Origin of the sequence: Christensenella intestinihominis (genome assembly GCF_001678845.1) — a bacterium.
Lineage (GTDB): Bacteria > Bacillota > Clostridia > Christensenellales > Christensenellaceae > Christensenella > Christensenella intestinihominis.
Genome location: NZ_MAIQ01000004.1, coordinates 229,033 through 284,840, shown reverse-complemented (window position 1 = coordinate 284,840; position 55,808 = coordinate 229,033). Strand labels below are relative to the sequence as shown.

Here is a 55,808-nt window from a genome sequence, read left to right as displayed (position 1 = left end):
AACGTGCACGGCCGTATCACGGTTCGCCACGTCGGCGGCGGCGAAAAGAGAAAATACAGGATCATCGATTTTAAGCGCGACAAAGACGGCGTACCGGCTAAGGTCGCAACAATCGAATACGATCCGAACCGCAGCGCGAACATCGCATTGCTGCATTATAAAGACGGCGAAAAGAGATACATCATCGCTCCCGTCGGCCTCAAGGTCGGCGACGAAGTGGTCTCCGGCCCGGAAGCAGACATCAAAGCAGGCAACGCGCTTCCGCTGGCTTCCATCCCGGTCGGCACAATGATCCACAATGTGGAAGTAAAGCCGGGCAAAGGCGCGCAGCTCGTGCGGAGCGCGGGCAACGCGGCACAGCTGATGGCAAAGGAAGGGCGGTACGCGCAGGTGCGCCTCCCCTCCGGCGAAGTGAGGATGATCCTCATCGGCGCGAAAGCGACGATCGGCCAGGTTGGCAATGTTGACCAGGAAAACATCAATATCGGCAAAGCGGGCCGTAAGCGCCACATGGGCGTCCGCCCCACAGTGCGCGGTTCCGTCATGAACCCGAACGACCATCCGCACGGCGGCGGCGAGGGCAAATCCCCCGTTGGACGCCCGGGTCCTGTTACTCCCTGGGGTAAACCTGCTCTTGGGTATAAGACACGCAAGAAGAAGAACCCGACGGATAAATTTATCGTAAAACGCAGGAACGCTAAATAATCGAAGGAGTGAATTTGCAGATATGAGTAGGTCAGTAAAAAAGGGACCGTTTATAAATGAAAAGCTTCTGGCACGCGTTCAGGAAATGAACGAAAAGAACGAAAAGAAAGTGCTGAAGACTTGGTCGCGGCCGTCGACGATCTTCCCGGATATGGTTGGTCACACAATCGGCGTGCACGACGGCAGGAAGTTCGTTCCGGTCTATATCACGGAAGATATGGTCGGGCACAAACTGGGCGAATTCGCCCCGACGAGAACGTTCCGCGGCCACGCGGGCGAGAAATCGTCTAAATAACCTGGAAGGAGGGTAAAATCCATGGCTACAAGAGAAAGAGAAAAAGCTGCAAAACGTCAGGAAGAAAAAGACAGAAGACCGAAAGCCATCGCGAAATACGTTCGCGTTTCCTCCCGCAAGGTGAAGGCTGTCATCGACCTCATCAGGGGTCTTAACGTACAGGACGCCAAGGCGGTTCTGATGAATACGCCGAACGGCGCGACGGAACCTGTTTCCAAGGTTTTGAATTCTGCGGTTGCGAATGCGGAAAACAACATGAACCTTTCGGCCGACACGCTGTTCGTTGCCGAAGCGTTCGCGGACCAGGGTCCTACGCTCAAGCGGTTCAGGCCGCGCGCGCAGGGCAGGGCGTCCCGCATCCGTAAACGTACGAGCCACATTACAATTATCTTGGATCAGGTTAAGTAAGGAGGAATACGATGGGTCAGAAAGTACATCCGCATGGTTTTCGGGTTGGAGTCATCAAAGACTGGGACGCCAGGTGGACAGCCAAAAAATCCAAATTTGCCGATTACATCGTTGAAGACGATAAAATCAGAAAATTCTTAAAGAAAAAGCTGTATGCCGCGGGCATCTCGAAGATCGAGATCGAGCGTGCGGCACAAAAAATTTCCGTCAATATCTTTACCGGCAAGCCGGGCATCGTGATTGGCAAGGGCGGCACGGGCGTAGAGCTCCTGAAAAAAGACCTTGCGAAGCTTACGGGCAGCGCGGTTGCCGTAAATATCATTGAAGTAAAGCGCGTAGACGTAGACGCACAGCTTGTTGCGGAAAACGTTGCGCAGCAGCTCGAAAAGCGTATTTCGTTCCGCCGCGCGATGAAGCAGTCCATCGGCAGGACGATGAAAGCTGGCGCAAAGGGAATTAAGATCATGTGCTCCGGACGTCTCGGCGGTGCTGAAATCGCCCGGGTAGAGCAGTATCACGAAGGCTCGATCCCGCTGCAGACAATTCGTGCGGACATCGACTACGGTTTTGCGGAAGCGAATACGACATATGGTAAAATCGGGGTTAAGGTATGGATATACAAAGGCGAGATTCTTGGAAACCCCTTAGCGGAACGGGCAAAACCTTCAGCAGTGGAAGGAGGCAGAAAAAATGTTAATGCCAAAAAGGGTTAAGCGCAGAAGACAGTTCAGGGGTCGTATGAAGGGCAAGGCTCTTCGCGGAAATACGATCAACTACGGCGATTATGGCCTCGTGGCGACGGAGCCCGGCTGGATCAAGTCAAACCAGATCGAGGCGGCCCGTGTCGCGATGACAAGATATATCAAGAGGGGCGGACAGGTTTGGATCAAAATCTTCCCGCACAAGCCGGTAACGGAAAAGCCGGCCGAAACCCGCATGGGTTCCGGTAAAGGTTCGCCGGAATACTGGGTGGCGGTCGTAAAGCCGGGCAGGGTAATGTTCGAGCTTGCGGGCGTATCCGAGGAGACCGCTCGGGCGGCCCTCACGCGTGCAGCGCATAAATTGCCGATCAAATGTAAATTTGCGATCAGAGAGCAAAATAACGAAGCAGGTGGTGAGCAGGATGAAGGCTAAAGAGATACGTGAACTTTCAAAAGACGAATTGGTCGCCAAGCTGGGCGACCTCAAAACCGAGTTTTTCAACCTGCGTTTTCAGCTCGCAACAGGCCAGCTCAATAATCCTTCCAGCATCAAGAACGTGAAAAAGGATATCGCACGGGTGAAGACGGTTTTAAGGGAAATGGAACTAGGCCAGAAGGTTGCCGAGTAAGGATAAGGAGGACGTCTTCGGATGAGTGAAGTTACGAGAGGTTACCGTAAAGAGAGAATCGGAACGGTAGTAAGCGATAAAATGGACAAGACGATCGTCGTTGCGATTAAAAGCAAAAAGACGCATCCCTTGTACGGAAAGACGATCAACTATACCAATAAGCTGAAAGCGCATGACGAGAACAACGAAGCAGGCGTGGGCGATACGGTGCGGTTGATGGAAACGCGGCCCCTCTCCAAGGATAAGCGGTGGAGATTGGTCGAAATCGTCGAAAAGGCGAAATAAGGACGATGAGATGATGCGCAGGCAGGGTTCCCCCGGGGAAGGCTCGCGCGTAAAGGAGGAGTCAGGATGATACAGCCAGAAACACGCCTCAAGGTTGCAGACAATTCAGGCGCTAAAATAATTCAGTGCATTCGCGTGATGGGCGGAAGCGTCAAAAAGACGGCGAACATCGGCGACGTGATTATTGCGTCCGTAAAAACAGCGACGCCCGGCGGCGTGGTCAAGAAAAAAGACGTGGTGAAAGCCGTTGTCGTACGCTCCGTTTCCGGAGTACGTCGGCCGGACGGTTCGCACATAAAATTTGACGAAAATGCAGCAGTGATTATTGACAGCAATAAACAGCCCAAGGGCACCCGTATCTTCGGGCCTGTTGCAAGGGAGCTCCGCGACCGCGATTATATGAAAATCGTGTCGCTTGCCCCCGAAGTTCTTTAAGAAGGAGGCACGGGATATGAATACAATCAATATCAAAAAAGGCGATACCGCAGTAGTGATCTCCGGAAAAGAAAAGGGAAAGCAGGCGAAAGTGCTCCGTGTCGAGCCGACGAAGAACAAAGTGGTTCTCGAAGGCACGAACATGCTCACCAAGCATAAAAAACCGAAAAACCAGACGACCCCGGGCGGGATCATCAAGCAGGAAGGTTCGCTCAATGCGTCCAATGTAATGGTGGTTTGCCCCAAATGCAATAAGGCCACGAGGGTCGGTCATAAAATCGAAGACGGCAAAAAGTCCCGCGTTTGCAAAAAATGCGGCGCTACGCTGTGAGTGAAGGGAGGTAATTATCTGATATGCCGAGATTAAAAGATACATACAAGGCGGAAATCATTCCCGCTATGATGCAGAAGTTCGCATACAAGAACGTTAATCAGGTCCCGAGGCTCGAAAAAGTTGTCATCAACATGGGCCTTGGCGAAGCAAAGGATAACCCGAAAGCCCTTGACTCCGCAGTGGAGGACTTAACGGTGATCGCAGGCCAGAAACCGGTTGTCACAACGGCAAAGAAATCCGTCGCAAACTTTAAGGTGCGCGAAGGAATGAAGATCGGTGCGAAGGTAACGCTCCGCGGCGACAGGATGTATGAGTTCATCGATAAGCTCATCAGCATCGCCATCCCGCGTGTCCGCGACTTCCGCGGTCTTTCCCCGAAGTCGTTTGACGGCAGGGGCAATTTTGCAATGGGTTTCAAGGAACAGCTTGTGTTCCCGGAAATCGATTACGATAAGGTCGACGCAATCCGCGGTATGGATATCATCGTGGTGACGACAGCGCAGACCGACGAAGAAGCAAGAGAGCTCTTAACCCAGATGGGCATGCCGTTCGCGCACTAAGGAGGAAAATAATGGCAAAGAAAAGCATGATCATTAAGCAGCAGAGAGGCTCCAAATTTTCGACCCGCAACTATACGCGCTGCCGTATTTGCGGAAGGCCGCACTCTGTCCTTAGAAAATACGGAATCTGCCGCGTTTGCTTCCGGGAACTCGCGTATCGCGGGCAAATACCGGGTGTCAGAAAAGCAAGCTGGTAATATTATAGAAAGTTTAGCCCTTGTGACCACCGCCGGTCGGCGGAACGGACAGGGGCGGGCGCCGGAAAACGGCCTGACCGCTTAAGCCGCGGCGTCTTACCAAGAGGATAAAACAAGGAGGAAACAATATGCCGGTTACAGATTCTGTCGCAGATATGCTGACTCGCATTCGCAACGGGCTTACCGCAAAGCACGAAGTCGTGGAAGTACCTGCGTCCAATATGAAAAAGGCAATTGGCCAGATATTGCTCCAGGAGGGCTATATCAAAGGCTGCGAGTTTATAGATGACGGCGTGCAGGGCACGCTCAAAATCAAACTGAAATACGGCCCGGGCGGTGAAAAAGTCATCTCGGGTCTCAAAAAGATTTCAAAGCCCGGCCTTCGGGTGTACGCAAGGCACGATAAGCTGCCCCGCGTCCTGAACGGCCTCGGAATCGCGATCATCTCCACATCCAAGGGCATTGTGACCGACGCGCAGGCGCGCCGCGACGGTGTGGGTGGAGAAGTGCTCGCCTATATCTGGTAGTTGGAGGTTAACATTATGTCGAGAATTGGAAAACTGCCCATCGATTTACCCTCCGGCGTGACAGTAACGCAGGATGGCGGCGTCGTGACGGTAAAGGGCAAAAACGGCGAACTGAAATCAAAGTTCAGCGATAAGATCACGATTGCGCAGGAAGGCGAACAGCTCGTCCTTACGCGCGAAAACGATCAGAAGGAATCGAAGGCGCTGCACGGCCTCACGCGTGCGCTCCTCGCAAATATGGTAAAAGGCGTTTCCGAAGGCTTCCAGAAAAACCTGGAAATCGTCGGCGTTGGTTATAGGGTACAGCTGCAGGGCCAAAAGCTTGTGTTCGGTCTCGGGTTCTCCCATCCTGTCGAGGTCGAGCCTCCGGCAGGCATCACGTTCGAGGTTCCAAGCCCGAACAGCGTGATCGTAAAGGGAATCGATAAGCAGGCAGTCGGCCAGTGCGCAGCGAACATTCGCTCCCTCCGTCCGCCGGAACCCTATAAGGGCAAGGGCATCAAGTACGAGGGCGAATATATCCGCCGCAAAGTCGGTAAGACTGGCATGTAATGGAGGACGTGGATTATGATTAACAAGAAAGACAGAAATGAAATCAGAAAAAAGCGTCATCAGAGAATCCGTAACAAGATTTCGGGCACGGCGAGCCGTCCGCGGATGAATGTTTACCGGAGCCTCGACAACATTTATGTTCAGTTTATTGATGACGTTGCGGGAAACACGCTTTGCTCCGCTTCCTCTATGGACGCCGAGATCAAAGCAAAATGCCAGGAGGCAACAAAGACCGAAGCCGCAAAGATGGTGGGCGAGCTTGCTGCGCAGCGCGCGGTAAAGGCTGGCATCAGCGAAGCCGTTTTTGACCGCGGGGGTTATCTCTATACGGGCAGAGTAGCACAGGTTGCGGAAGGCGCCAGGGCTGCCGGCCTCAAGCTTTGATAAGGAGGTACGGAAACATTGCAGAGAGATAGAGCAAATGATGCAGGCGGAGTCGAATACAAGGAAAAACTGGTTTCGATCAACCGTGTTGCGAAAACCGTAAAAGGCGGCCGTAATATGCGTTTCTCGGCGCTTGTCGTCGTAGGCGATGAAAATGGCCACGTTGGCGTCGGCATGGGCAAAGCCGCTGAAATTCCGGAAGCGATCCGCAAGGCGGTTCAGGCTGCAAAGCATGATATTGTCACGGTAGCGAGGAAAGGGACGTCCATCCCGCACGAGGTTATCGGCAAATTCGGACGCGGCAGGGTGTTGCTGCTTCCCGCCTCGGAAGGTACCGGCGTAATCGCGGGCGGCCCCGCGCGTGCGGTCCTTGAGCTTGCGGGAATTAAAGATATCAGGACAAAATCGCAGGGTTCCAACAACCCGATCAACTGTGTAAAGGCTACGCTTGAAGGCCTCCGCGAGCTGCGGAGCGCCGAGCAGGTGGCACGCCTGCGCGGGATCAGCGTAGATCAATTACAATAAAGGGAGGCTTGAGGCTCATGAAACTGAATATCAAACTTGTCAAAAGCCCCATTGGTTACGCGCAGGATCAGAAAGACACCGTAAAGGCGCTCGGACTGCGTAAGATCGGCCAGGTAGTACAGCGGCCGGACAATCCGCCGATTCGCGGGATGGTTTTCAAAGTAAAACATCTGGTGTCGGTTGAAGAGACGAAATAACGAAGGAGAGAGCTTATGAAACTTCATGAACTTGGTCCTGCGGAGGGCGCAAAAAAGTCCCCGAAGCGCGTGGGCAGAGGATGCGGCTCCGGAGTCGGCAAAACTTCCGCAAGAGGCCAGAAGGGCCAGAAATCCCGCAGCGGCGGCGGCGTCCGTCCCGGGTTTGAAGGCGGCCAGATGCCGCTTGCAAGACGTTTGCCGAAGAGGGGCTTCACCAACATATTTGCGAAGGAATATGCAACGGTTAATGTTTCCGATCTTGACAAACTTGAGGACGGCGCAAGCGTAGACGTTCAGGCGCTGATCGACGCCGGCATGGTTAAAAAGGCGTATGATGGCCTGAAGGTCCTCGGAAACGGAGAACTGAAGAAAAAGGTCACTGTAAAAGCGGCGAAATTCACGAAAACGGCTGAACAGAAAATCACAGCCGCTGGCGGCAGCATTGAGGTGGTATAATGTTTAAAACCATTGCGAACGCATGGAAAATGCCGGATATCAGGAAGAAAATCCTGTTCACGCTACTGATGCTTCTTGTATACCGCATCGGTGCGTATATCCCGGTTCCAGGCACAAATATCGCGTTTATCCAGTCGCAGGTGGCGAACTATGATGTTCTCGAGTTCCTGAACCTGTTCTCGGGTGGCGCGCTCGGCAATATGACAATCTTTGCACTTGGTATCGTTCCGTACGTGAACGCATCCATCATTATGAACCTTCTGACCGTTGCGATTCCGAAGCTGGAACGCATGGCGAAGGAAGGGGATGACGGAAGGAAAAAGATTGCTTCCATCACAAGATACCTCGGCGTTATCCTGGGTCTCGTGCAGGCGATCGGAATCCTGCTTGGATTCGGTTCGCAGGCAGTGCAGAATCCGGACAATCCGTTCGACTATATCACGATCATTATATGCCTTACCGCGGGTACGGCGCTCATCATGTGGATCGGCGAGCGCATTACGGAAAGGGGAATCGGCAACGGCATTTCCCTGCTGATCTTTATTTCCATCATCTCGCGCGTACCGGCAATGATCCAGGACATCATCACCAAGGTAGACCTCGGCACGATCACGTTCTGGTCCGTGCTGATCGTAGCGGCCCTCGCGTTTGTTATCATTCTCGGCATCACATTTGTCGACCTTGGCGAACGCAGGATACCGGTGCAGTACGCAAAACGTGTGGTAGGACGCAAAATGTACGGCGGCCAGTCCACGCACATCCCGATGAAGGTCAACCAGAGCGGCGTTATGCCCCTGATTTTCGCGGTGACGATCCTTATGCTTCCGGGCATGATCGGCCAGTTCTGGCCGGAGAGCGGCTTCTACCTGTGGTATCAGCAGTATGCCGGCCCGAACACATGGATTTACGCTGTCGTGTATGCGCTTCTCATCCTGTTCTTCTCTTACTTCTACTCGCAGATTGCTTTCAATCCGGTGGACGTATCGAAGAATTTACAGCAAAACGGCGGCTTCATCCCGGGCATCCGCCCAGGCAAACCGACGTCCGACTATCTCGCCAAGATACTCTCGAGGATCACGCTTTTCGGGGCAATCTTCCTTGCGTTGGTGGCGGCGGTTCCGACGTTTATTACCGGCCTTACCGGGGTTGCAAGCGTATTCGGCGCAACAAGCCTGCTGATTATGGTCAACGTGGCGCTCGAAACAACCAAGCAGCTTGAAGCGCAGATGATGATGAGGCACTACAAAGGCTTCCTCAACTAATAGAATGGCGCGTACAGTGCCGGGCATAGCCCGGTTTCTGTGCACGTTTTGGGAGCAGTCAGCCCATAAGGCGAAGCCTTGCCGCAGGGTAAGGCAGGCAAAAAGGGCGGATTGCGGGGAAAACGGATATCCGTAAGCGCGGGCCGAAGGCAGCGTGAAAACGAGAACATCCGAACCTCATTTACTTTATGCGAATATGGTACGACGCTCTTTAAAGAGCAGAGAGGGAATTACCATGAATGTAATTTTCTTAGGCCCTCCCGGATCGGGCAAAGGCACGATGGCGGTAAGGGTAGGCAAAGAAATGAACCTGGCGCACATCTCCACGGGGGATATGCTGCGCGCCGAAATGAAAGCGGGCAGCGAGCTTGGAAAGCTCGCGAAGTCTTATATCGATAAGGGCGCGCTCGTTCCGGACCAGGTCATCATCGATATGATGGGCCAGCGCATGAAAGCGGACGACGCCAAAGGCGGCGTGCTGCTCGACGGCTTCCCGCGCACGGTCGCGCAGGCCGAAGCGCTCGACGGGATCGCGAAAATCGACGCGGTTGTGAACCTTGAAGTGGACGTACAGGTCATCGTCGACCGCGTGCTCGCACGCCGGGTGTGCCCGGACTGCGGCGCGGTATACAGCACGAAGAACCATAACGGCGAAACGTGCGACCAGTGCGGCAGCGCGCTGATTACCCGTGCGGACGACAACGAGGAAACGGTTCGCGAACGCTTCCGCGTTTACGAGGAGCAGACGGCTCCCCTGATCGAATTTTACTCGAAGCGCGGCCTCGTGGCAAATGTCGACGGGACCATGCCGATCGAAGAAGAAGCCGCCTACATCGTGGAAGTGCTGAAAAAGGTATGATTAATATCAAGACGCCGCATGAAATCGGGCTGATGCGCGAGTCGGGGCGGCTGCTGTACAATTGCATGCAGGAAGTGCTCGGCCATGTAAAACCGGGCGTGACGACCATGCAGCTCGACCGGATTGTCGAACAATACCTGGGCGACGCGGGGGCGACTCCTTCGTTCAAGGGATATAACGGCTTTCCTGGCAGCATCTGCACGTCGGTGAACGACGGCGTTGTACACGGAATTCCTTCCGATAAGAAAGTCCTGCGAGACGGCGATATCCTCAGCATCGATATGGGCGCGATCCTCGGGGGCTGGCAGTCGGATATGGCGCGCACAGTGGCCGTAGGGGATATTACCTCCACAGAACAGCTGCTGATCGATGTAACGCGGGAAAGCTTTTTCGCGGGGATGCGCGAGGCGCGCGCGGGCAACCGCCTGCGGGACATCAGCCGCGCGATCGAAGCGGTCATCAAGGGGAACGATATGGGAATCGTGAGGGAACTGGTCGGTCATGGCATCGGCCGGGAGATGCACGAATCCCCGGAAATTCCGAATTTCTCCTTCCGCGGGCCGAATCCGCGGCTCGACGTGGGCATGGTGCTTGCGATTGAACCGATGGTAACGCTCGGCGGCGACGCAGTCCGCTGGATGGATGACGGATGGCTTGTGAAAACAGCGGATGGGAGCCTTGCGGCACATTATGAAAACACCGTGGCAATCACGGAAAACGGGCCGGAAATCCTGACCGCGCCATAACGGGGGAATGATAAATTGAGCGATTACCCCATAGAGACAGGCCGGGTCGTAATCAGTAAATCCGGCAGGGATAAAGGACGACCGTTCCTGATCGTAGAGCTCCTCCCGGAGCCCTATGTGTTGATTGCGGACGGGGGCCTTCGGCGGCTGCGGCAGCCGAAGAAAAAGAAGCTGAAACACCTGGAGATTACGGGCATGGTGCTCGAAGGAATCCGGGACAAGCTGAAGCAGGGAACAAAGGTGTTCGACGCAGAGCTTCGGAGTGCACTGAAAAGCGCGATGCAGAAAAAGGAGGAGTAAATTTGTCTAAGAGCGACGTAATCGAAGTGGAAGGAACCGTTACGGAAACGTATCCCAACGCTTCATTTGAAGTAGAGCTTGAAAATGGACACAAGGTACTGGCACACATCTCCGGCAAGCTACGAATGCATTATATCCGCATATTGCCCGGTGACAAGGTGACGGTAGAACTCTCACCCTACGACCTCACCAGAGGCAGGATCACGTGGCGCGGCAAAGCGTGACGTGCGGCGACATAGATACGAATGAAAAGAGGAGGCTTTTAAGATGAAAGTAAGACCATCGGTAAAACCCATTTGCGAAAAGTGCAAAATCATCAAGAGAAAAGGGAAAGTAATGGTAATCTGCCCCAATGTAAAACATAAGCAGAAACAGGGCTGAGGAAAATAACGTTTATACGCGCGGCTGGTTTGCGTACGGCCCACAAAAGGGGGCGCGCAAATATTTACGTATAAGCTTTATATAACCCGGATGATATGATATAATATTTAAATTATCATCCTTTTTGGAACAAAGATATCGGCGGCGACCCCGCTTAAAATTCACGGAGGTGGAAAGAGAAGTATGGCACGTATTGCTGGCGTAGACTTGCCTAGGGACAAACGCGTTGAGATCGGGCTTACCTACATTTACGGTATTGGCCTTAAGACATCTCAGCAGATTTTGTCTGCAACAAATGTGAACCCTGATATAAGAGTGAAAGACCTCGACGAGAACGACCTTTCGAAGATCAGGGACTATATCGACAAAAACCTTCAGGTGGAAGGTGACAAGAGAAGGGAAGTATCCCTCAACATCAAACGCCTGATGGAAATCGGTTGCTATCGCGGCATCCGTCATAGAAAAGGACTGCCTGTCCGCGGCCAGAGCACGAAGCAGAACGCACGCACGCGCAAGGGACCGAAACGGACAGTTGCGGGTAAAAAGAAATAAGGAGGAATAAATAATGGCTGCACCTAAGAAAAAAGTGTCCAGAAGACGCAGAGAAAAGAAGAACATTGAAAAAGGCCAGGCGCATATTCGTTCTTCCTTTAACAATACGATTGTAACAATGACCGACATGCAGGGAAACGCCCTTTCCCAGTCGAGCTCCGGGGCAATGGGCTTCCGCGGCTCCAGGAAGAGCACGCCCTTCGCTGCGCAGGTTGCTTCTGAAACGGCTGCAAGAGCGGCAATGGAACACGGCCTTAAGTTTGTGGAAGTGTTCGTCAAAGGACCGGGCTCCGGCAGGGAGGCCGCGATTCGCGCGCTGCAGACGGCTGGTCTTGAAGTAACGCTCATCAAGGATGTGACGCCCATTCCGCACAACGGATGCCGTCCGCCGAAACGCAGAAGGGTATAAGGAGGTACGTAAATTATGGCAAGATATACAGGACCGGTTTGCCGCTTATGCCGCCGGGAAGGCGCAAAGCTCTTTTTAAAGGGCGACCGCTGCTATTCTCAGAAATGCGCTTTCACGCTTCGTCCCAATATTCCCGGACAGCACGGGGCGGGACGCCATGGCAAGATGTCCGAATACGGAACACAGCTTCGTGAAAAACAGAAAGTAAAGCGCGCATATGGCATTCTGGAAAGCCAGTTTAGGAAATATTTTGATATTGCAGAAAAAATGAAGGGTAAAGCGGGCGAAAACCTGCTCCAGCTTTTGGAAAGGCGTCTTGACAATGTGTGCTTCCGCCTTGGCGTAGGCGACAGCCGCGCACAGGCGCGCCAGCTCGTGATGCACGGTCACGTCCTGGTGAACGGCCACAAGGTAGACATTCCTTCCTATCTGGTGAACGCGGGCGACGTTATCACGGTAGCACAGCGGTCCGCTTCGCAGGAATACTTCAAAACGCTCAAAGAAGAGGGCGGAAAAGGCGTTCCGAAATGGCTGGAATTCGACGTTGCCGAGCTTACGGGCAAGGTTGTCGCGCTTCCGGAGAGGGACGACATCGACCTCACGATCGAGGAACATCTCATCGTAGAGTTGTATTCCAAATAATGGGAACTCCTTCAGTTGCGTGCACGCGGTGCGCGTGTGCGTAAACATCACCATAAGGGAGGTTAAATATGCTTGAAATCGAAAGACCGAATATAGAATGTGTCAGCATGAGTGAAGACAAAAAGTATGCCAAATTTGTCATGGAACCTCTGGAACGTGGCTTTGGTACGACGCTTGGGAACTCACTTCGGCGGATACTGATGTCTTCCCTGCCCGGCGTGGCAGTAACAAGCGTAAAGATCGACGGCGTTTTGCATGAGTTCTCGACGATCGAGGGCGTTCACGAGGACGTGACCAATATCGTGCTGAACTTAAAGGGCCTGTGCGCGAAAATGCATACGGATGAACCCAAAAAGCTGATCGTCAACGCGAAAGGCCCCAAGGATGTAACGGCGGCCGATATTGAGACAGATTCGGAAGTTGAGATCATTAACCCGGAACTGCACATTGCGACGCTCGATAAAACGGCAAATCTTTATATGGAGATCATGCTGGAAAAGGGCCGCGGTTATGTGCTGGCGGACAAGAACAAGGACGCGAACATGCCGATTGGCGTGATTCCGATGGATTCACTGTTCACACCGGTCACAAAGGTCAATTTCGCAGTGGAAAATACGCGTGTCGGCCAGATTACGGACTTTGACAAGCTCACGCTTGAAGTGTGGACAAACGGCAGTGTGAACGCCGACGAGGCGACTTCTCTTGCCGCAAAGATCATGAGCGAATACCTCGCGCAGTTCATCAACCTGACGGACCACGTGAGCGATGTGGAAATCATGGTCGAAAAAGAAGAGGACAAAAAAGAAAAGATACTGGAAATCACGATCGAGGAGCTGGACCTCTCGGTGCGCTCGTACAACTGCCTGAAACGCGCAGGGATCAATACAGTGGAAGAACTCATTATGCGCGACGAAGAAGAAATGATGAAGGTGCGCAATCTGGGTAAAAAGTCACTCGAGGAAGTACAGCAGAAACTGGAAGCGCTGGGGCTTTCGCTGCGCAAGGACGACTGATTGCAGTAACGAAAAGTACGAAGGAGAAACGCTATGAGAAAATTAGGCAGGCCTTCCGACCAGAGAAAAGCGATGCTTCGCGGCCTTGTGACGTCGCTGATCTGGAACGGCAAAATAGAAACGACAATGATGCGTGCAAAAGAAACGCAGAGGATTGCGGAAAAGCTGATTACAAAGGCAATCAAGCAGTATGACAATACGGTTGAGGTCGAAAAGACGATTGACGGCACGAAGACCAAGGTCACAAACGATTCGCCCGCAAAGCTGGCCGCGCGCCGTATGATTATTTCTTATTTGTACAACGTTCCGGAGACAAAGCTGGAAAAGGAAAGCAAATACGATTACAAAAAGCGCACAGGCGATGTCAATATGCCTGTCGTAGAGAAGCTGTTCCGCGAAATCGCGCCGAAATATGCACAGCGCGCGAAAGATAAGGGGCAGGGCGGCGGATATTCCCGCATCATCAAAAAAGGACCGCGGCGCGGCGACGCAGCCGAGGTCGTAATCCTCGAGCTGGTATAAAGGCCGGGGAAACATTATATTGAATTTGGGGAGGAAACTTAATAAGCTTATTAAGTTTCCTTCTTTCGCTAAGAGGGAGTATGCGCCGGACGGCGGCGCGGGGATATATGCGTGAATGCAGGCCCTGCCCGATTGAAACGCACGTATCCCTGGCGGGGAACATAAGGGCGGAGAACCCTGAAAAGCAGTGGCTATGACAAAAGTAATTGATGCGAACAACATAAAATATGCATACCCGACGATCGAGGGAACGGAGCCGAAGCTGGCCCTTAAGGGGGTTACCCTTGCTGTGGAGCAAGGGCAATTCGTGGCAATATTGGGGCACAATGGCAGCGGGAAGTCCACGTTTGCCAAGCACATCAACGTGCTTTTGCGCGCGCAGGAGGGAACGCTTACCGTGGTTGGCCTCGACGCAGCAGACGAAGCGAATGTTTGGGGCATCCGCAGCCATGCGGGCATGGTGTTCCAAAATCCGGACAACCAGCTCGTATCGACGGTGGTCGAGGAAGACGTAGCCTTTGGCCCGGAAAACCTTGGCGTGCCGCATGAAGAATTGCGCGGCTGGGTCACGGAGGCGCTCGAAGCGGTGGGCATGCAGGGCTTTGAAAAACGCGCGCCGCATATGCTTTCCGGCGGCCAGAAGCAGCGCATCGCAATTGCGGGCGTGCTTGCCATGCATCCGGATATCATTGTGTTTGACGAACCTACGGCCATGCTCGACCCGCAGGGGCGCGCAGAGGTGATGGATACGATCCGTTACCTCAACCGGGAGGAAGGCAAGACGATTGTGCTCATTACGCACTATATGGAGGAGGCGTCGGAGGCCGACCGCGTATTTGTCATGACGGACGGCGCCGTTACGGATGAAGGAACTCCGCGCGAGGTATTTTCCCATAAAGACAGGCTGGAAGAGGCCGGTCTGCTGCCCCCCCTCGCCACGCAGGTTTACTATGACCTGAAAGAAAAGGGACTGGACCTTGGCATATGCCCCGTGACCCTGAAAGAACTGGTGGATGAATTATGCCGTTAAGTGTAACAAAACTGAATTATTTTTATATGACGGGAACGCCCTTTGAAGTACAGGCCCTGAAGGATATCAGCCTTACCGTTTCGGACGGAGAATTTGTGGGCGTCATCGGGCACACGGGCTGCGGAAAGTCGACCCTCATCCAGCTTGCGGCGGGGCTTTTAAAACCGGCCTCGGGTACGGTTATGGTAAACGGCGAGGACATCAACGCGTCCGGCTACGACCGTAAACTGCTGCGCCGCACCTTGGGCGTGGTATTCCAATATCCGGAATACCAGCTTTTTGAGGAAACGGTGGGCAGGGACGTTGCGTTCGGCCCGATGAAGGCGGGCATGACGGAAGCCGAAGCGGAAAAAAATGTGGATACCGCCCTTGAGCTTGTGGGTTTTGAACCCGCAAAGATCAAACCGCTTTCACCATTTGATTTATCCGGCGGGCAGAAGCGCAAGGTCGCGATTGCGGGCGTGCTCGCCATGGACCCGCAGATACTGATCCTCGACGAACCCATTGCAGGCCTCGACCCGCTGGGGCGGGAACAATTTATGGAGCTTGTGAAGAAGCTCAACGACGCCGGGGTCACGATCATTATGATCTCCCATAATATGGACGGCCTTGCGGATTATGCCTCGCGTATCATTGCGATGGACCATGGCGAGGTTTATGCGGACGGTACGCCGAAAGAAGTATTCGCGGACCTTGACAAGCTCAAAAAGGTTGGGCTGGGGGCGAGCGAGTCGCGCGAGGCGGCCGCTATGCTCAAGGCGCGCGGCTGGGATATTCCGGACGACATCATCAAAAAAGACGAGCTTGTTGCAGCAATCCTGAAATTGAGTGAGGACGGCAAATGCTGAAAAATATCACATTGGGCCAGTACTTTCCGGGCGATACCATCGTCCACAGACTGGACCCGCGCATCAAAATACTCGTGGCGCTCCTTTTTTTGGTCGCCGTATTCGTGGTCCGCACGATGTTGGGCTTTCTCGCCCTCGCCGCGTTGTTTATCCTGATTATTGCGCTGGCGAAAATTGGGCCGGTCACCATCCTGCGGAGTATCCGTCCGCTTCTTTTCATTATTATATTTACCTTTGTGCTAAATATTTTATTTTACAGCGGGCAGACCATTTATTGGCAGTGGGGCTTCCTCACCATCTCAAAAGAAGGGATCGAGAAGGCTGTATTTATTGCCATCAGGCTTGTGCTATTGATTGTGGCGACCAGCCTGCTGACGCTGACCACATCCCCCATGCAGCTGACGGACGGCATGGAAAGCCTTTTAAAACCGCTTAAAAAGATCAAATTTCCCGTGCACGAAATGGCGATGATGATGAGCATTGCCATGCGCTTTATCCCCACGCTGGTAGAGGAAACGGACCGCATCATGAAAGCGCAGACCGCGCGCGGCGCGGAGTTCGACAGCGGGAACCTGCTTAAAAAGGCAAAGAATATGATACCGCTCCTGGTGCCGCTGTTTGTGGGCGCGTTTAAACGCGCGGACGAGCTCGCGCTTGCCATGGAAAGCCGCTGCTATCACGGCGACGAGGGCAGGACGCGCATGAAGGTCCTCCACCTTAAGCGGGCGGACGTTTGGGCGCTGGTCCTGATGCTTGCGGCAAGCGTCCTGTTTATGGTGTTCCTGTAGTATATCCCTGTCCGTATAAGGCAAAAAGCGGTGATTTACCGCTTTTTTTTGTTCCGTATTTCCGCAGTGGATACCAAAAGCTTACCTGCCCGCGTTCGGATGTTTTGTACTTAAGGTCCAGCGGCATTAGGGCAGGCGAACCATTTAATTTCAAAATGAAATAAATAGGAAGAAAATCGAAGAAAAATATGCGAAAACGACCTCATGAAGTAAATTAAAAATAATTTTGTAAAATAATAAATTTCTGCTTGAAATAAATTATTTAGTATGCTATGATAAAAACAATCCAGAGTTTCTTAGAACCTTTCCACAAAGATGTGCGTATGAATTAAATATTTCTCCCCTTTATGTTACTATTATAAAAGACCCGACTTTTGATCGGGCGAATCCGCGTGACACAGGCTGGTGAAATATTTATGATCAATATGAATAAAAATATAAGCGAAAAAGACAGAAATATATTGTTGGTGCTGGATACAATTGCAGAACTGGGCGAGGCGTCCTCGGGAAATATTGTCAGGAAGGCATGGCTCAGTCCGGCTACGGTCAGCCGGGCGATTAACAGGCTGAAAAATATCGGCCTGGTGGAGATTGAAGAAAGAGAGATCGAAAGCGCGGGCCGCAGGCCTGAAATTTATAGGATTAATCCGGATTACGGATACCTGATGCTGTATGAAATGCGGGCAAAGGAAATCAACGCATATTTTGCGGACCTTGTCGGGGAGATCAAGGCGGAAATCCAGGTCCCGGTGGAACAGGACGTCTCCATGGAAGAACTGATGGAGCTTTTGAAACAGGCCTATACCAGCCTGCTTGATGCCGCGAAGGTCGATTCCGCAAGGGTGTTGGCGGCGGGGATATCGGTTCCGGGCGTTGTGAATGAGGAAAATATGCGCATTGAACGGATACCGGATATCTACCGGTTCCGGGATGCAAACGTGTATGAAAGCATTATGAATGTGCTGAGCATACCGGTGATTATCAACAATGTATCACGGCTTGCGCTTGTTGGAGAGAAAATAAAATGCTATCCGGACTGCAAGGACATGGCGCTCCTGAGTTTCACAAACTATTATGGCGTAGGCGGCATTATTATTAACAACGAGCTGTGCAAGGGAAAGCGGTACGCCGCGGGCGAAGTGGGAGATATGTTCTTCGACAAAAGTAATTTCAATACGGATTATTGCGGAAATATGGGTTGCCTGGAAAGCCATGCGGGCCTCCAGGTCATGTATGACAGGATACAGGCCCTCATGGATAAGGGCAGGGCCGGCATCCTCAAGGGCATTATGGAGCGGCGGGAAACCAAAAAGCTTACGCTGGGCCTTGTGGAAGAAGCCGTGGCAAAACGCGATTTCGATGTCGCGGATATATTTTATGATACGATGAAAATATGGTCGTCCGGGATCATCAATATTTTTTCTATTATCGACCCGGAAGTCGTGGTGATCGGGGGCAGCGTAAACAGCGAAAACACTCTGGCGCTGGAGGCGGTAAAGCACTTTGTATCAAAGGGGGTATACTACGAACCGGATATCAGGCTAAGCAAGCTCGGGAATAAAGCACAGCTATATGGCGGGCTTCACGAACTCAGGAAATATGTATTCAGTGAACTGCTGACCGAAGTAGTCAGGCAGCAAAAACATTAGACATCTCGCTCGGTATTTACAGACTCTGGAAAATTGAATAAAGTTTAAAAATTGGCATGAATGTATGCTGGTTTATTTAGTCTACCTTTATCGCCACCTCCAAAGGGACTTATTTTAGAAGAAAAAAGGAGAATCGAATCAAAAAAAACCACCCAATAAAGGGTGGTTAAAAAGGTAGGAAATTCTTATCAAAAACAAAGGCTCCATTATTCTAAAGAAAACAGGGAGCCGCGGGGAGCAGGAAGGCGCGGGCCGTACCGCTTAAAGCCAACCGGCTTAAGATTCAATACGATTGGAAAGGAAGGTGTAACTGTGCAAAACGAGGGAAAGATTTTCCTGGAAGTACGGAATATATCGAAAACGTTTCCGGGAGTAAAAGCGCTGGATCATATCAGCCTCACCGTAAAGTCCGGCAGGGTTTTGGCCCTGGTCGGGGAGAACGGCGCGGGAAAATCCACATTGATGAAAGTATTGTCCGGCGTGTATCGAATGGATGAAGGGGAAATATTAATCGAGGGAAAACCCGTGCAAATCAAAGGGCCGCTCGAATCGCAGCATTTGGGCATCAGCATTATCTACCAGGAGCTGAACCTGTGGCTGAACCTGAATATCGCGGAAAATATTTTCATCGGACGCGAACCCAGAAAGAACGGCCTTGTAGACAAGGTGGAAATGCATCGCCAGGCAGGCGAACTCCTGCGGCAGGTCGGGCTTGATATGGATACGAAGACCCTGGTGGCATCCCTGTCCACGGCACAAAAACAGATGATTGAAGTTGCGAAAGCGCTGTCATTCAACGCCAGGCTGATTATCATGGACGAGCCGACCTCATCCCTGACAGAAAGCGAAACGGAAACGCTGTTCGAAATCGTTAAGTCTTTGCGCAAAAGGGGTGTCGCCATTATCTTCATCACCCACCGCATGAAGGAAATTTTTGAAATTTCGGATGAAATTGTCGTTATGCGCGACGGGGAACTGATTGCATCCATGGATACGGCAGCCACGACGGAAAACGAGGTCATCAGCGACATGGTAGGGCGCAGCATTGACGACATTTTTGCAAAGGAAAAGGCGCCGATCGGCGACGTCGCGCTGGAAGTAAAAAATCTTTCCACCAGGAAGTTCCTGAAAGATATCGGTTTCCAGCTGCGCAAAGGTGAAATCCTTGGCTTTGCAGGGCTTGTCGGGGCCGGGCGAAGCGAGGTAATGCGTGCAATTTTCGGGATCGACCCGCGCGAAACGGGGGATATCTTCATCGACGGAAAAAGGGTCAAAATCAGGAATACGGTAGACGCGCTCCGGAACGGAATCGGCTTTGTCCCCGAAGACCGAAAAGAACAGGCGCTTATCCTCAGTATGACGGTGAGGTCCAACATTTCGCTCGCCGCGCTCGACTCTTTCAAAAAGAAAGGCTTCATTGATAAGGAAAAGGAAAAAAAAGTCGCGGCAGGATACATTGAAAAACTCGAAATCAAAACACCTACGGATGAACAAATTGTCGGGAACCTGTCCGGCGGGAACCAGCAAAAGGTTGTAATTGGAAAATGGATGGAGACCAAGCCGAAAATCCTGATTTTGGATGAACCGACCCGGGGCATTGACGTCAAAACAAAAAAAGAAATCTATATGTTGATGTCAAGGCTGGCAAAACAAGGGGTGGCGATCATTATGATTTCCTCGGAGCTTCCGGAGGTCATTGGAATGTCCGACCGCATCATTGTCATGCATGAGGGAAGGATCAAAGGAGAGCTCAGCCAGGAAGAGGCAACCCAGGAAAGCGTTATGATGATGGCGCTCGCATAAAGAGGAGGAAGAAAAATGAATACAAAAACAAATCAAATGGAAAAGCCGAATTCTTGGCGGAAGCTGACAAAAAATTCTTCGTTTTCGATCCTGATGATTTTGGTTGTCATGCTGGTCGCCATGCTGATTATCAGCCCGCCGTTCCGCTCGGTGAGCAATATTTTGTCCGTTATGCGGCTGTTTGTTCCCATCGCGATTTCGGGAATCGGGGTCATGATGGTTATCATAACGGGCGGGATTGATTTGTCGCTCGGGTCGGTTTACGGGCTTGCCGGCGTCATCACGGCGCTCAGCATCACCGAACTTGGCGCCAATGCCTTCGTGGGCGTGTTTCTGGGAATGCTAGTTGCCCTGGGCTTCGGTTTTGCCAACGGGGTGCTGGTCGTAAAAATCAACCTTCCCCCATTTATCGCCACGCTTGCAACCATGAGTATCGCCCGCGGCTTGTGCTATATCATTACGCAAGGGTATCCGATTTCGGGAATTAAAGAGGAATTCTTTTTCCTCGGCCAGGGAGCAATCCTGGAAATTCCGACGCCGATCTGGTGTATGGCGGTGGTTGCCGTCATATTCGGGATTTTCCTCAGCAAAACGGTAACGGGAAGAAGAATTTATGCCCTGGGCGGGAATATGGAAGCAACAAGGATTTCAGGTATCAATACGAATAAGCTGTTGATCCTGGTGTATGCCCTGTGCGGCCTTCTGGCAGGTTTCGCGGGCATCATCACAGCATCGAAACTGGGCATTGGACAGCCGACCAGCGGGACGGGCTTTGAAATGGATGCGATTGCGGCGACGGTGATCGGGGGAACGTCCCTTTCCGGCGGCGTGGGGAGCGTCATCGGAACGGTAATCGGCGCGTCCATCATGGGCGTGCTGAGGAATGCGCTGGTGCTGCTTTCGGTAGACGCCTACTGGCAGCAGCTTATCATCGGTTTCGTCATACTCTTTGCGGTAGCGGCCGATATGCTGAGTAAGAAGCGTGCGGGCAATTAACCGCGCATGGAATTTCTGCTGGAATATCAAACAGCAAAAACACTAAAAACAGGAGGGAAAAAATGAAAAAATTTGTAATGGTTCTGATGGCAGCGTTACTGGTGTTCACTCTCTTTGGATGCTCAGGGCCGGGAAGCGGAGCCGCGGACGAAAGCGGCGCAGCCGCAAGCAGCCCGACGGAGAACGGGACAGAGCCTGCGGCAGATGCCGGGGCAAAGGCGGATGGGGAAATTACCATTGCCGTCGTTCCGCAGTCTTTAGGAAATCCCGTATTCCTTCCGGCAAAAGAGGCAGTGGAACAGGCCGGGAAAGACCTTGGAATCAATGTGGAATGGATTGCCTCCGTAAAAGCGGAAGCGTCCGAACAGGTCGGCGTGATCGAAGGGCTTATTGAGCGCAAGGTGGACGGCATCGCGGTAAGCTGCAATACGCCGGACGCCCTCAAGGATGTGCTTGCCCGTGCTATTTCGGAAGGGATTCAGGTCTCCACCTTTGATGCGGATTCGCCCGACAGCGGCAGGGCGTTTTATGCAGGCACGGAAAATTATGAGGCGGGCGTTGTGTGCGCACAGCAAATGATCGAATTGTTCAAAGACAGCGGAAAGGAAACCGTACGCGTGGCGCAGCTCGAAGGAATACCGGGAGCGTTTGACATCGAGGCGCGCAAACAGGGGTTTGCGGACACAATTAAGGGAACGAATATCGAAGTGGTTTATTCCGGCGCGTGCGACGACGATGTCGATAAGGCGGTCGAGGTCATTGAATCCTACACCCGTGCAAACGGAAATGAAATCGACGCGTGGTTTATGGCAGGCGGCTGGCCCTATTTCGTGAACCCGGATGCAACCCCCGAGGTAAATAAATGGAAGCGGGCCGATCCAATGCACAAAATTGTGACGATGGATGTATTCCCCACTTCAAAGCCGTTTTTTGAAGAAGGGCTGATCGACGTAGCCGTCGGACAGGATTTTGGAAGAATGGGAACGGTAAGCGTGGAACAGCTCCTGCGCCTGGTTAAGGGCGAAGAAGTGGAAGGCGGAACGGAAACCGACCAGGGATTGTTTATCGATACGGGCGTAAAAGTTGTTACGCCTGACAACTACAAAGAGGAAATACCGGACGCATAAAAGCGGAATCAAAAGACAGATGGTTTTCGCCGCATGGAAATGCGGCGAAAATTTTTAGAAAAGGAGATATCATACCATGGATTTAATATCAACACTCAAAGGGTCTAATATGGAACATTTTTTCCCGAAAGGATGGAATCTCGAAAAAATTGACCAATGCTGCGCACACGGGCCGGAAGAAATTTTTGACCGGCAGCCCTTCTGGAATGAAGGCTTTCGTCCCGTCCTGTGCGACGACGATACGGTTTTTGGCATGATGATGGGCCACGAAATCGCCCTTACCATAAAGCAGGGGAAAGAGGAAGGGAAAAAACTGGCGATGATCCTTCCCGTAGGGCCGATGGGCATGTACCGGTGGGTGGTCTATTTCCTCCGGGAATGGAAGGTAGACTGTCGGCATCTTTACTGCTTCAATATGGACGAGTGGAGTGACGAAACGGGGGAAACGCTTGCCGCCGGGGAAAAAGGATCGTTCCAGAATGCGATGGAAGAAGCCTTCTACAGCCCGCTGGGAGAGCTCACAGTTCCGGAGGGCCAGCGCAATTTTGCGACGAAGACAAACCTTCCAACCTATGCGGATAAAATCGCTGCGCTCAAAAAAGAGGGCGCGCAGCTTGTTACGGTGTTCGGCATAGGCCGGGTGTTCCACATCGCATTTTGGGAACCCCAATTTGCAGGGGAATACGCAACGGAAGCGGAGTGGAAAAAACAAACGCATCGGCTGGGAGCGCACTTAAATCCCCTTACAATCGAGCAAAACGCGCTCCATAGCTTCAAAAGCAGGACCACACAGGTTCCCTGTTTTGCAAATACGGTTGGCCCCGGCCTGTTCCTGCAGTCGGATAAAATTATCGGCGGCTGTGATGGAACGTATAACAGGGGAATGATGTGGCAGGGCATGTCGTTGTGGGTGGCGCTCCGCTACGGACCGGACACTTGGGTACCGGCAAGCTTCATGCCCACAATGCCCGGGAAACTCTTCTTCATAAAGGAATTGGCGGGCCCGCTTACTCCCGAATGCAACTAACGCCCTTTGGAAAAATCCACGGACAAAGCTGTCCGTGGATTTTTTGTTGAAAAGGAAGCGATATATGTTGTATGATGAATTGAATAGACCGAAAGGAAACGGGATTTTTTGAGAATCGCACTCATCATCGAATACGACGGAACAAATTACTGCGGCTGGCAAATCCAGAAAAATGGCGTCAGCGTCCAGCAAAAGCTGGAAGAAGCCCTGAAGAAGGCGCTGGGCGTGAAAACTGCGGTTGTGGGCGCGGGGCGTACGGACGCGCGCGTCCATGCCCTCGGGCAGGTTGCGCACTTTGACGCGGATACCGATATTCCGGCCGATAAATTTTTTTATGTCCTGAACACACTGCTCCCGGACGATATCCGCATCAAAAAATCCTTTGAGGCGGGGGAAGGATTCCATGCGCGGTTTGGGGCAAAGGGAAAGCACTACCGCTATGTAATCCGCAATGCGCGGGAAAAAGGAGCGATCGACAGGCTGTACACCATGTTTGTGCCCGTCCCGCTCGATGTGGAAAAAATGAAGCAGGCGGCGACGTTTATTGAAGGCGAGCACGATTTTGCGGCGTTTTGCGCGGCGGGTTCGGACCTTAAGGGAACGACGGTGCGCACGGTCTATTCGGTAACGGTTGCAAGGGACGGGGATTATATCACGATCGATGTAAAAGGCAATGGCTTTTTGTACAATATGGTTCGGATCATCGCGGGGACGCTGGTTGCGGCCGGAAAAGGAAAACTGGCCCCGGAGGAAGTAGGCGCGGCAATCGCGGCCAAAGACCGTACGCTTGCCGGGGCGACGGCGCAGGCGCAGGGCCTTTTCCTGGTAGAGGTGTATTATTGATAAATTTTTATCAATTTATGTTGAAAACCGGGATAAAAGTATTGTATGATAGGAACGGTATGGATTATAGCGGGAGATTCCCGTGCTAATAAATTTGAATGGCGAGGTAAGTTTTTATGGGCGTCACAATCAGGAAATATACCGGGAAGGATATTCCGGCCATGATGGAAATCTGGAATGCGGTCGTGGAGGAAGGCGAAGCGTTCCCGCAGGCGGAAATGCTGGATGAGTCGGGGGCAAAAGCGTTTTTTGGGGCCCAGTCCTACTGCGGCGCGGCGGAGGATGGCGGGGAGCTTGTAGGGCTTTATATCCTGCATCCGAACAACGTCGGGCGCTGTGCGCATATTGCCAACGCTTCGTTTGCGGTGAATTCAAATTGCCGGGGCAAGGGCATTGGCGAACAGCTTGTGCGCGACTGCATGGCGCAGGCAAAAGAGCTCGGTTTCCGTATCCTGCAATTTAATGCGGTGGTTGAGGATAATATCGGGGCGATCCATCTTTATGAAAAGACCGGTTTCCGCCAGATTGGCAGGGTATGCGAAGGCTTCCAGGCCAAGAACGGGGAATATAAGGATATCCTTTTGTATTACAGTGAACTGTAAGGGCGCGCGTGGCGCAGGAGTTTGGAATATTGGTAAAACGGGTCTTGGCTGCGTCTTTGGCGCCGGCGAAGGCCCTTTTTGCAGGATAGGCCGTACGTCAGGCCGCCGCGGTTGCCGCAATTACGGCGAACAGGAGAATGGAAATAAGCGTGTACACGGAAAGGCTGGTGGAAATATAAGCCGTATCCTTTTGGCTGCCGGCAAAAACAGGCAGCACGAACGGAGCGGGCAGGATAAACATGAGCACGACGGCCCAGTAAAGTCCGTATGTCATGGGAACCAGCGAACTGATTAAAAATAGTGCACACAGGCAGAGCAGGGCCATTACAGCGATGCGGGCAGTGGCAGCGGCGAGCGCATCTTTAAGGCCGGAAAGTTCAAAACGCAGGCCGTATCCCACCACAAAGATCATCAAAATTCCTGTGGGCGCGCCAATGTAATCGAGAACGGCCGCCACGGTCTCTCCTGCAGGAGAAGCGTCGATCCATTTTCCAAGACCGGTTGCGCCGAGAAAAACACCGGCGCAGACTGCAAGAAAGATAGGCGATTTTAGCATGGACAGCAGCGTGGAACGTGTTCCCACGCCTTTTTTCGTATTGAGCACCGCCATATAAAAAGTAAAAACGAAAAGTACCTGCCCCAGGTCCACCATGGCGAAGTTCGCAAGGCTCTCGCCCGGGAAAAGCATCAGGTACAGGCCATAGCCCATCATGCCCGCCTCAAACCCGGTGGTAAGGAAGGGCAGGAAATCCTGGTTCATGCGGAAAGCTTTTTTGATCAGCCTGCCGAGGAACAGTCCCGCAAAACAGCACGCGAACATAACGAGGGCCACAATTACGTTTGCCGCGCCATAGTCCGCGGTGTAGAACGCGCCGACCAGCAGGCAGGGCAGGGCGAAGTTCATGACGATTCCTTTAAGACCCTCGATTCCTTCGGAAGACAGCAACGCTTTTTTCCGGGAAAGAAACCCGAGCGCTAAAACCGCCAGAATGGGTAAAATGATTTCTAAAATACCAAACATTGCTTCAGGCCTCGCTTTCCCCGGACGGAAAAAGCGGCATACTGCCGTTGCCGGTTCACCGGGTTGGATTATTATAGAGATAATTTTATAATATCGGATTTGCGGGGTAATGTAAAGAAAAGAGAGGCCAACCCGCCGGGGGGCAGGGGAAAAAATGATTTGCGAAAAGTGGTACAGTATCCTGCGGCGGGCAAATAAGTTTTATAAAAACATTGTTTAAGATTGACTTTAATATTATTAAATGATATATTCAATATAATTAAAGGAGAAGATGCAATGGCAATTGAAATTGTCCCGGAATGGATGACTGCCCTTGAGGACGAAGATGTTTCCTTTATCAAGAATTTTGTCCTTGCCTCAGGGTCTCTTAAAGAAATGGCAAAGCAATATGGCGTTACCTATCCCACGGTGCGCCTGCGCCTCGATAAGCTGATCCAGAAAATCACCATCAGCGACGATTATGCCGAAGAGCCGTACATAGCGCTCGTTAAGCGGATGGCGGTAAACGATAAGCTGGATTTCGATACGGCGAAGATATTGATTTCCGAATATAAGAAAAGTAAGAAATGAGGTGTCAGCAATGACGATGGTGTTTTCTTCCCTAATCACCCTTTTGGTTCCGGCAATCCTGATTATCGCGATGAGTATCGCCGAATACTATGTGGCGCGGAAATTCAAATTATGGGGCCTTGTAATCCCTGTTGTTTCCTGTATATTGTCTTTTTTACTGTTTTTTTTCCTCATCGGCGCGGCAATCCAGTTTATCCAGTTCATCGTAATTTTTCGTAAACAGAAAAAACAGGAGGAAATGGATAAAATGAATATACAGGACCTATAGGAGGCGTATTTTGAAAAAAACCGGCTTTCCAGATCGGCGAAACGCTTTATTTTCATGAAAAAGCTTGACAACCGTGCGGATTTTCAGTAAACTATTTCATGCGCCTGTATGCACAATTAGCCCTGTGCACGCGCGAAAGCGGCGGCTTTTTACGCCGGGAATTGGGACCTCCCGGAAGAGGAAGACGTTGCGACCGGAACATAAAAATTGAAGATACCATGGGAGGAAAGCCTAATGAAAACATATATGGCGAAACCCGGCGAAGTAGAGCAGAAGTGGTATATTGTCGATGCTGAGGGACAGGTATTCGGCAGACTGGCAAGCAAGGTTGCCAATATCCTTCACGGAAAAAACAAGCCGGAATATACGCCGCATGTGGATACGGGAGATTATGTCATCGTAATCAATGCGGAAAAACTCGTTTTTACGGGTAAAAAACTGGATCAGAAATTATATTACAGACACTCGGGATACCCGGGCGGCCTGAAGACAACGAAGTACAGGGACCTGATGGAAAACAAACCGGAATTTGCCCTGTATGAAGCGGTCAGAAGAATGCTTCCTAAAAACAAGCTCGGCCGGAAAATGCTCAAGAAATTGCGCGTATACAGAGGCGCGGAGCACGACCACGCGGCCCAGAAGCCCGAAGCAATAGAGCTTTAAGAGGGAGGGGAAGGTTTAAATGGCAAAGAAAGAACAGTTCCTGGGAACAGGCAGAAGAAAAAAATCCATTGCCAGGGTCCGCATTATGTCGGGCACAGGCAATATCACGGTAAACAAGAGGGATGTTGAAGAGTTCTTTGGTTATGAAACGCTGAAGATGCTCGTGCGTTCCCCCTTCGTTGTAACGGATACGGCGGGCAAATACGACGTATTTGTTTCCGTAAAAGGCGGCGGTTATACCGGCCAGGCAGGCGCGATTCGCCATGGCATCGCCCGTGCGCTTATCAAGGCGGAGCCCGAGCTTCGTCCGGCGCTGAAATCCGCCGGGTTCCTGACGCGCGACCCGAGAATGAAGGAAAGAAAGAAATACGGCCTCAAAGCAGCAAGAAGAGCGCCGCAGTTCTCCAAGCGTTAAAAGAAAAGCACTTACAAAACCCGCACGCCATACGGCCTGCGGGTTTTTTGTATGTTAAAAATTCAATTCGAGAAGCAACAAAATATATATAAAAGTCACGCGCAAGACAGAATCTTTGCCCCATTCCCACCACGTTTTTCCAGAATTCTCCATTTCTCAAAATATGCATGGAAATACTATTGATATAAAGAAGCAGAATTCTTTAAGAGCCTGTGCAAGGTGCATTTTTTTGCGGTGTACTTTTTTATGACAAAAAATAAAACCTTTACGACAATTATATGAGTTGAAGGAAAAGATTCCTGTCGATATGATAAAGATACAATCTAAAAACAATTTAAAATCGTTGATTCGCTAAGAAACCTAAATAGTAAAACAGTTCACATACCTCGGGGATATTTGAGTAATTGATTTACTCCATATAACTAATAAAAAGAGGAGGAAAGAGATGAACAAAAAGTATGTCGTTGACTTGAGTCAACAAATGCGGCCGGGGGAAGAGGTGAATTTTCCCTTTGAAATCGATTTAAAGGATGCAACAGAGTCGATGCCAGAATTGGAGCATGATGCGGATTCGTGGTACAAAATTGGTTATGTAAACATGTGTACCCATAACGGCACGCATGTGGAAGTCCCGTACCATCATCTGAAGGATGGAATGGACCTTGCCGAATTTCCGCTTCACCAAATGATCGGAAATATGGTGCTGATGGATTTTTCTTATAAGAAAATCGGCGAGGAAATTACCACAGAAGAGGTCAGAGCGTATGACGATAAGATTCATGAAGGAGACATCGTATTTATTAAAACGGGGATGGACAGTCTGTTCCGTACCAAAGATTGGGTGAAATATCCCTATGTTGCACTTGAAGCAGTGCATTATCTGATCGATAAAAAAATTGGTTGTCTTGGCACGGATGCGGCCGGTATTGAAAACAACGATATTCCCAACCAACCGGCGCATGTATCGCTTTTTCAGGCAAAAATTCCTCTGGTGGAATCCCTTACCAATCTTGACGCTGTAAAGAAAGGGAATTACATGGTATTTATTTTACCATTGCCTATCGTACATGGGGACGCAAGCCCGGTACGTGTAACAGCAATCGAAAAAAAAGGCCTTTTATAAATCAAGTGCATCCGGAAAAAATTCCGGATAAATAGATAGGAGGAAATTATGAAAAAAAGAATTTTAGTGGTGTTGCTGATAGCGATAATGATCATTGGTGTAGTTGCCTGCGGACCGTCAAATACGGAAACCGGCGACACGCCCACGTCGCAGCCGACAGATGAAGGCGGAAGCAGCGCAGGTGGAAATGACGATGCCGGTACGACGGATGGCGGGGGCATTAAGATAGGAGTTTCCTTTGCAACACTGCAGGAGGAACGTTGGCAGACTGATCTTAGTATTATGGAAGATAAAGCCAAGGAGCTGGGTGTGGAAATTATTTCACAGTCTGCAAATGGGGATGAGAACCTTCAGATTTCACAGGCAGAAAACATGATTACCCAAGGAATTGACGTATTGGTTGTTATTGCTCAGAATGGTGCGGCGGCCGCCCCTATTGTGGAGTCGGCCCACAATGCGGGAGTCCCAGTCATTGCCTATGATCGTCTGATTACAGACTGCGATCTTGATTTCTACATTACGTTCGACTGTACCAAGGTCGGAGAAATTCAGGCACAGTATGCGGTTGATCATGCTCCGAAGGGCAATTATTTCCTGATTGGCGGTTCCCCGACGGATAACAACGCACACCTAATGCGTAATGGGCAGATGAACATTCTTCAGCCCTATATCGATAGCGGGGACATCAAGGTTGTTGTAGACCAGTGGGCGACGGGCTGGAACCCGGAAGAAGCACTAAAATATGTGGAAGACGGACTCAGCGCAAACAATAATGATGTGGTGAGCGTGGTTACTTCTAATGACGGATGTGCGGGAGCGGCGATCCAGGCGCTCTCAGAGCAGGGACTCGCGGGCGACGTGGTTGTGACAGGACTCGATGCAGACCTTGCGGCATGCCAGAGGATTGTGGAAGGCACACAGAGTATGACGGTATACCGCCGTTTTGCAATCGTAGACAATATGACGGTTGAAGCCGCGGTTGCCATGGCTAAAGGAGAAGACCTCTCTGAACTGTTTGATACGACCACGGTCGAAAACGGGCAGAAGGATGTCCTGTCCGTCCTTATGACAAGCGAAGAAGACATGTTCCCGCTCACCAAGGACAACATGAATATTGCAATTGAAGACGGCTGGCTGCCAAAGGAAGAAATTTATAAGAACATTCCGGAAAGCGAATGGCCGGAATAAAAACATAAGGCCAAAATCATGCCTGCGTGATTCCGGTTGCGCAGGCATGATTTCATAAACAGTATCCGGGCAGTTCCGGTCATTGGCAGGAACACCCGGATTATGAAGGAGAAAAAGGCTATGTCAGACAACATACTCGAAATGCGGGATATCACAAAAAGTTTTTCCGGCATCAAGGCCCTGTCAGACGTTAATTTCACCATCAAGCGGGGGGAAATCCATGCGCTGTGCGGGGAAAATGGAGCGGGGAAGTCGACCCTGATGAAGGTGCTAAGCGGTGTTTGGCCGTGCGGAAGCTACGAAGGGAAAATTATCCTTAATGAAAAGGAATGCGAGTTCCATAATGTCCGGGAATCAGAACAGGCAGGAATCGCTATTATTTATCAGGAACTCGCCCTTGTAAGTGAAATGGACGCGGGTGAAAATGTATTTTTGAATGCATGGCATATGAAAAACGGGCTGATTGATTTCCCGTCAGTTTATTACCACACCAAGCAAATTTGCCAGGAATTGAAAATGAACATCGATCCGACGAGAAAGGTGCGCGAATTTGGCGTCGGGATACAACAGCTTATCGAGATTGCAAAGGCGCTGGCCAAAAAAGCGGATATTCTTGTTTTAGACGAGCCAACGGCTTCGCTTACGGAAAGCGAAGTGGATATCCTGATGGAATTTTTAAGGGGACTGAAGGAAAAAGGCGTTACCTGCATCTATATTTCCCATAAGCTCGACGAAGTGTTGAATATATCGGACAATGTCACCGTGCTGCGTGACGGGAAAACAGTTGGAACCTATCAAACCGCAGGGCTTGACGAGGCATTCCTCATCAGGCAGATGGTTGGCCGGGAACTGTCTGACCGCTTCCCATACAAGACGCGTGAACTTGGGGAAACTGTTTTTGAAGTAGAAAATTACAACGTGATGAAAGAGGACGATAGGGACAAAAAAATGCTTGACGATATTAGCTTCAGCGTACGAAAAGGAGAGATCGTCGGGATTTCGGGGTTGATGGGCTCTGGACGGACAGAGCTTGCGCTTTCCCTGTTTGGTTTTTTAAAAGGAAAGAAAACGGGAAATGTCAGGCTTCGGGGAAAGGAAACGCACATCGATTCACCTTCCGATGCAATCAGGAAGGGGTTGGGGATGGTATCGGAAGACAGGAAACGTTTGGGCTTGTTCCTCGACCAGAGCGTTGTAAAAAATATCGTGGCGGCAAGTTTGCCTAAAATCAGCCGGCATGGGGTCATTGATGAAAACGAGCAAATCTATCTCGCAAAGAAATATGAAGAAGAGCTCAAGATTAAAACACCGTCACTTCAGGCGGATGTAAAAAGTCTGTCGGGCGGCAACCAGCAGAAGGTGGTGCTTGCTAAATGGCTGATGACAGAACCGGACGTACTGTTTCTCGATGAACCGACCCGCGGAATCGATGTGGGCGCAAAATATGAAATCTATAACATTATGATGGACCTTGCCAAAAGAGGCGTTGCAATCATTATGATTTCCTCGGAACTTCCGGAGGTGCTGGGTATGAGCGACCGTATTATTGTGATGCACGAAGGAAAAATTACAGGAGAGCTTTCGCACGATGAGGCAAATCAGGAAAAAATTATGCACCTTGCAACGGGAGGAGAAAAGCAATGATGGAGCTTGCGAAACAAAAGAAATCATTTTTTGGAAACTTTAAGGGCAATATTCGCGCCTATACTATGATCATCGCGCTTATCAGCATTTGGGTGATTTTCGGATTTACAACAGAAGGGATTTTCTTTATTCCGAGAAACCTTTCCATGTTGGTGAGGCAGACAAGCATTACGGCAATTCTGAGTATTGGAATGGTGTTTGTTATTATCAGCGGAAATATCGACCTGTCGGTTGGCTCAATCATGGGTTTTTGCGGAGGAGTTGCCGCCTGCCTGCAGGTGTGGGGGGAAGTCGATACCGTATGGGCAGTGTTGATTACGCTTGCCGTAGGCGCGGCAATCGGTATGTGGCATGGTTTTTGGATTGCCTACCGCCAGGTGCCGGCTTTCATTGTAACTCTGGGAGGCTATATGATTTTTCGAGGGATGCTCCTCGGACTTACCAAAAGCGTATCGATTGCGCCGCTACAGGAAAGCTTCATCGCAATCGGGCAGGGATATCTTCCACCGATCGCCGGATGGGGGCTGGCAATGATTCTTGGCGTTATGGCAATTTTCATGACGTTTAAAGGGCGTGCTTCTAAAATTAAATATGGAATTGAAGCGCCTTCGATGAAAGTTACGATTTTGAAGGCGGCCGCGATTGTTGCGTTCGTGGCAGTATTCACGATCATCATGAACCAATATCAGGGTGTTCCGATTCCCGTTGTTATCGTGCTTGTACTTGCCATACTGATGACATTTATTGCGGGAAGAACACGCTATGGAAGATCAATCTACGCCATTGGCTGCAATGCGGAGGCCGCGCAGTTATCCGGTATTAAGGATAAGAAAATAATATTTGTGATGTATATCGTCATGGGAATGCTGGCGGCCCTTGCGGGCATCGTCCTGACAGCGAGGCTGAATGCAGCGACGGCAAATGCCGGAATGATGGCCGAAATGGATGCGATTGCAGCATGTGTAATTGGCGGCGCAAGCTTGATGGGCGGCGTCGGATCAATTCCGGGAGCGGTCATTGGGGCACTTGTTATGGCAAGCCTCGATAATGGCATGAGCCTGATGAATACAGAAAACTTCTGGCAATATATCGTAAAAGGACTGATTCTTATTGTAGCGGTCTGGATTGACATTGCGAGCAAAAAGAAAGTACAGTAATGACTGATTATCTTCTTGGACTTGATATAGGAACTTCGGGAACTAAGGCGGCCCTGCTTCGCGCGGATGGGACGGATTATCGGGAAACAAAGGAATATTCATATCCACTCATCAGCCGGGAACCGGGTTGGGCGCAGCAATCACCCCGGCAGTGGTGGGAAGCGGCGTGCCTATGCCTGAAAGAAGCGGCGGGGTTGGTCGGCGCGAAACATATTGCGGCGATAGGCGTCACGGGACAGATGCACAGCATTGTCCTGCTCGACGGTGCGGGCAGCGTATTGTGTGATGCAATCCTGTGGTGCGACCAGCGCAGTGGAAAAGAAGCGGAAAAAATGGCGCGATGTGCAGGAACGGAAACGGTTGCCGCCATTACGGGCAGTCTACCTAATACGGGGTTCTCCGCATCAAAGCTGCTATGGATGAAAGAGCATAATACAGAGCTCTTTAAAAAAACGGCGACGGTGCTGATGGCAAAAGACTATATCCGCTATTGCCTGACAGGGCGATTGGGAACGGAGCAAACAGATGCTACGGGGACGCAGCTCTTCGATATTGTGAAAAATTGCTGGTCGGAAGAATTGTGCGAACAGTTTGGGATCGGGACAAACATTTTACCGCCAGTTATGGATTCCGTACAGTTTGCAGGAACAGTTACCGGGGATGCCGCCCGAAAATGTGGAATTCCTGAAGGTACGCCCGTTGTTGCCGGCGCTGGCGATACGGCTGCGGCAGCTGTAGGAAATGGAATCGTCTCCCGGGGGAAGGCCTATGTTTCCTTAGGGTCGTCAGGAGTGGTGCTGGCGTTTTTGGACCACCCAGTATCCGATGAAAAGTGCCGAATCCATACAAAATGCCATGCGATGGCCGGCGCGTGGGAAGCGCTTGGAGTCACACAAGGGGCGGCGCTGTCCATGAAGTGGCTCACGGAAACCATATTTGAGGATATGTCGCCGAAGCGTTTCCAGACAAGCTCTATCCTTGCAAGATCAGTTCCTGCACTTTCGGAAGGACTTATTTTCCTTCCCTACTTGATGGGCGAGCGCAGCCCGCATATGGACCCCTATGCACGGGGCGCATTTATTGGCCTTTCCGCGAAGCACACCCGTGCCCATATGGTTCGCAGCGTAATGGAAGGAGTTTGTTACAGCCTAAAAGAATGTCTCGACGCGGTAGAGGAATTGAGCGGCCTGACAGGCGAGATTCGCCTATCGGGCGGCGGTGCGAGAAGTGCGCTGTGGGCGCAAATTGCCGCGGATGTTTTCGGCCGTGAACTGTCGGTAAGTCACAGCGGCAATGCGTCCGCACTGGGTGCGGCGCTGCTTGCCGGGGTTGGAATGGGGATATACAGGGATATCCCCTCCACAATCGGTATCATGGACATTTCCTTCCAGAAAATCAAATGCAATGAAAGCAGCGTCGCGCTCTACCGCAAGGGATATTCCATCTATCGCGAACTTTATCCCGCACTGAAAGACAAATTTTATAAGTTGAGGGACCTGCAATGAAAGGAATGATATTCGATATCCAACGATTCAGCGTTCATGATGGACCTGGAATTCGCGTGAATATTTTTTTAAAAGGATGTCGGTTGCGATGCAGGTGGTGCCATAACCCGGAAGGGCTGCGCCCGGAACGCCAGCTTCTGTTTCATGAGGAAGCCTGCATCGGCTGTAATCAATGCACATTAATATGCCCGTATGGCGTGCATGCGGAGGAAGATGGTGTTCGGCGTATTTATTTCGAGCGTTGCCGCGCCTGCGGAAAATGTGTAGCGGAATGTCCGCCACAAGCGTTGAAATTGGTTGGAATGCTGATGTCGGCCGCCGAAGTATGTGCGGAAGCAGAAAAAGAAAACGCTTTTTTTGGAACAGAAGGCGGCATTACTTTTTCAGGAGGGGAGCCAATGCTGCAACCGGAATTTTTAAGAGAAGCACTGGGACTTCTGAAAGAAAAGAGATACCATACTGCGGTGGAAACATCCGGCATGGCCCCGTGGGAAAATTTCCAGCAGGTAATTGGATTCACAGATTTGTTTTTATACGATTATAAGCTGTTTGACAGCAAACGGCATAAAGAATATACCGGGAAGGGAAATGAAATGATCCGTACAAATTTGAGGCGTCTCAAACAGGCTGGTGCCGAAATACGGATTCGGATTCCCGTCATAAAAGACGTAAACGACAGGGAACTTGAACTTATTGCACAGGATATTGAAGCGCTTGGGATAAAATGTGTGGAAGTGTTTCCTTACCATAAAATCGGGATAAGTAAATATTGCCAGATCGGATATGAACCGCCGGAGCCTTTTAAGGCGCCCGGCCGCGAAGAATTGGAGAAATACCGCGAGTTGTTTCGTGAAAAGGGAATTCAGGCACTTTGAATGAAAAATGAGGTAGCAAAAATGAGTACAAGAACACAGAGATTACGAGAACGCACACTTGAAAGCTTACATAAACAGGCACGGATTGCAATGCCGGATTGGGATGTTTCGGATTATCCCCTAAGTCTGCCTGAACGAAAGGCGAGCGCCGTTGCGATGATCATGGAACGCATGCCTCTCTATATCGGGGAAGAAGAACTGATTGTGGGCACACGGACGATTTACGGCGATCCCGGAGAAGAAGGCGGTGGTAAATCGCTTTTTGATTATAATGCGCTGCCGCATTATGTAAACAAGGAAGATCGGAAGTATTTTGGAATGGATCAGGAAGCGGTGTCTCAGGCGCACTATGCGCCAGATTTTGGGCTCCTGCTCAAAAAGGGAATTGGCGGAATCATAAAGGAAGCGGAGGAACGACTGGAAAGCGAACAAAAGAATGAAAACATTAAATTTTATAAATCGGTTATCATAGCGTATAAAGGATTTTCACGCATGGTTGAGCGGTATGCGGATTTTGCAAAAGAACAGGCCGCAGCCTGCGGAGACGCTGAAAGGAGAGCGGAACTTGAAACTATTGGGGAAATATGTCAAAATATCAGTATTCGGCCAGCTGGAAATTTTGCGGAAGCATGCCAACTTTTTTGGTTTGGTTACCTTGCTTCTTTGATCGAGAATTTTCAGTTCATCAATTTCGGAAGAATCGACCAAATATTATTTGAATATTATGATGCCGGACGGCATAGTGAAGAACAGCAATTACTGGAATGCCTGCTTCTTAAAATGTATGATCAGGCAGATTTGATATTGTTGGATAAAAATCTGATGGGTAAATATTCCGCACAGCATAACATTACAATCGGGGGGCTCAGGCGGGATGGAGCGGACGGATGCAACGAAGTGACGCGTATGCTTCTTACGGCACTGAAAAAAACACGGCTCCCGGAGCCGCTTATTTCTGTCCGCACCCACAAAAACGCGCCGGAATGGCTTTTTAGAAGAGCGGCTGAACTCACGGTAAACGGTATGAACTGCATGGCATATTATAATGACGATCTATATGTCGCCAGCATGGAGGGCGTAGGCATTCCGCCTGAGGACGCGAGGGATTACGGTTTTGGGCTTTGCCAGGATGTTCTGATCCCGGGTCGCGGCGACCATTATTGCAGCGGTGGAGTAAACCTGACGATTGTGCTTCTGGATGTCATCCGCAAGCATCCCGATGCCAGGTCCTTCCATGAACTGAAGGAGATGTTTAAACAGGCAATTGCCGCCGAGATCAAAGGAAATATTGAAAAATATAACGCATGGGAGGAAGCGGTACGCGCTTTTCAGGATGGAGACGACACCTTATTCTTCGAGGGGGTCAGGAAAGGCAGGTTCGATCCTGACACCCCGGCACAGGGAATGGATGTCGCACAGGCCGCGCGCAATGAAGGAGAGGAAAAAAAGGAGAAATATATCCAGTCCCTAATGTCGCCACTCCCTGTTACGTCAGCGCTTTATCACGGATGCATGGAAAAAGGAACGGATATTACACGCTGCGGATGTGAACGTGCGGATAAGGGCTTCATGGTATTAAGCCCGGTTGTTGCGGTCAATTCGCTTGTCGCTCTTAAAAAAGTGGTTTTTGATGACCGTCGTGCAACGCTTATAGAGGTAAAGGCTGCATGCGATACAAACTATGAGGGTGCGGAGGAGCTGCGGCAGTGGCTGTGGAACGCGCCTAAATGGTGCAATGATGACGACTATGCTGATTTTGAGGCCAAGGATATTTTGGAATTTGCCTGCCGGGAAATCCTCAAATACCGGACACCTGGCGGGGGAAGGCATCTTGCGGGCATCCATCAGCCGCATCCCGTTTTTGCGGGAAGACTCATTCCGGCTACGCCTGAGGGGCGGCATGCGGGAACACCGATTCCGGTTACGTTGTCGCCTGAAAACGGAACGCTTCAGCGTGGGCCTACGGCCGCTCTGAAATCAGCGGCAAAGATCGACAGCACGCTTTACCAGTGGAACAATTGCGTGATGCTCCAATATGTAGGCTCCGCTATGGAAGGCGAGCATGGAGCGGAGACTTTCGTAGACCTGCTAAAATCCTATTTTCGGCTCGGCGGCGTACAGCACCAGCCGAATGTGGTCAACATAGCCGATCTGTATGCGGCGCAGGAAACACCGGAAAAATATAAGGACCTCATTATCAGAATGTGGGGGGTAAGCGCACATTTTGTGGACTTACCCTTGGATGTACAGGAAGAATTTATTTCAAGGTATGAAGGAATGTAGTGCATGAAGAAGCTGCTTGGAAAACAGGGTGTATATATGGTGCTGATTGCTGTGGTCATTTTTATATTCATCTTGTTTTTGAGCCTGCTTCCACTGGAGCTTGATGTGGGAGCGGCAAAAACGGTTACAGATTACCGTTATCATTTTTTGATTGACACAGGACAGCCAGCCGAGTATTTTTCCAGTGAATTTGTTGCCGGAGCAAAGGCTGCGGCGGAGGAAAATGATGTTTTAATTGAGGTTGCAGGCATGAATTCTGCCCTTGACAGCGGCGACGAGGGCCTTCTTTCCAAGGGGATATTTGAACGGGTGGACGGAATTATCTACACGGGCCGCAGCGTGGATACATATGAGCGGGAATTGCTGACCACCAGCGATTGTGTGGTTTTGTGCGTGAACAACGAATGCAATATTGACGGAATATCCTATGTTGGACCGGATAACGAAAAGCAGGGAGAAGAGATCATACAGACCCTCGATACAAGAGGAAAAGATTCTTATAACATTGTCGTTATGATCAATGCAGTGGAAAAAGAATTGGGGAACCTGCGTTATGAGGGAATGCTGAAGGCGCTTAAAGAACGGTCGGAGATCAATGTGCTGGAGACGATTTATGTCTCGTCCAACGTGCTCGATGCAATGGATCAGGCACAAAAAAGCATTCTTGCGCATCCGGATATTGATTGCTTTATCGGAACGGATGAAACGATTCTCACGGGAATTACGCGTGGCGTTGTGGACCTGAACCGTGTGCCGGAAATTGCGATTGCAGGCGCCGGAATCGGAGCGGATGTGGAACGGTATATCGGAAAGGGAATTATTCGTTTTTCACTTGATCCTTTGCCCTATGAAATAGGATACGAGGCTGTTTTGCAGCTCTGTCGGCAACAGGATCGGAAAGAACGAATGCCGCGGAACATCTATACGGATTACCTGGTCAGGAAAGCCCCGGAGTTGGAACCATGAAACGCAAATGCCACAGCATCGGGTCCAAAATCATTGCCTTTTCCCTAACCCTTATTATTGGATTACTGGCGTTTACGTTTATTGCATACGCAAAAATGAGCCGACTGTCGGATGAATACCGGATACTTATGCATGACATTGTGGCAATCAGCAACGTAAATAGCACAGTGGACGAAATGCTTGATGATTTTGAAGAATACCTGACGCTCAAGACGACGGATTCGCTGAATCGGTTCAATTCCAAATATGACGAACTCTACCAGCTCATCAATTCGATGTCCATTGTTTTCTATACTGAAGAGGAGCAAATCATTTATAAAAATATCAATTCCCAGTTGCTTTCCTTTAACACGGAAATGGATAGCGCGATCCGTGCCAGCCGGGGGCGCAATCCATACGAAACGCGTGTCCACTATGAGATCGGGAAAACCATTGTAAAACAGATGAAAGAAAGCATCAGTGCGTTGATACTTGTTCACGCCGCGCTGAGCGAAGGAATTTATAACGAGCTTGTTACGGGTGCTGAACGGTTGCAGTTTATGGTAGTGGTTTTCCTGATTGCGCTTGCGGGCATCACCGTATTGACTGCATTCCGTTTCTCAAAATCACTTGTCTATCCGCTGGAGCAACTAACAGATCATGTGTCCCAGGTGTTTATGGAAAAGGACGATCTGACACCCGTTCGGGTGGAGGCAAACGATGAAATTGGGATACTTGCAGGTGGTTTCAATTCCATGCTTGTGCGTATCGAAACTTATATTCAGGAACTCAAGTATAAATCCAAGATCGAAAGAGAGCTCAAAAACAAAGAGATGGAGAACCTGAAAATCAAAAACCTGCTTGACCAGACCAATATGCTGGCCCTCCAGTCACAAATTAATCCCCACTTTCTTTATAATACATTGAGCTGCATCGCACAGACCGCTATGCTTGAAGATGCAAACGATACTTATACGCTGCTTATAACGGTTTCCGATATGATGCGGTATAATCTAATCAGTCTGGACCAGCAGTCTACGATCGGAATGGAAATTGAAAATGTGAAGAGATATTTTTATATCCAGAAAGCAAGATACCGTGAACGCCTGAATTACCAGATCAATATTGAAAATCCGTATCTTCGCCACTTTGAAATTCCACGGCTTACGATCCAGCCGTTTGTGGAAAATGCCATCATACATGGGTTGGAAGATAGTGAAAATGCCGGGATTATCCTGATCCGTATCTTTGAAACGGACGAAAAAGCCTGTATTGAAATCACTGATAACGGGGTGGGAATGGACGCGCAAACGTGTAACGAACTAATGGGAGAGCTTGGAAAAAAAGGTCATACCACGGGGATCGGCGTACGTAATGTAGTGGAACGCCTCCGGCTTTATTACGGCGAATATGATATCATTCGCATTGAAAGCGCTCAAGGGGTGGGAACCAAGATTACATTTTTGCTTCCGAAACAGGAACATCGGACAATTGACAGGGGAGACGAATATGTTTAAAATTTTGATTGCAGACGATGAACCGATTGCACGGGAAGCAATTGCTACTATCATCAGAAAGCATCTGCTGGAAAAAATAGAAATACTACAGGCCAAATCAGGACGGGAAGCGGTAGAGAAAGCGGGAACCCTACAGCCGGATATTGTATGTATGGATATTCGTATGCCCGGCCTCAATGGGATTGATACCATTCAGGAACTGAAGCGCCGTTATCCGGAAATGATCTTTATTGTAATTACAGCCTTTGATGACTTTGATACGGTGGTGGCAGCGCTTAAATTGGGTGTACAGGATTATTTTTTGAAACCGATCAAGATCGATGACCTTGTACGCTCTCTGCAAAAAGCTATTGGACAGATCATGCAGCGGCAGGACGAGCGTGAAGAAGCGTTGAATTTAAAAGATACTGTTTCAAAACTGATGCCGGAGCTTGAAAAAGAACTTATCTATACGCTGTTTATCGGCAACACCAAACGGATTTATGATTACGGATATTTGCGCCTTCTCGGAATCGGGACGGAATGCGGCGGATGCTTTGGAATACGGATGGCCGACGGAGGGGATGAAGCGGAACAGCGTGCCGCGCAGCGGATCAGGCGGTATGTTAAAAATCATTGCAGTGGGGTTTCAAGTTCTTTGCAGAATGGAAAGATGATTGTGTTCCTGTTTGAAGATATTCTGATGGAAGACCGGGAATTTTGGCTGCACGAATGTGCTAAAAACCTTATGCAGGCGGCACAGTGCGAACATATTTTTTTGAGCGTTGCTCCCTATTCCACCTCACTTGGAGAATTGCGCGAATCTTACCTGACGGTTGCGGCAGGGTTGGAAGATTCCAATGGAAACGAAGGGATTGTATTCTGTAAAACATGGAACTCCTCGCTAACGGAAAAAAAGACGGATTATCCGTTCAAACTCGAAGACGTGGTTTTTCAGGAGATTAAGCAAGGAAGACCCCAGGCCGCACGTGAAAAAACGGTACAGCTGTTTGAAGCGCTCGCCCGGATTGCCCAGGGTTCCCAAAAAAAGCTTGCAGGGGAAATCCAAAAATTTGTCGCCGCCCTGATTCGTTTTCGAATGTCCGTGGAAGCGGAAGAGGATACAAATAGCTCCTTCGATTTGTTTACCGATCCGGTTGAACTGATGAACCGATGTTTGCAGGAGGTGGAAGCCCTTTGCCACATTGCAGAGCAGACGGACAAAGAAACGGCAAATAAAAGCATTAAAAAAGCAATCGAATATATCCGGGAAAATTATAAAAATAATATTTCCATGTGCGATGTGGCGGATCATGTTGGACTCAGCCCTTTTTATTTTACGAAAATATTCAAAGCAGAAATAGGAATGACGTTTGTGCGTTACTTAACCGCACTGCGCATTGAGAATGCAAAAAACATTATGAAAAATGATCCGTCGGTTCAGATTAAGGAACTTTGCTACCAGGTTGGATATAATGATCCGAAATATTTTTGCAGGGCATTTCGGAGCATTGAAAAGCAATCGCCGACGGAATACCGGCTTGCTTTAAAGCGGAAGAAGTAGGCGGAATTTCGTATTTCACGTGGAGCCAATTGTTTTATAGGACGCATCCATAGTTTTTTTCTATGAATTGTTGTAAAATGGGGAAGGACGGAGGTGCGTTCATGGAAGAATTCAAGTTCACGACAAAAACAAATTTCGAGGTGTTCCGGGACTACTGGATGTTTACCCTTTTTGAAAAACGAGGCGCAAACGGGGGACGGAGCGGCTTTGTAAAATATATGACAATCCTTCTTGTGATTGTCGCAGCGCTCGCCGTGCTGTGTATATGTAATGCCGTGCTATTGGACGGCGTCCTTGGGCCGATCCCGCTGATCCTGCTGATTGGGATTGCCGCGGCGCTTATTTCCGCGCTTGTTACCGCGACAAGGTCGCAGCCGAAACGCCAGTATAAGCTGGTGCAGGAGGCGGTGGAAACGCCGCAGAAATACACCTTTACGGATACGCAGATGGAGGTGCGCGAGGACATTACGGAGGAAGACCGGGAATCCCTCGCCGAATTTCCGTATGAAAAAATTATAAGCGGTTATGAAACGCAAAAGGCATTCTATCTGTTTATCAGCGAGACGGAGGCTTTCCTGATTCCAAGAGGCCAGCTTACGGGAGTGGATGCAGGAGAATTTGCGGCATTTCTTGCCCGCAAACTGGACGGGCGGTTTTTCAAAAGTAAAAAAAGCTGAAGTTTTGTGTTTAAGCGGTATCTATGGTATTATTGGTAAGATATCACAAGTAAAAGAGGTTTTCCTATGATGTATGATGTTATCATCGCGGGAGCGGGGCCCGCGGGTCTTACGGCTGCGATTTATGCGTGCCGCGGCGGACTCAAAACACTCGTGCTGGAACGGGCGTTTGCGGGCGGCCAAATGGCAATCAGCCATATTATCGACAATTATCCGGGATTTGAAAATGAAGTCACGGGTGCGGCGCTTGCGCACAGCATGAAGCTGCAGGCGCAGAACCTGGGCGCGGAAATCGTTACGGAAGAAATTACGAAATTTGAACTGGAAGAACCGGTCAAAAAAATTACTACGTCCAAAAATACCTACCAGGCGAAAGCGGTCATCCTTGCGATGGGCGCGTCGCCCAAACAGCTTGGCGTAAAGGGCGAGGATGCGCTCCTGGGCGCGGGGGTTTCTTATTGCGCGACCTGCGACGGAGCCTTTTTCCGCGGGCGGGACGTTGCCGTGATCGGCGGCGGGAATACGGCCGTGGAGGATGCGCTTTATCTTGCAAAATTCTGCAATAAAGTTTACATCATCCACAGGCGGGACCAGTTCCGTGCCATGAAGGGTATGGTGGATGCGGCGGCGGCAGTGCCGAACATCGAGTTTGTCCTTTCCCATACGCCGGAATCGGTGAATGGGGAAAATACGGTGGAGAGCGTAACGGTTAAGGATGTGAAAACCGGGAAGACAAAAGACCTCCCGGTGGCGGGCGTGTTTATTGCGGTCGGGCAGACGCCAAAAACGGATTTGGTGAAGGGCCAGGTCGAAACCGACGAGGCGGGCTTTATCAAGGCGGACGAATCCTGCAAGACAAACCTTCCGGGGGTTTCCTGCGCGGGCGATATCCGCACGAAACGGCTGCGGCAGATTGTTACGGCGGTTGCGGACGGCGCGGTTGCGGCGGACAACAGCCTTGGAATCGACTGTGTGCTGCAGGCGGCACAGGCGCAGGAGCAATAGAGTATTAAGTTTTAAACAAAGGGGTATATTATGGCACGGTTATTTGGAACGGACGGAGTGCGCGGCATTGCAAATGAAAAGCTTACGTCCAAACTGGCATACGATCTCGGCCGGGCAGGCGCATACTGCCTGACAAACGAGCTCCACAACGCAAGGATATTGATAGGAAAAGACACGCGCGGCTCGGGGGACATGCTGGAATCCGCCCTTGTGGCGGGTATTTGCTCGGCGGGCGCGGAAGCGGTGGTGGCGTGCACGCTGCCGACCTCGGCAATCGCATACCTGACCCGGCATTCGGGCTATGATGCGGGGGTTGTTATCTCCGCGTCGCATAATACGGTGGAGTATAACGGAATCAAATTTTTCAATTCAAGCGGTTACAAGCTGGCGGATGAGATTGAGGACCGCATTGAAAATATTATCATGAATGAGTCGGAACCCGTACCGCAGCCTACGGGCAAGAAAATCGGACGGCGGGTGCGCCTGAAAAAAGCGGCGCAGGATTATATGGATTTTGTGGTGGAAACGACGGATGTGCGCCTTGATGGAATGAAGGTGGTCCTTGATTGCGCCAACGGCGCGGCGAGCGAGGTCGCGCCGTGGATTTTCAAGCTTCTCGGCGCGGAAGTAATTCCCTATTATAATATGCCGGACGGCACGAATATCAATGAGAATTGCGGTTCCACCCATCCGGACCAGCTCTGCCGCCTGGTGTCCGAGCTTGGGGCGGACGTGGGCCTTGCCTTTGACGGCGATGCGGACCGGCTGATCGCTGTGGACGAGCACGGCGGCATTGTGGACGGCGACAAGGTAATGGCAATCTGCGCAATCGATATGAAAAAGCGCGGCGCCCTCAACAAGGATACGGTGGTTGCAACCGTGATGAGCAATATGGGGATGGAAACGACCCTGAAGGAAAACGGGATCGGCCTTGTCCGGACGGATGTGGGAGACCGCTATGTGCTCGAGGAAATGCTGGCGAGCGGCTACAATTTCGGCGGCGAACAATCGGGCCACATAATTTTCCTCGACCATAACACCACGGGGGACGGAATTCTTTCGGGCGTGCAGCTGATGTCCGTGATGAAACGGCAGGATAAGCCGCTTGCACGGCTTGCGCGGCCGGTCAGCACCTATCCGCAGGTGCTCGTAAACGCCTATGTCAGCGACGAAAAAAAGCACGATTATGATAAAGACGAGGAAATCCTTGCGGCGATTAAGAAGCTGGAACAGGACTTCCATGGCGAAGGCAGGGTGCTGATCCGCACCTCGGGCACGGAGCCCATGGTGCGCGTAATGATAGAGGGCAAGGATAAAGAGGCGATTACCAAGCAGGCCGTGGCAATGGCCAAGCTGATTGAAAAGCGTCTGAACTAACAAAATACGGCAAAGGGAAGAAGCGCGCTGCAGCGCTTCTTTTTTATGGCGCACACCGCCGGCGGGCGGTATGAATGACGGATTTTTATTTATTTTTAAAAGGAAATGGGATATAATAAACGATGTATTGATTTTAACCAGTGAAAACAGGGGAGGTTATTATGTGCGGAATTGTTGGATATATAGGAGACAGAAATGTTATCCCGGTTTTGATCGGCGGCTTGCAGAAGCTTGAATACCGCGGATACGACAGCGCGGGAATCGCGTATCTTGATAACGGGAAAATGACCGTCTATAAGGAAAAAGGCAAGCTTGCGGGGCTTGAAAAAATGGTCGCGGGCAAGTGTGCGGAGCATACCATAGGCATCGGCCACACGCGCTGGGCGACGCACGGCGAGCCCAACCAAAAGAACGCGCATCCCCATGTCAATGAGGCCGGCGATCTTGCCATTGTGCACAACGGCATCATTGAAAATTACCTGCAGCTTCGTGAGTGGCTTACAAGAAAAGGGATTTCGTTTATTTCGGATACGGACACGGAGATCATTGCCCACCTGATTGCCTATTACCTGAAGGACGACCTCAAGGAGGCTGTTTCGCAGGCAATCTCCAAGCTTAAGGGAAGTTATGCGCTCGGTGCTGTGTGCGAACGTTTCCCGGACGAAATTGTCGCTGTCCGCAAAGACAGCCCGCTCGTAGTCGGCGTCGGTAAAAACGAAAACCTGATCGCGTCGGATATTCCCGCCCTTCTCGAGTATACGCGCGACGTATATTTCCTGAACAACGGCGAAATTGCCGTTATAAAGAAGGATGAGGTCAGCCTTTATGACGAGGTGCTGAACCCGATCGAGCGTGATGTGTTTACCGTTGAATGGGATGTTTCGCAGGCGGAAAAAGCGGGATATCCGCATTTCATGCTCAAGGAAATTGAAGAACAGCCGCAGGCGCTTGCGGATACGCTCAACCCGCGCGTCAAAGACGGCGAGATCAATTTTGATGAAATCGGGATCGACGACGCCATGCTTGCCGGTATCAAAAAAATAACGATTATCGCATGCGGCACCGCATACCATGCGTCGTATGTGGGAAAATATATCATCGAGCGCCTGGCGCGCGTACCGGTGGAGGTGGAAATCGCTTCGGAGTTCCGGTATAAGAATCCCATTATGGACAAGGATAATTTCGTGATTGTCGTCAGCCAGTCGGGTGAAACGGCGGATACCATCGCGGCCCTGCGGGAAGCCAAAAGCCGGGGCGCGTTCGTGCTTGCGGTTGCAAACGTCGTCGGGTCCACCATCGCGCGCGAGGCGGATAAGGTGCTGTATACGCGCGCGGGGCTTGAAATTGCGGTTGCATCCACCAAGGCGTATACCACGCAGCTCATGGCGCTTTATATGTTTGCCCTGAAGCTTGCGTATGCGAAGGGCGGGATCACGGAGGACGAATACCATGCATACGTTGCGGAGCTTCAAAAGGTTCCGGAAAATGCGCAAAAGGTGATCGAAAACAAGGAGCTGCTGCAAAAGTTCGCGTACGAGCATTTTACGGAGCACAGTGTGTTCTATATCGGACGCGGTCTTGATTATGCGATGGCCATGGAGGGCTCGCTGAAATTAAAGGAAATCAGCTATATCCATTCCGAAGCGTATGCGGGCGGGGAGCTTAAGCACGGCACCATCGCGCTTGTGGAAAAAGGAACGCTTGTCGTCGCGGTGCTGACGCAGGGCGACCTGATCGAGAAATGCCTGAGCAATGTAAAAGAGGTTACGTCGCGCGGGGCGGTTGTGATGGTGGTGACCCAGGAAAAATACCGGGATTTGGTCAAAGACGTGGCGGATAAAATTGTTACCGTGCCCGATGCAATCGATTTTGAAGCGACCATCACCTCGATTATCCCGATGCAGATTTTTGCATATTATATGTCTGTGCAAAAGGGCTGTGATGTGGATAAGCCGAGGAACCTGGCAAAGAGCGTGACCGTAGAATAAGCGGCAGGGATTTAAACATTAAACCGCCGGAAGCAGGCGCTTCCGGCGGTTTTTACAAATTATTCACGGCGAAGTCCTGAAATCTATGTTATAATCGACATAAGAAAAAATATGTAAAGAAAGCAAACGGTGCCATGGCAGAGAATGAGTCGCGTGAGTCGCGAGTGACCAAAAAACGTCAGGAAAAGACAAAAAATATATGGGGATGGGTGCTTGCCATCGGGATCGCGGTTGCCGTGGCATTCCTGGTACGGGCGTTTTTGTTTGAAATTATATTAGTGGACGGGCCGTCCATGCAGCCCACTCTGCATACGGACGAGAGGCTTGCGGTTGAGAAGGTCAGCCGGTATGCGGGGCTTCCGGAGCGTGGGGATATCATTATCGTGCACTATTCGGACGGAACGAACAACAATTATGTGAAGCGCGCCATCGGCCTGCCCGGAGACACGGTGGAAGTCCGTGACAGTACGGTGTATATCAACGGCGAAGCGCTCAGCGAGGACTATACCAATAAGGCGGAGCCATACGCGGATATGGGCCCCGTAACCGTACCTGAGGATACGGTGTTCGTTATGGGCGATAACCGCGCAAATTCCATGGACAGCCGCATGGTGGGGCCAATCCGCCACGACCAGATCGTAGGCCACGCCATGGCGGTGATTTTCCCGTTCAATGAAATGCGCAGCCTTGACGGTGCATAAGCCCGTCAGGATACATCAAAAAAAGGCCGGTCCCTCGCGGAACGGCCTTTTGTATTTATACGATCGATCAGCGGAGCACCAGATGCGTAGGCAAAAATATCTGCATCGTTTTCGGCGCGGTATCGTTGCGGATTTTATGGAGCAGGATGGAGACCAGCTGCTCCGCCAGCTCGCTTTTGTCATATCCTATGGAAGAAAGCGGGTAGGGAAGCTGCATGTTGGATAAAATGTTATCATAGCCGATGATGGGCACGTTGGCTTCCTGCCCGGTTTTCTGCAGGATTGCCAGCACCTCGAGGGCCACGAGGTCGCTGAAGGCAAGGATTGCGTCGTAAGAAATTTTTTCCTGGGACAGTTTTTTGAAAACCGAGGTGCAGCGCCCGCCCGTAACCGGGACGCGGCGCACCAGCTTGCCGCTGTATGGAATGCCGTGCTTGCGGAGCGCCTGCTTATAACCGGCGAGACGTTCGGTTGAGCTTGAAATATAAGAAGGACCGCCGAGATGCAGGATGCGGCGGCAGCCCTGCCCGATGAAATATTCGGTCGCGAGGAAAGCGCCCGTAACGTCGTCCGACGAAACAAAATCCACATCAGGGTCCGAAAAATGCCGCCCCAACAAAACAAAAGGGCAGCCGCTGTTCTTTAAAAAGTCGATTGGTTCGTGCGTTTTCTGGGAGGGACATAAAATAATTCCATCCACCTTTTTTTCCAGCGCGGAATTAATTGCGTACATCTCCAAGGTCGCGTCTTCATCCGTATTGATAATGATGGTGTTATAATCATATTTGCGGGCATAATTCTCGATCAGCTTCACCATGATTCCAAAAAAAGGATTGGAAATATCGCTCATGATGACGGCGAGGGTTTTGGTGTATCCGGTGCGCATCGAGCTTGCGACGGTGTTTCGGACATACCCAAGCTCGTCCGCTTTGCGGCGGATCAGGAGTTTGGTTCCCTCGGAAATATCCGGTTTGTCGTTTAAGGCGTGGGAAACGGTATTGACGGTAAAACCGGTCGCAAGGGCGATATCCTTTAAAGTTGTTTTGTTTTTGGAACGTCCAGACATACGTCATCCTTTCCACGAGAAACAAGCGCCTGCCGCTCCGCGTTGGTACTTTGTGAAAAATTCACAGTTTTTCTTTGAAAACATCCTGGTTTCACAAGACCTGCCCGCCGCGGAGATAAACCGGCAATTTTCTTTTATTCTATCATTTGTTCAATTTTTTGTAAATATAGCGAAAATATCTAAAAAAACATTCAAAGAAAAGTATTGACAAACAGAATAACGGATGATAAGATTACATTATCGATAATGTAAAAACACATGTAATATTATCGATAATATTCACAGCAAATCCAGATTGAAACTTACAAAAAATTTTAAACGCAGCGAATTTAAAAATTTAAGGCTAATTTGACTCTTTGTTTTCGGGATGAATTATTCCGGAGAATACTATATCAACATTCTTAAGGAGGAAAAATAATGAAAAAGATGGGATTGAAAATGGTCACTGTCGCATTGGTGCTGCTGATGGCGGTTTCGGTTTTATTGACGGGCTGCGGAACAACCGCTCCTGCGGCGTCTACCGCGCCTGAAACCTCGGAAAGCACGGCGCCCGCGGCTGATGACGGCGGCGCGGCTGAAAGCAAGGCTCCCTCTTCCGAAGGCGGAAAAACGATTGCGTTCAGCCTGAAGACGATCACAAACGACGATTTCCAGAAGGCAATTGCGGATTCGATCCAGAAAGCTGTCGAGGATTCGGGAAATACTTTCGAGCTTGTTACGGCGGGCGACCAGACCAACGTTGCCAACCAGGTAAAGCAGATTGAGGACCTGATTGCAAAGAAGGTGGATGCGCTGATCGTAAGCCCCATGGACGCTAACGCGGTCATTCCGGCGCTTGAAAAGGCGAAGGCTGCAGGCATCCCGGTCGTTCTCGTCGACCAGACCATTGAAGACGGGCATGAGGACCTCTATGTGACATATATTGGAACGGACAACACCAACGCAGGCAAGGAAGCGGGCAAGAAGGTTGCGGAATGGCTCGGCAATAAAGGCAACGTACTGATCGTGCGCGGAGCGAACGGCTCTTCCGCGGGAGACCAGCGTGTCGACGGGTTCAAACAGGGACTCGAAGGGACGGATATCGTAGTGGCCGGCGAACAGGCGGGCGACTGGAAAAATGATAAGGCGATGCAGGTAACGGAGAATATGCTCCAGGCAAACAGCGACGTGCAGGCAATCTTCACGGCCTCCGACGGTATGCTGGACGGTATCCTGCAGGCCCTGCAGAATGCGGGCAAGACGGATGTAAAGATTATGTCCGTCGACGGGTCGAAAAAAGCGGTTGAGATGATTGAAGCCGGCGACGTAACAGGAACGATGGCGCAGTTCCCGCAGATTATGGGCGGAAAAGCGGTTGAAACGCTCCTCGGTGTAATTGACGGTTCCATCGATCCCGATTCCGTAGAAAAATATATCGATTCCGGCACGGCGGCTTATACGCAGGATAACCTTGACGAAGCAAAGGAAAGCGCGTTCTAAGCAATACCGGAACATGGAAGGCTTTGCGGGGGCCCCGGCCCCCGCAGGGCATTTGTCAGAGAAGAAGGAGGATACCGATGGAACGGATCAAACAGCATAAAAACATAATATGGATCGGCGCGGCAATTGTGGCGCTGATTATTGCCGGTTCCTTTATCCCCTATTTTTATACGCTGGATAACCTGCTCAACGTCGTCAGGCAAAGCTCCGTTGTTGCGATTTGCGCGGTTGGGGTCACGATGGTAATCATTATCCTCGGCATCGACCTTTCCGTGGGCGGCATCGTTTCATTTGGGGCAATGGTGTGCGGCATACTCATGCTGGCCGGAAACAACATTGTTTTATGTATGCTTGCGGGTATGGCGGTGGGCCTCGCTTTCGGATTATTTAACGGTTTTATGGTGGCGAAAATCGGCGTGCCCCCCTTCATCACAACGCTTGTGGTGGGGCAGGTGGCGGCCGGGCTGGCGCTCGTCTTGAGCAACGGCGGCTCCATCGGCGGCTTTCCGGACAGCTATGGATTTATCGGGAACGGAACGTTCCTGGGCGTGCCGGTTTCCAATTACATTATGGCTGCATTCGTTATTGTGGGCTCTTTGTTCATGGCCAAAACAAAAATGGGAAGCCAGATTTACGCACTTGGGGGAAATGAAACGGTTGTAAGGCAGGAAGGAATCAACACAAATAAAATCAAGATTATCGTTTATGGAATTTCCGGTTTTTGCGCGGCATGCGGCGGCATCCTGCTGAGCGCACAGCTCGATACGGTACACCCGATCCAGGGGGAGCCGTACCTGCTCGATACAATTGCGGCATGCGTAATCGGCGGAGTCAGCATGATGGGCGGCGAAGGAAAAATTTATCTGGCGCTCGTAGGGGCCCTGGTGATCGGATTGGTAAGGAATGCTCTGAATATGCTCGGGATGCATCCGTTTTACCAGAATATCATTATCGGTGCAATTATCATTGTTGTGGTAGCAATCAGTGTGTGGAATAAAAATAAAAAGATCAAGGAAAGCAAAACATTCTGACAGTTACCGATTTTGAAAGGAGGGCAACCATGAGCAGTGAAAAAACTTTGAAACAAGCAAAACCTGCGGGGGGATGGCTTCGCGGTTTTGTCAAAAATAACGGCGCGATCGTAATTTTCATTATCATCTTTGTGTTCGCGCTGATCTTTATCAGGAACTTTGCTTCCGTGGAAAACATGCTCAACATCGTCAAGCAGGCGGCGATCCCGATTATTGCCTGCATCGGGATGACGATGGTGCTCATGACGGGCGGGATCGACCTCTCGCTTGGATATAACATCGGATTTACGTCGGTAGTGGCCGGGCTCCTGATTAAAACGCTGGGCGTCCCGGTTCCGCTGGGCGTGATCGCGGCGCTTGCCGTCGGCCTCGCCATTGGCTTTGGCAACGGACTCCTCGTGGACAAGGTCAAGGTTCCCGCGTTTATTACGACGCTGGGGACGGGCTATATCCTGCTTGGAGCGGCACAGATTATCAGCAAGGGAGAAACGATCAACAAGCTGCCCGAGGATTTCCTGGCAATCGGGACCACGCCGGTCGGCGACCTTAACACCACGGTTCTGATCGCGGTGGCGGTGGCGGTGATCTTCTATATCGTGCTCCAGCGTTCCACCTATGGGCGGGCGCTCGCGGCCTTTGGCTATAACCAGCGCGCCAGCTTTGTGAGCGGCATTCCGGCATCGAAAATACACGTCAGCGCCTATGCAATCTGCGGCCTGCTGTCCGCGCTCGCGGGCGTGCTCCTCACGATCCGCGTCAATTGCGCGCAGCCGGATATGGGCGGCGGGGATTATACCTTCCAGATTGTGACGGCGGCCATCGTAGGCGGCGCGAGCCTGTTTGGCGGGAAAGGAACCGTCGTAGGCAGCATTTTCGGCGTATTCATCATCAAAGTGATCGAAAACTGTATCAATCTTACGGGCGTGCAATATTTTCTTTACCAGGCAGTCATGGGGATCGTAATATTACTGGCGCTGATCTTTGAATGCGTCAAGAATAAGAAGCTTTGAGGCGGCGTGCGTTCGATGAAAGGAAGTGAAGGCTTTGAGTGAAACGATTTTGGAAATGCGCGGGATTACCAAATATATCTTTGACAGCGAAGGAATCGCGCTGAAAAATACCAACGTAAAAATATTGGACAATATTGATTTCAACCTGCGGCACGGGGAGGTCCATGTGCTGATGGGGGAAAACGGCGCGGGGAAATCCACCCTGATGAAAATACTCGGGGGCATCATTCCGCCGGACGAAGGCGAGATGGTGCTGGAAGGCCAGAAAACCGGATTCAAAAACCCGATGGAGGCCAAAGCGGCCGGTATCGGTTTTATCCACCAGGAGCTGAACCTGTGCCAGAATATTGACGTGGCGCATAATATGTTCCTCGGCAACGAAATTATGAAAAACAGCGTTTTCATGGATAAGAAGGAGATGTACCAGCGCAGCGCGGAGCTGCTTGCGCGGATTGGCTGCAATATCAATCCCAAAACCATTGTGCGCAATCTTTCCACGGCGCAGCAGCAGCTTGTCGAGATTGCCAAGGCAATGTCCTATCATTCCAAAATATTGATTATGGACGAACCGACGGCAAGCCTTTCCCAGAATGAAATCGATATCCTTTTCAATCTCATCCGCGACATGAAGGGCAAGGGAATCAGCATTATTTATATTTCCCACCGGTTTGAAGAGCTGCTTGAAATCGGCGACCGCATCACGGTGCTGCGCGACGGGAAAAACTCGGGCAATATGGACGTTGCCGACTATGATTACGATAAGCTCGTCAACATGATGGTGGGACGGACCCTCGAAAAGATGCATTCGTGCACGCATATCCCGCAGGAGGAAGAAGTGCTGCGGGTGGAGGGCCTGAAAATATCGGAGAAAACGAAGCCCATCCATATCACGGTGAAAAAGGGTGAAATCGTTGGGCTGGGAGGGCTCGTCGGCTCGGGACGGACAGAGCTCGCGCAATCGATTTTCGGCGCGCGTCGTTTTCCGTCGGGCAAGGTTTACTATATGGGGGAACGGATCAAAAAACCAAATCCCCGTTCTTCCGTACAAAAGGGGATCGCATATCTTTCGGAGGACCGCAAGCTGGACGGGCTGGTGCTCCCTATGGATATCCGTGAGAACATCACGCTTGCCTATCTCGACCGCTTTTTCAAAAACCGGATTATTTCAAAACCCAGGGAACGTGAGATTGCGGAGGGCGAGGCGCGCGAGCTTAACATTGTGTGCCGCTCCATTTACCAACTTGTGAGCACACTTTCGGGCGGAAACCAGCAAAAGGTGGTTCTTGCCAAATGGCTGTCCCAAATGCCGAAGCTGCTTATCCTGGACGAACCGACCCGCGGGATCGATATCAATGCCAAGGCGGAAATCTATAAGCTGATGGATGAGATCGCCGGACAGGGCGTGGCAATCCTTATGATATCCTCGGAAATGCCGGAACTCATCGGCATGAGCGACCGTATTTACGTGATGCGCGGGGGGACGATTTCCGATGAAATCGATAAGGCCGACGGTATTACGCAGGAACGCATCCTGCAAGGGGCGCTGAACTAAGCGCCGCTGAAAACTAAAAAGGAAAAGGCGTGGAGGTCTTTGAATGGGCAAAATGGCCACGCCTTGGATTGTTGTTGACTAAATTTCAGAAAAGAGGACAAAAAAATGGAACCGATTACGTTTGCACTATATTTTGGGAACAGGGGCTTTTTCCCCGCGGAAGCGATTGCCGACGCCCGCCGGGAAATGGAAGAGGCAGTCCGCAAGGCGGGGTTCCGTTCCATTTCCGCACCCGCCGACATGACCCGCTATGGGGCGGTGGAGACGGCAAAGGAAGGCCAAAAATATGCGGAATTTTTGAAACAGCATGCGGGCGAATTTGACGGCGTGATTATGTGCCTGCCCAACTTTGGAGACGAAAACGGCGCGATGGTCGCCCTCAAGGACTGCGGCGTTCCAATCCTTATCCAGGCCTATGACGACGAGGCGGACCGCATGGACCCGGCGCACCGGCGCGACGCGTTTTGCGGAAAATTTGCCATGATGGATGTGTTTTACCAGATGAAAATTCCATTCACCGCCTACCAGCCCCATACGATGAACCCCCTGACGCCGGGTTTCGACCGGCAGATTCGGGATTTCGCAGCGGTGTGCCGTGTTGTAAAGGGGATGAAGAGCTTTAAGGTCGGCGCCGTCGGCGCGCGCACGACAGCTTTTAAAACGGTTCGTTTTGACGAATTGACGCTGCAAAAATATGGGATCGATACGGAGACGCTGGATTTGACTTCCGTATTCGCGCAAATCCGAAGCATGCAGAAAGAAAAAGAGCGGGTTGCGCAGCGCCGTGCATACTATGCGGAAATGGCGGACATGAGCGGCGTGCCCGGGGAGAAGCAGGACACAATCGCGGCGATCGGGCTTGTGCTCGACGAAATTATTGAAGAATACAGTCTCGACGCGCTTGCGCTCCGCTGCTGGGCGGAGTTCCAGCAGGAATTCGGGGTATCCCCCTGCGTCCCGGTATGCGACCTCAATGAACGGGGAATCGCGGCGGCGTGCGAGATGGACGTAAACAATGCGGTTGCCATGCGGGCGATTGCCCTTGCGAGCGAGCAGCCCGCAAGCGTGCTCGACTGGAACAATAACTATGGCGGTGAAGCGGATAAATGCATTGTATTCCACTGCGGGCCGGTTGCGAATTCGCTGCTGGCAGGCGGAAAGGGAACGGTGGGCAGGCACCGGATTCTTGAAAATTCCTATGGCGCGGATAATTGCATCGGCGTCAACGCAGGCAAATTCGATCAGTTCCATTTCACATTCGCAAGCGCGAAAACAGACGAGGGCGTACTCGGCTTTTATGCGGGCGAGGGCGATTTTACGGACGACCCGGTCAGCAAGGAATTCTTTGGCACCTATGGAGTGGCAAAGGTGGGCGGGCTCCAGGATGTCCTCACTTACATCGGTGAAAACGGCTACAAGCACCATGTGAGCATTACGAAGGGCGGCTGTGCCGCGATCCTGAAGGAAGCGCTGGGAAAATACCTCGGATACAGGATAGACCTGGTAACGCGCTGAGGCAGCATAAACGGTATAAAAAAGGCAGGCAGCCGCACAAGCGGGGGCCTGTCTTTTTTTGCGTATATCAAACCGGCCCGAAAGGAACGCCTTCGGATCAGCCTGCCGGAAAACAGGGCCCTTTACTTCCCGGTTTCCGCATATTCATGGGCGCGGTAAGGATTCTGGACTTTGAAAAATCCGCCGTCCACGCCGATAATTTCACCCGTCACATAGCCTGCCTCCGGCGATGCGAGGAAAGCAACCAGCGCCGCCGCCTCTTCCCCCGTGCCGAAACGCTTGAGGGCGATCTGCTTTACCTGTTCGTCGCCGCGTTCGCGAATCATTCCGTCCGTCATATCCGTGTGGATGATGCCCGGCGCATAGGCGTTTACCGTGACGCCGTAAGGGGCGAGCTCGGCGGACATGATTTTGGTAAACATGTTGACCGCAGCCTTGCTGCATCCATAGCCGACAAGGCCGACGTCCGCGATGGTCGCGGAGATGGAGGATGCATTCACAATCCTGCCGTATTTGTTCTTTTTCATGTAGGGAATGACCGCCTGTGTCATCAAAAACTGGCTTTTGAAATTGATATTTAAGTAACGGTCGAGATCATCCTCCGTCATATCTTCCACAAAAGCAAAATCGAAAATTCCCGCGTTGTTGACCAGGATATCGATGCGGCCGAACCTTTCGCCGACCTCCTTCACAATGCGGTCGACATCCGCCTTCCTGCTGACGTCCCCCTGTATCACATCCGACTGCGGAGAAAGCTTTTGCAGTTCCGCCTTTACCTCTGCCGCGCTCTTTTCGTTGGAACGGTATACCGCAACTACGATATCCCCCCTTTTTGCGAGGGCGAGACTCATGCATTTGCCCATTCCCCGTGTTCCGCCTGTAATAATTGCAACCCTTTGCTCACTCATTGTTCCACCTCGTCAAATTATTATCCTTCCTGAGAAAACCACGGACCTTGCAGCGCGATATCCGCTGCAAATCAATATTTTTATCCAAAAAATGGTAATTTAGAACAAAACAGGTAAAATTTCTTTCATTTTAGCAAGGGGGGTAATGATTGTCAAACATTTTTTGAACGTTCCAAAAATTTTTCGGAATTTT

The 55,808-nt window shown here is 50.9% G+C and carries 65 protein-coding genes (1 of these 65 running past the window's edge); 62 read left to right on the top strand and 3 right to left on the bottom strand.

Features of this window, described 5'->3' with window-relative positions; genetic code table 11:
• The 38 genes from rplB to BBD38_RS07645 all read left to right on the top strand — a co-directional run.
• A protein-coding gene (rplB, locus tag BBD38_RS07830; protein ID WP_066686454.1) for a 50S ribosomal protein L2 crosses the window boundary here: on the top strand, positions 1-705 show its 3' portion. It extends 129 nt beyond the left edge of the window; the window shows 705 of its 834 coding nt (coding positions 130-834); its start codon lies off the left edge, out of view; it ends in the stop codon at positions 703-705.
• A 22-nt stretch (positions 706-727) separates the two neighbouring features.
• Positions 728-1,000: a 30S ribosomal protein S19 gene (rpsS, locus tag BBD38_RS07825; protein WP_066522712.1), complete on the top strand. Its 273-nt coding sequence runs from the start codon at positions 728-730 to the stop codon at positions 998-1,000.
• A gap of 21 nt (positions 1,001-1,021) precedes the next feature.
• Positions 1,022-1,408, top strand: coding sequence for a 50S ribosomal protein L22 (gene rplV, locus BBD38_RS07820; protein WP_066686453.1), 387 nt, complete (start codon positions 1,022-1,024; stop codon positions 1,406-1,408).
• Positions 1,409-1,419: 11 nt separating this feature from the next.
• Positions 1,420-2,121: a 30S ribosomal protein S3 gene (rpsC, locus tag BBD38_RS07815; RefSeq protein ID WP_066686452.1), complete on the top strand. Its 702-nt coding sequence runs from the start codon at positions 1,420-1,422 to the stop codon at positions 2,119-2,121.
• Positions 2,099-2,542 (top strand): 50S ribosomal protein L16, encoded by a 444-nt coding sequence (gene rplP, locus BBD38_RS07810; protein ID WP_066522706.1) that lies wholly within the window; start codon positions 2,099-2,101, stop codon positions 2,540-2,542. The genes rpsC and rplP overlap by 23 nt, the downstream gene beginning before the upstream one ends.
• Positions 2,532-2,738 (top strand): 50S ribosomal protein L29, encoded by a 207-nt coding sequence (rpmC, locus tag BBD38_RS07805; RefSeq protein ID WP_066522705.1) that lies wholly within the window; start codon positions 2,532-2,534, stop codon positions 2,736-2,738. Before rplP ends, rpmC begins: the two co-directional genes overlap by 11 nt.
• Positions 2,739-2,759: 21 nt before the next feature.
• Positions 2,760-3,023 (top strand): 30S ribosomal protein S17, encoded by a 264-nt coding sequence (gene rpsQ / locus BBD38_RS07800; protein WP_066686450.1) that lies wholly within the window; start codon positions 2,760-2,762, stop codon positions 3,021-3,023.
• A gap of 66 nt (positions 3,024-3,089) precedes the next feature.
• Positions 3,090-3,458, top strand: coding sequence for a 50S ribosomal protein L14 (rplN, locus tag BBD38_RS07795; RefSeq protein WP_066686443.1), 369 nt, complete (start codon positions 3,090-3,092; stop codon positions 3,456-3,458).
• Between the two features lie 16 nt (positions 3,459-3,474).
• Complete coding sequence (gene rplX / locus BBD38_RS07790; protein WP_066686442.1) at positions 3,475-3,789, top strand: 50S ribosomal protein L24; 315 nt, start codon at positions 3,475-3,477, stop codon at positions 3,787-3,789.
• A gap of 23 nt (positions 3,790-3,812) precedes the next feature.
• Positions 3,813-4,352, top strand: coding sequence for a 50S ribosomal protein L5 (gene rplE / locus BBD38_RS07785; RefSeq protein ID WP_066686441.1), 540 nt, complete (start codon positions 3,813-3,815; stop codon positions 4,350-4,352).
• 11 nt (positions 4,353-4,363) lie between these two features.
• Positions 4,364-4,549, top strand: coding sequence for a type Z 30S ribosomal protein S14 (locus BBD38_RS07780; protein ID WP_066522698.1), 186 nt, complete (start codon positions 4,364-4,366; stop codon positions 4,547-4,549).
• A gap of 128 nt (positions 4,550-4,677) precedes the next feature.
• Positions 4,678-5,076 (top strand): 30S ribosomal protein S8, encoded by a 399-nt coding sequence (gene rpsH, locus BBD38_RS07775; RefSeq protein ID WP_066686440.1) that lies wholly within the window; start codon positions 4,678-4,680, stop codon positions 5,074-5,076.
• A gap of 15 nt (positions 5,077-5,091) precedes the next feature.
• A complete protein-coding gene (gene rplF / locus BBD38_RS07770) occupies positions 5,092-5,628 on the top strand; it encodes a 50S ribosomal protein L6 (protein WP_066686439.1) in 537 nt (178 codons plus the stop codon).
• A gap of 15 nt (positions 5,629-5,643) precedes the next feature.
• Complete coding sequence (gene rplR, locus BBD38_RS07765) at positions 5,644-6,012, top strand: 50S ribosomal protein L18 (protein ID WP_066686438.1); 369 nt, start codon at positions 5,644-5,646, stop codon at positions 6,010-6,012.
• An 18-nt stretch (positions 6,013-6,030) separates the two neighbouring features.
• Complete coding sequence (gene rpsE / locus BBD38_RS07760) at positions 6,031-6,537, top strand: 30S ribosomal protein S5 (protein WP_066522694.1); 507 nt, start codon at positions 6,031-6,033, stop codon at positions 6,535-6,537.
• Positions 6,538-6,554: 17 nt separating this feature from the next.
• The gene (gene rpmD, locus BBD38_RS14500) at positions 6,555-6,734 is read left to right on the top strand and encodes a 50S ribosomal protein L30 (protein ID WP_066686436.1); all 180 of its coding nucleotides are present in this window, start codon (positions 6,555-6,557) and stop codon (positions 6,732-6,734) included.
• 15 nt (positions 6,735-6,749) lie between these two features.
• On the top strand, positions 6,750-7,190 hold the full coding sequence (rplO, locus tag BBD38_RS07750; RefSeq protein ID WP_066686434.1) for a 50S ribosomal protein L15: 441 nt from the start codon (positions 6,750-6,752) through the stop codon (positions 7,188-7,190).
• Complete coding sequence (gene secY / locus BBD38_RS07745) at positions 7,190-8,452, top strand: preprotein translocase subunit SecY (protein ID WP_066686432.1); 1,263 nt, start codon at positions 7,190-7,192, stop codon at positions 8,450-8,452. The genes rplO and secY overlap by 1 nt, the downstream gene beginning before the upstream one ends.
• A 235-nt stretch (positions 8,453-8,687) precedes the next feature.
• Positions 8,688-9,311, top strand: coding sequence for an adenylate kinase (locus tag BBD38_RS07740; RefSeq protein ID WP_066686430.1), 624 nt, complete (start codon positions 8,688-8,690; stop codon positions 9,309-9,311).
• A complete protein-coding gene (gene map, locus BBD38_RS07735) occupies positions 9,308-10,057 on the top strand; it encodes a type I methionyl aminopeptidase (RefSeq protein WP_066686428.1) in 750 nt (249 codons plus the stop codon). The genes BBD38_RS07740 and map overlap by 4 nt, the downstream gene beginning before the upstream one ends.
• A gap of 15 nt (positions 10,058-10,072) precedes the next feature.
• On the top strand, positions 10,073-10,357 hold the full coding sequence (locus BBD38_RS07730) for a KOW domain-containing RNA-binding protein (RefSeq protein ID WP_066686426.1): 285 nt from the start codon (positions 10,073-10,075) through the stop codon (positions 10,355-10,357).
• A gap of 2 nt (positions 10,358-10,359) precedes the next feature.
• Positions 10,360-10,581, top strand: coding sequence for a translation initiation factor IF-1 (infA, locus tag BBD38_RS07725; protein ID WP_066686424.1), 222 nt, complete (start codon positions 10,360-10,362; stop codon positions 10,579-10,581).
• Positions 10,582-10,624: 43 nt separating this feature from the next.
• Positions 10,625-10,738: a 50S ribosomal protein L36 gene (rpmJ, locus tag BBD38_RS07720; RefSeq protein ID WP_046444730.1), complete on the top strand. Its 114-nt coding sequence runs from the start codon at positions 10,625-10,627 to the stop codon at positions 10,736-10,738.
• Between the two features lie 183 nt (positions 10,739-10,921).
• Positions 10,922-11,290: a 30S ribosomal protein S13 gene (gene rpsM, locus BBD38_RS07715; RefSeq protein ID WP_066522685.1), complete on the top strand. Its 369-nt coding sequence runs from the start codon at positions 10,922-10,924 to the stop codon at positions 11,288-11,290.
• 13 nt (positions 11,291-11,303) lie between these two features.
• A complete protein-coding gene (rpsK, locus tag BBD38_RS07710) occupies positions 11,304-11,699 on the top strand; it encodes a 30S ribosomal protein S11 (RefSeq protein WP_066522684.1) in 396 nt (131 codons plus the stop codon).
• Between the two features lie 15 nt (positions 11,700-11,714).
• The gene (rpsD, locus tag BBD38_RS07705; protein ID WP_066686422.1) at positions 11,715-12,341 is read left to right on the top strand and encodes a 30S ribosomal protein S4; all 627 of its coding nucleotides are present in this window, start codon (positions 11,715-11,717) and stop codon (positions 12,339-12,341) included.
• A gap of 68 nt (positions 12,342-12,409) precedes the next feature.
• Positions 12,410-13,354 (top strand): DNA-directed RNA polymerase subunit alpha, encoded by a 945-nt coding sequence (locus tag BBD38_RS07700; protein WP_066686420.1) that lies wholly within the window; start codon positions 12,410-12,412, stop codon positions 13,352-13,354.
• A 33-nt stretch (positions 13,355-13,387) separates the two neighbouring features.
• On the top strand, positions 13,388-13,876 hold the full coding sequence (rplQ, locus tag BBD38_RS07695) for a 50S ribosomal protein L17 (RefSeq protein WP_066686418.1): 489 nt from the start codon (positions 13,388-13,390) through the stop codon (positions 13,874-13,876).
• A 193-nt stretch (positions 13,877-14,069) separates the two neighbouring features.
• Positions 14,070-14,906 (top strand): energy-coupling factor transporter ATPase, encoded by an 837-nt coding sequence (locus BBD38_RS07690; protein WP_066686416.1) that lies wholly within the window; start codon positions 14,070-14,072, stop codon positions 14,904-14,906.
• Positions 14,897-15,754 (top strand): energy-coupling factor transporter ATPase, encoded by an 858-nt coding sequence (locus BBD38_RS07685; protein WP_066686412.1) that lies wholly within the window; start codon positions 14,897-14,899, stop codon positions 15,752-15,754. The genes BBD38_RS07690 and BBD38_RS07685 overlap by 10 nt, the downstream gene beginning before the upstream one ends.
• On the top strand, positions 15,748-16,542 hold the full coding sequence (locus BBD38_RS07680; protein ID WP_066686410.1) for an energy-coupling factor transporter transmembrane component T family protein: 795 nt from the start codon (positions 15,748-15,750) through the stop codon (positions 16,540-16,542). Before BBD38_RS07685 ends, BBD38_RS07680 begins: the two co-directional genes overlap by 7 nt.
• A 425-nt stretch (positions 16,543-16,967) precedes the next feature.
• Positions 16,968-18,191 (top strand): ROK family transcriptional regulator, encoded by a 1,224-nt coding sequence (locus BBD38_RS07675; protein ID WP_172807793.1) that lies wholly within the window; start codon positions 16,968-16,970, stop codon positions 18,189-18,191.
• 312 nt (positions 18,192-18,503) lie between these two features.
• Positions 18,504-19,994 carry a sugar ABC transporter ATP-binding protein gene (locus BBD38_RS07670; protein WP_066686406.1) on the top strand — a complete coding sequence of 497 codons (1,491 nt, stop codon included), beginning with the start codon at positions 18,504-18,506 and terminating at the stop codon, positions 19,992-19,994.
• A 15-nt stretch (positions 19,995-20,009) separates the two neighbouring features.
• Positions 20,010-20,990, top strand: a complete 981-nt coding sequence (locus BBD38_RS07665; protein ID WP_207644638.1) for an ABC transporter permease — start codon at positions 20,010-20,012, stop codon at positions 20,988-20,990.
• Between the two features lie 62 nt (positions 20,991-21,052).
• Positions 21,053-22,117 carry a substrate-binding domain-containing protein gene (locus BBD38_RS07660; RefSeq protein WP_066686403.1) on the top strand — a complete coding sequence of 355 codons (1,065 nt, stop codon included), beginning with the start codon at positions 21,053-21,055 and terminating at the stop codon, positions 22,115-22,117.
• A 76-nt stretch (positions 22,118-22,193) separates the two neighbouring features.
• A complete protein-coding gene (locus BBD38_RS07655) occupies positions 22,194-23,144 on the top strand; it encodes a sugar phosphate isomerase family (RefSeq protein ID WP_066686401.1) in 951 nt (316 codons plus the stop codon).
• Between the two features lie 108 nt (positions 23,145-23,252).
• Positions 23,253-23,987 (top strand): tRNA pseudouridine(38-40) synthase TruA, encoded by a 735-nt coding sequence (gene truA, locus BBD38_RS07650; RefSeq protein ID WP_066686399.1) that lies wholly within the window; start codon positions 23,253-23,255, stop codon positions 23,985-23,987.
• A 116-nt stretch (positions 23,988-24,103) separates the two neighbouring features.
• Positions 24,104-24,589, top strand: a complete 486-nt coding sequence (locus tag BBD38_RS07645; RefSeq protein WP_066686397.1) for a GNAT family N-acetyltransferase — start codon at positions 24,104-24,106, stop codon at positions 24,587-24,589.
• A gap of 97 nt (positions 24,590-24,686) precedes the next feature.
• Here BBD38_RS07645 and BBD38_RS07640 read toward each other — a convergent pair whose 3' ends face one another.
• Complete coding sequence (locus BBD38_RS07640; protein WP_066686395.1) at positions 24,687-25,610, bottom strand: AEC family transporter; 924 nt, start codon at positions 25,608-25,610, stop codon at positions 24,687-24,689.
• A 276-nt stretch (positions 25,611-25,886) separates the two neighbouring features.
• On the opposite strand from BBD38_RS07640, the gene BBD38_RS07635 reads away from it, so the two are divergent.
• The 19 genes from BBD38_RS07635 (at position 25,887) to lepB (ending at position 47,054) form a co-directional block, all read left to right on the top strand.
• Positions 25,887-26,180 (top strand): DUF2089 family protein, encoded by a 294-nt coding sequence (locus tag BBD38_RS07635; RefSeq protein ID WP_066686393.1) that lies wholly within the window; start codon positions 25,887-25,889, stop codon positions 26,178-26,180.
• 10 nt (positions 26,181-26,190) lie between these two features.
• Positions 26,191-26,448 (top strand): hypothetical protein, encoded by a 258-nt coding sequence (locus tag BBD38_RS07630; RefSeq protein ID WP_066686391.1) that lies wholly within the window; start codon positions 26,191-26,193, stop codon positions 26,446-26,448.
• 234 nt (positions 26,449-26,682) lie between these two features.
• On the top strand, positions 26,683-27,111 hold the full coding sequence (gene rplM / locus BBD38_RS07625) for a 50S ribosomal protein L13 (protein WP_066686389.1): 429 nt from the start codon (positions 26,683-26,685) through the stop codon (positions 27,109-27,111).
• Between the two features lie 19 nt (positions 27,112-27,130).
• The gene (gene rpsI, locus BBD38_RS07620) at positions 27,131-27,526 is read left to right on the top strand and encodes a 30S ribosomal protein S9 (protein WP_066686388.1); all 396 of its coding nucleotides are present in this window, start codon (positions 27,131-27,133) and stop codon (positions 27,524-27,526) included.
• A 445-nt stretch (positions 27,527-27,971) separates the two neighbouring features.
• Complete coding sequence (locus BBD38_RS07615) at positions 27,972-28,649, top strand: cyclase family protein (RefSeq protein WP_066686387.1); 678 nt, start codon at positions 27,972-27,974, stop codon at positions 28,647-28,649.
• 48 nt (positions 28,650-28,697) lie between these two features.
• Positions 28,698-29,837: a sugar ABC transporter substrate-binding protein gene (locus tag BBD38_RS07610; protein ID WP_147568119.1), complete on the top strand. Its 1,140-nt coding sequence runs from the start codon at positions 28,698-28,700 to the stop codon at positions 29,835-29,837.
• A 120-nt stretch (positions 29,838-29,957) separates the two neighbouring features.
• Positions 29,958-31,481, top strand: a complete 1,524-nt coding sequence (locus BBD38_RS07605; RefSeq protein WP_066686386.1) for a xylose ABC transporter ATP-binding protein — start codon at positions 29,958-29,960, stop codon at positions 31,479-31,481.
• Positions 31,478-32,638, top strand: a complete 1,161-nt coding sequence (locus BBD38_RS07600; RefSeq protein ID WP_066686385.1) for a sugar ABC transporter permease — start codon at positions 31,478-31,480, stop codon at positions 32,636-32,638. The genes BBD38_RS07605 and BBD38_RS07600 overlap by 4 nt, the downstream gene beginning before the upstream one ends.
• Positions 32,638-34,143: a xylulokinase gene (xylB, locus tag BBD38_RS07595; protein WP_066686383.1), complete on the top strand. Its 1,506-nt coding sequence runs from the start codon at positions 32,638-32,640 to the stop codon at positions 34,141-34,143. Before BBD38_RS07600 ends, xylB begins: the two co-directional genes overlap by 1 nt.
• Positions 34,140-35,018, top strand: coding sequence for a glycyl-radical enzyme activating protein (locus BBD38_RS07590; RefSeq protein ID WP_066686381.1), 879 nt, complete (start codon positions 34,140-34,142; stop codon positions 35,016-35,018). Before xylB ends, BBD38_RS07590 begins: the two co-directional genes overlap by 4 nt.
• Positions 35,019-35,039: 21 nt before the next feature.
• On the top strand, positions 35,040-37,301 hold the full coding sequence (locus BBD38_RS07585; RefSeq protein ID WP_172807792.1) for a pyruvate formate lyase family protein: 2,262 nt from the start codon (positions 35,040-35,042) through the stop codon (positions 37,299-37,301).
• A 3-nt stretch (positions 37,302-37,304) separates the two neighbouring features.
• On the top strand, positions 37,305-38,267 hold the full coding sequence (locus BBD38_RS07580; protein WP_066686377.1) for a sugar ABC transporter substrate-binding protein: 963 nt from the start codon (positions 37,305-37,307) through the stop codon (positions 38,265-38,267).
• Positions 38,264-39,763, top strand: a complete 1,500-nt coding sequence (locus BBD38_RS07575) for a sensor histidine kinase (protein WP_066686375.1) — start codon at positions 38,264-38,266, stop codon at positions 39,761-39,763. Before BBD38_RS07580 ends, BBD38_RS07575 begins: the two co-directional genes overlap by 4 nt.
• Entirely contained in the window at positions 39,756-41,306 is a 1,551-nt protein-coding gene (locus BBD38_RS07570) for a response regulator transcription factor (RefSeq protein ID WP_066686373.1), read from the top strand. Before BBD38_RS07575 ends, BBD38_RS07570 begins: the two co-directional genes overlap by 8 nt.
• Positions 41,307-41,407: 101 nt before the next feature.
• Positions 41,408-41,983 carry a YcxB family protein gene (locus BBD38_RS07565; RefSeq protein ID WP_066686371.1) on the top strand — a complete coding sequence of 192 codons (576 nt, stop codon included), beginning with the start codon at positions 41,408-41,410 and terminating at the stop codon, positions 41,981-41,983.
• Between the two features lie 69 nt (positions 41,984-42,052).
• The gene (gene trxB / locus BBD38_RS07560) at positions 42,053-42,988 is read left to right on the top strand and encodes a thioredoxin-disulfide reductase (protein WP_066686509.1); all 936 of its coding nucleotides are present in this window, start codon (positions 42,053-42,055) and stop codon (positions 42,986-42,988) included.
• Between the two features lie 30 nt (positions 42,989-43,018).
• Positions 43,019-44,365: a phosphoglucosamine mutase gene (gene glmM, locus BBD38_RS07555; RefSeq protein ID WP_066686369.1), complete on the top strand. Its 1,347-nt coding sequence runs from the start codon at positions 43,019-43,021 to the stop codon at positions 44,363-44,365.
• Positions 44,366-44,526: 161 nt separating this feature from the next.
• Positions 44,527-46,353 (top strand): glutamine--fructose-6-phosphate transaminase (isomerizing), encoded by a 1,827-nt coding sequence (gene glmS, locus BBD38_RS07550; RefSeq protein ID WP_066686368.1) that lies wholly within the window; start codon positions 44,527-44,529, stop codon positions 46,351-46,353.
• Positions 46,354-46,487: 134 nt separating this feature from the next.
• Positions 46,488-47,054, top strand: coding sequence for a signal peptidase I (gene lepB, locus BBD38_RS07545; RefSeq protein ID WP_066686366.1), 567 nt, complete (start codon positions 46,488-46,490; stop codon positions 47,052-47,054).
• Between the two features lie 67 nt (positions 47,055-47,121).
• On the opposite strand, the gene BBD38_RS07540 is transcribed toward lepB, so the two are convergent.
• Positions 47,122-48,120, bottom strand: coding sequence for a LacI family DNA-binding transcriptional regulator (locus tag BBD38_RS07540; protein ID WP_066686364.1), 999 nt, complete (start codon positions 48,118-48,120; stop codon positions 47,122-47,124).
• A gap of 417 nt (positions 48,121-48,537) precedes the next feature.
• Between BBD38_RS07540 and BBD38_RS07535 the strand changes: the two genes are divergently transcribed.
• The 5 genes from BBD38_RS07535 (at position 48,538) to BBD38_RS07515 (ending at position 54,707) form a co-directional block, all read left to right on the top strand.
• Complete coding sequence (locus BBD38_RS07535) at positions 48,538-49,599, top strand: sugar ABC transporter substrate-binding protein (RefSeq protein ID WP_066686362.1); 1,062 nt, start codon at positions 48,538-48,540, stop codon at positions 49,597-49,599.
• Between the two features lie 77 nt (positions 49,600-49,676).
• Positions 49,677-50,630: an ABC transporter permease gene (locus BBD38_RS07530; protein WP_066686359.1), complete on the top strand. Its 954-nt coding sequence runs from the start codon at positions 49,677-49,679 to the stop codon at positions 50,628-50,630.
• 29 nt (positions 50,631-50,659) lie between these two features.
• Positions 50,660-51,640 carry an ABC transporter permease gene (locus tag BBD38_RS07525; RefSeq protein ID WP_066686357.1) on the top strand — a complete coding sequence of 327 codons (981 nt, stop codon included), beginning with the start codon at positions 50,660-50,662 and terminating at the stop codon, positions 51,638-51,640.
• 34 nt (positions 51,641-51,674) lie between these two features.
• Complete coding sequence (locus BBD38_RS07520; RefSeq protein WP_082989556.1) at positions 51,675-53,192, top strand: sugar ABC transporter ATP-binding protein; 1,518 nt, start codon at positions 51,675-51,677, stop codon at positions 53,190-53,192.
• A gap of 105 nt (positions 53,193-53,297) precedes the next feature.
• Positions 53,298-54,707, top strand: coding sequence for an L-fucose/L-arabinose isomerase family protein (locus tag BBD38_RS07515; RefSeq protein WP_066686355.1), 1,410 nt, complete (start codon positions 53,298-53,300; stop codon positions 54,705-54,707).
• Positions 54,708-54,829: 122 nt separating this feature from the next.
• On the opposite strand, the gene BBD38_RS07510 is transcribed toward BBD38_RS07515, so the two are convergent.
• Positions 54,830-55,615: an SDR family NAD(P)-dependent oxidoreductase gene (locus BBD38_RS07510; protein WP_066686354.1), complete on the bottom strand. Its 786-nt coding sequence runs from the start codon at positions 55,613-55,615 to the stop codon at positions 54,830-54,832.
• Between the last annotated feature and the right edge of the window lie 193 nt (positions 55,616-55,808).

Excerpts from the sequence above, each read along its gene's own strand:
- rpsS (WP_066522712.1), top strand. The coding sequence starts at position 728 with ATGAGTAGGTCAGTAAAAAAGGGACCGTTTATAAATGAAAAGCTTCTG.
- rplV (WP_066686453.1), top strand. The coding sequence starts at position 1,022 with ATGGCTACAAGAGAAAGAGAAAAAGCTGCAAAACGTCAGGAAGAAAAA.
- rpsC (WP_066686452.1), top strand. The coding sequence starts at position 1,420 with ATGGGTCAGAAAGTACATCCGCATGGTTTTCGGGTTGGAGTCATCAAA.
- rplP (WP_066522706.1), top strand. The coding sequence starts at position 2,099 with ATGTTAATGCCAAAAAGGGTTAAGCGCAGAAGACAGTTCAGGGGTCGT.
- rpmC (WP_066522705.1), top strand. The coding sequence starts at position 2,532 with ATGAAGGCTAAAGAGATACGTGAACTTTCAAAAGACGAATTGGTCGCC.
- rpsQ (WP_066686450.1), top strand. The coding sequence starts at position 2,760 with ATGAGTGAAGTTACGAGAGGTTACCGTAAAGAGAGAATCGGAACGGTA.
- rplN (WP_066686443.1), top strand. The coding sequence starts at position 3,090 with ATGATACAGCCAGAAACACGCCTCAAGGTTGCAGACAATTCAGGCGCT.
- rplX (WP_066686442.1), top strand. The coding sequence starts at position 3,475 with ATGAATACAATCAATATCAAAAAAGGCGATACCGCAGTAGTGATCTCC.
- rplE (WP_066686441.1), top strand. The coding sequence starts at position 3,813 with ATGCCGAGATTAAAAGATACATACAAGGCGGAAATCATTCCCGCTATG.
- BBD38_RS07780 (WP_066522698.1), top strand. The coding sequence starts at position 4,364 with ATGGCAAAGAAAAGCATGATCATTAAGCAGCAGAGAGGCTCCAAATTT.
- rpsH (WP_066686440.1), top strand. The coding sequence starts at position 4,678 with ATGCCGGTTACAGATTCTGTCGCAGATATGCTGACTCGCATTCGCAAC.
- rplF (WP_066686439.1), top strand. The coding sequence starts at position 5,092 with ATGTCGAGAATTGGAAAACTGCCCATCGATTTACCCTCCGGCGTGACA.
- rplR (WP_066686438.1), top strand. The coding sequence starts at position 5,644 with ATGATTAACAAGAAAGACAGAAATGAAATCAGAAAAAAGCGTCATCAG.
- rpmD (WP_066686436.1), top strand. The coding sequence starts at position 6,555 with ATGAAACTGAATATCAAACTTGTCAAAAGCCCCATTGGTTACGCGCAG.
- rplO (WP_066686434.1), top strand. The coding sequence starts at position 6,750 with ATGAAACTTCATGAACTTGGTCCTGCGGAGGGCGCAAAAAAGTCCCCG.
- secY (WP_066686432.1), top strand. The coding sequence starts at position 7,190 with ATGTTTAAAACCATTGCGAACGCATGGAAAATGCCGGATATCAGGAAG.
- BBD38_RS07740 (WP_066686430.1), top strand. The coding sequence starts at position 8,688 with ATGAATGTAATTTTCTTAGGCCCTCCCGGATCGGGCAAAGGCACGATG.
- map (WP_066686428.1), top strand. The coding sequence starts at position 9,308 with ATGATTAATATCAAGACGCCGCATGAAATCGGGCTGATGCGCGAGTCG.
- rpmJ (WP_046444730.1), top strand. The coding sequence starts at position 10,625 with ATGAAAGTAAGACCATCGGTAAAACCCATTTGCGAAAAGTGCAAAATC.
- rpsM (WP_066522685.1), top strand. The coding sequence starts at position 10,922 with ATGGCACGTATTGCTGGCGTAGACTTGCCTAGGGACAAACGCGTTGAG.
- rpsK (WP_066522684.1), top strand. The coding sequence starts at position 11,304 with ATGGCTGCACCTAAGAAAAAAGTGTCCAGAAGACGCAGAGAAAAGAAG.
- rpsD (WP_066686422.1), top strand. The coding sequence starts at position 11,715 with ATGGCAAGATATACAGGACCGGTTTGCCGCTTATGCCGCCGGGAAGGC.
- BBD38_RS07700 (WP_066686420.1), top strand. The coding sequence starts at position 12,410 with ATGCTTGAAATCGAAAGACCGAATATAGAATGTGTCAGCATGAGTGAA.
- rplQ (WP_066686418.1), top strand. The coding sequence starts at position 13,388 with ATGAGAAAATTAGGCAGGCCTTCCGACCAGAGAAAAGCGATGCTTCGC.
- BBD38_RS07690 (WP_066686416.1), top strand. The coding sequence starts at position 14,070 with ATGACAAAAGTAATTGATGCGAACAACATAAAATATGCATACCCGACG.
- BBD38_RS07685 (WP_066686412.1), top strand. The coding sequence starts at position 14,897 with ATGCCGTTAAGTGTAACAAAACTGAATTATTTTTATATGACGGGAACG.
- BBD38_RS07680 (WP_066686410.1), top strand. The coding sequence starts at position 15,748 with ATGCTGAAAAATATCACATTGGGCCAGTACTTTCCGGGCGATACCATC.
- BBD38_RS07675 (WP_172807793.1), top strand. The coding sequence starts at position 16,968 with ATGAATAAAAATATAAGCGAAAAAGACAGAAATATATTGTTGGTGCTG.
- BBD38_RS07665 (WP_207644638.1), top strand. The coding sequence starts at position 20,010 with ATGAATACAAAAACAAATCAAATGGAAAAGCCGAATTCTTGGCGGAAG.
- BBD38_RS07660 (WP_066686403.1), top strand. The coding sequence starts at position 21,053 with ATGAAAAAATTTGTAATGGTTCTGATGGCAGCGTTACTGGTGTTCACT.
- BBD38_RS07655 (WP_066686401.1), top strand. The coding sequence starts at position 22,194 with ATGGATTTAATATCAACACTCAAAGGGTCTAATATGGAACATTTTTTC.
- BBD38_RS07645 (WP_066686397.1), top strand. The coding sequence starts at position 24,104 with ATGGGCGTCACAATCAGGAAATATACCGGGAAGGATATTCCGGCCATG.
- BBD38_RS07640 (WP_066686395.1), bottom strand. The coding sequence starts at position 25,610 with ATGTTTGGTATTTTAGAAATCATTTTACCCATTCTGGCGGTTTTAGCG.
- BBD38_RS07635 (WP_066686393.1), top strand. The coding sequence starts at position 25,887 with ATGGCAATTGAAATTGTCCCGGAATGGATGACTGCCCTTGAGGACGAA.
- BBD38_RS07630 (WP_066686391.1), top strand. The coding sequence starts at position 26,191 with ATGACGATGGTGTTTTCTTCCCTAATCACCCTTTTGGTTCCGGCAATC.
- rplM (WP_066686389.1), top strand. The coding sequence starts at position 26,683 with ATGAAAACATATATGGCGAAACCCGGCGAAGTAGAGCAGAAGTGGTAT.
- rpsI (WP_066686388.1), top strand. The coding sequence starts at position 27,131 with ATGGCAAAGAAAGAACAGTTCCTGGGAACAGGCAGAAGAAAAAAATCC.
- BBD38_RS07615 (WP_066686387.1), top strand. The coding sequence starts at position 27,972 with ATGAACAAAAAGTATGTCGTTGACTTGAGTCAACAAATGCGGCCGGGG.
- BBD38_RS07610 (WP_147568119.1), top strand. The coding sequence starts at position 28,698 with ATGAAAAAAAGAATTTTAGTGGTGTTGCTGATAGCGATAATGATCATT.
- BBD38_RS07605 (WP_066686386.1), top strand. The coding sequence starts at position 29,958 with ATGTCAGACAACATACTCGAAATGCGGGATATCACAAAAAGTTTTTCC.
- BBD38_RS07600 (WP_066686385.1), top strand. The coding sequence starts at position 31,478 with ATGATGGAGCTTGCGAAACAAAAGAAATCATTTTTTGGAAACTTTAAG.
- xylB (WP_066686383.1), top strand. The coding sequence starts at position 32,638 with ATGACTGATTATCTTCTTGGACTTGATATAGGAACTTCGGGAACTAAG.
- BBD38_RS07590 (WP_066686381.1), top strand. The coding sequence starts at position 34,140 with ATGAAAGGAATGATATTCGATATCCAACGATTCAGCGTTCATGATGGA.
- BBD38_RS07585 (WP_172807792.1), top strand. The coding sequence starts at position 35,040 with ATGAGTACAAGAACACAGAGATTACGAGAACGCACACTTGAAAGCTTA.
- BBD38_RS07580 (WP_066686377.1), top strand. The coding sequence starts at position 37,305 with ATGAAGAAGCTGCTTGGAAAACAGGGTGTATATATGGTGCTGATTGCT.
- BBD38_RS07575 (WP_066686375.1), top strand. The coding sequence starts at position 38,264 with ATGAAACGCAAATGCCACAGCATCGGGTCCAAAATCATTGCCTTTTCC.
- BBD38_RS07570 (WP_066686373.1), top strand. The coding sequence starts at position 39,756 with ATGTTTAAAATTTTGATTGCAGACGATGAACCGATTGCACGGGAAGCA.
- BBD38_RS07565 (WP_066686371.1), top strand. The coding sequence starts at position 41,408 with ATGGAAGAATTCAAGTTCACGACAAAAACAAATTTCGAGGTGTTCCGG.
- trxB (WP_066686509.1), top strand. The coding sequence starts at position 42,053 with ATGTATGATGTTATCATCGCGGGAGCGGGGCCCGCGGGTCTTACGGCT.
- glmM (WP_066686369.1), top strand. The coding sequence starts at position 43,019 with ATGGCACGGTTATTTGGAACGGACGGAGTGCGCGGCATTGCAAATGAA.
- glmS (WP_066686368.1), top strand. The coding sequence starts at position 44,527 with ATGTGCGGAATTGTTGGATATATAGGAGACAGAAATGTTATCCCGGTT.
- lepB (WP_066686366.1), top strand. The coding sequence starts at position 46,488 with ATGGCAGAGAATGAGTCGCGTGAGTCGCGAGTGACCAAAAAACGTCAG.
- BBD38_RS07540 (WP_066686364.1), bottom strand. The coding sequence starts at position 48,120 with ATGTCTGGACGTTCCAAAAACAAAACAACTTTAAAGGATATCGCCCTT.
- BBD38_RS07535 (WP_066686362.1), top strand. The coding sequence starts at position 48,538 with ATGAAAAAGATGGGATTGAAAATGGTCACTGTCGCATTGGTGCTGCTG.
- BBD38_RS07530 (WP_066686359.1), top strand. The coding sequence starts at position 49,677 with ATGGAACGGATCAAACAGCATAAAAACATAATATGGATCGGCGCGGCA.
- BBD38_RS07525 (WP_066686357.1), top strand. The coding sequence starts at position 50,660 with ATGAGCAGTGAAAAAACTTTGAAACAAGCAAAACCTGCGGGGGGATGG.
- BBD38_RS07515 (WP_066686355.1), top strand. The coding sequence starts at position 53,298 with ATGGAACCGATTACGTTTGCACTATATTTTGGGAACAGGGGCTTTTTC.
- BBD38_RS07510 (WP_066686354.1), bottom strand. The coding sequence starts at position 55,615 with ATGAGTGAGCAAAGGGTTGCAATTATTACAGGCGGAACACGGGGAATG.